This window comes from Sphingobacterium faecale, from assembly GCF_016746095.1.
Classification (GTDB): domain Bacteria; phylum Bacteroidota; class Bacteroidia; order Sphingobacteriales; family Sphingobacteriaceae; genus Sphingobacterium; species Sphingobacterium faecale.
In genome coordinates this window covers 346,030-403,700 of record NZ_JAERTY010000004.1, presented here as the reverse complement: position 1 = coordinate 403,700, position 57,671 = coordinate 346,030, and the positions used below count along the sequence as shown (strand labels likewise).

General features: G+C 42.2%; 43 protein-coding genes (1 of these 43 running past the window's edge). 32 read left to right on the top strand and 11 right to left on the bottom strand.

Annotated elements, in window-relative coordinates; genetic code table 11:
- Window positions 1-73: 73 nt before the first annotated feature.
- The 6 genes from JKG61_RS09710 (at window position 74) to JKG61_RS09685 (ending at window position 7,313) form a co-directional block, all read left to right on the top strand.
- Window positions 74-1,492, top strand: coding sequence for a RagB/SusD family nutrient uptake outer membrane protein (locus JKG61_RS09710; protein ID WP_202102773.1), 1,419 nt, complete (start codon window positions 74-76; stop codon window positions 1,490-1,492).
- Between the two features lie 11 nt (window positions 1,493-1,503).
- Window positions 1,504-2,211 (top strand): DUF4843 domain-containing protein, encoded by a 708-nt coding sequence (locus JKG61_RS09705; RefSeq protein ID WP_202102772.1) that lies wholly within the window; start codon window positions 1,504-1,506, stop codon window positions 2,209-2,211.
- 13 nt (window positions 2,212-2,224) lie between these two features.
- Window positions 2,225-3,661: a PKD-like family lipoprotein gene (locus JKG61_RS09700; protein ID WP_202102771.1), complete on the top strand. Its 1,437-nt coding sequence runs from the start codon at window positions 2,225-2,227 to the stop codon at window positions 3,659-3,661.
- A 4-nt stretch (window positions 3,662-3,665) separates the two neighbouring features.
- Window positions 3,666-4,931 (top strand): thioredoxin family protein, encoded by a 1,266-nt coding sequence (locus tag JKG61_RS09695; RefSeq protein ID WP_202102770.1) that lies wholly within the window; start codon window positions 3,666-3,668, stop codon window positions 4,929-4,931.
- Window positions 4,932-5,116: 185 nt separating this feature from the next.
- Complete coding sequence (locus tag JKG61_RS09690) at window positions 5,117-5,992, top strand: helix-turn-helix domain-containing protein (protein ID WP_202102769.1); 876 nt, start codon at window positions 5,117-5,119, stop codon at window positions 5,990-5,992.
- A gap of 109 nt (window positions 5,993-6,101) precedes the next feature.
- Window positions 6,102-7,313 (top strand): TCR/Tet family MFS transporter, encoded by a 1,212-nt coding sequence (locus tag JKG61_RS09685; RefSeq protein ID WP_202102768.1) that lies wholly within the window; start codon window positions 6,102-6,104, stop codon window positions 7,311-7,313.
- On the opposite strand, the gene JKG61_RS09680 is transcribed toward JKG61_RS09685, so the two are convergent.
- Complete coding sequence (locus tag JKG61_RS09680; protein ID WP_202102767.1) at window positions 7,296-7,541, bottom strand: Ada metal-binding domain-containing protein; 246 nt, start codon at window positions 7,539-7,541, stop codon at window positions 7,296-7,298. The two genes, JKG61_RS09685 and JKG61_RS09680, sit on opposite strands and share 18 nt — an antisense overlap.
- Before the next feature lie 369 nt (window positions 7,542-7,910).
- On the opposite strand from JKG61_RS09680, the gene JKG61_RS09675 reads away from it, so the two are divergent.
- The 6 genes from JKG61_RS09675 (at window position 7,911) to JKG61_RS09650 (ending at window position 18,726) form a co-directional block, all read left to right on the top strand.
- A complete protein-coding gene (locus tag JKG61_RS09675; RefSeq protein WP_202102766.1) occupies window positions 7,911-10,331 on the top strand; it encodes an outer membrane beta-barrel family protein in 2,421 nt (806 codons plus the stop codon).
- Between the two features lie 144 nt (window positions 10,332-10,475).
- The gene (locus JKG61_RS09670) at window positions 10,476-11,075 is read left to right on the top strand and encodes an RNA polymerase sigma factor (protein ID WP_202102765.1); all 600 of its coding nucleotides are present in this window, start codon (window positions 10,476-10,478) and stop codon (window positions 11,073-11,075) included.
- A gap of 114 nt (window positions 11,076-11,189) precedes the next feature.
- Entirely contained in the window at window positions 11,190-12,332 is a 1,143-nt protein-coding gene (locus JKG61_RS09665; RefSeq protein ID WP_202102764.1) for a FecR family protein, read from the top strand.
- A 196-nt stretch (window positions 12,333-12,528) separates the two neighbouring features.
- Complete coding sequence (locus tag JKG61_RS09660) at window positions 12,529-16,116, top strand: SusC/RagA family TonB-linked outer membrane protein (RefSeq protein WP_202102763.1); 3,588 nt, start codon at window positions 12,529-12,531, stop codon at window positions 16,114-16,116.
- 3 nt (window positions 16,117-16,119) lie between these two features.
- Window positions 16,120-17,460, top strand: coding sequence for a RagB/SusD family nutrient uptake outer membrane protein (locus JKG61_RS09655; protein WP_202102762.1), 1,341 nt, complete (start codon window positions 16,120-16,122; stop codon window positions 17,458-17,460).
- A 66-nt stretch (window positions 17,461-17,526) separates the two neighbouring features.
- Entirely contained in the window at window positions 17,527-18,726 is a 1,200-nt protein-coding gene (locus tag JKG61_RS09650) for a TlpA family protein disulfide reductase (protein ID WP_202102761.1), read from the top strand.
- Window positions 18,727-18,783: 57 nt separating this feature from the next.
- Here JKG61_RS09650 and JKG61_RS23085 read toward each other — a convergent pair whose 3' ends face one another.
- Window positions 18,784-18,891 carry a condensin complex subunit 2 gene (locus JKG61_RS23085; protein WP_262896198.1) on the bottom strand — a complete coding sequence of 36 codons (108 nt, stop codon included), beginning with the start codon at window positions 18,889-18,891 and terminating at the stop codon, window positions 18,784-18,786.
- A gap of 307 nt (window positions 18,892-19,198) precedes the next feature.
- Between JKG61_RS23085 and JKG61_RS09645 the strand changes: the two genes are divergently transcribed.
- From JKG61_RS09645 to JKG61_RS09625, 5 genes are all read left to right on the top strand, one after another.
- Window positions 19,199-19,807, top strand: coding sequence for an RNA polymerase sigma factor (locus JKG61_RS09645; RefSeq protein WP_202102760.1), 609 nt, complete (start codon window positions 19,199-19,201; stop codon window positions 19,805-19,807).
- A gap of 49 nt (window positions 19,808-19,856) precedes the next feature.
- Window positions 19,857-20,963: a FecR family protein gene (locus JKG61_RS09640; RefSeq protein WP_202102759.1), complete on the top strand. Its 1,107-nt coding sequence runs from the start codon at window positions 19,857-19,859 to the stop codon at window positions 20,961-20,963.
- Between the two features lie 288 nt (window positions 20,964-21,251).
- Entirely contained in the window at window positions 21,252-24,485 is a 3,234-nt protein-coding gene (locus tag JKG61_RS09635) for a SusC/RagA family TonB-linked outer membrane protein (RefSeq protein WP_202102758.1), read from the top strand.
- A 4-nt stretch (window positions 24,486-24,489) separates the two neighbouring features.
- Window positions 24,490-25,857 (top strand): RagB/SusD family nutrient uptake outer membrane protein, encoded by a 1,368-nt coding sequence (locus tag JKG61_RS09630; protein WP_202102757.1) that lies wholly within the window; start codon window positions 24,490-24,492, stop codon window positions 25,855-25,857.
- Window positions 25,850-27,127, top strand: a complete 1,278-nt coding sequence (locus JKG61_RS09625; RefSeq protein WP_202102756.1) for a TlpA family protein disulfide reductase — start codon at window positions 25,850-25,852, stop codon at window positions 27,125-27,127. Before JKG61_RS09630 ends, JKG61_RS09625 begins: the two co-directional genes overlap by 8 nt.
- Before the next feature lie 490 nt (window positions 27,128-27,617).
- On the opposite strand, the gene JKG61_RS09620 is transcribed toward JKG61_RS09625, so the two are convergent.
- Window positions 27,618-28,229: a hypothetical protein gene (locus JKG61_RS09620; RefSeq protein WP_202102755.1), complete on the bottom strand. Its 612-nt coding sequence runs from the start codon at window positions 28,227-28,229 to the stop codon at window positions 27,618-27,620.
- A 227-nt stretch (window positions 28,230-28,456) separates the two neighbouring features.
- On the opposite strand from JKG61_RS09620, the gene JKG61_RS09615 reads away from it, so the two are divergent.
- Complete coding sequence (locus JKG61_RS09615) at window positions 28,457-29,650, top strand: winged helix-turn-helix domain-containing protein (protein WP_202102754.1); 1,194 nt, start codon at window positions 28,457-28,459, stop codon at window positions 29,648-29,650.
- A 55-nt stretch (window positions 29,651-29,705) separates the two neighbouring features.
- The gene (locus JKG61_RS09610; protein WP_202102753.1) at window positions 29,706-30,530 is read left to right on the top strand and encodes an ankyrin repeat domain-containing protein; all 825 of its coding nucleotides are present in this window, start codon (window positions 29,706-29,708) and stop codon (window positions 30,528-30,530) included.
- A 362-nt stretch (window positions 30,531-30,892) separates the two neighbouring features.
- On the opposite strand, the gene JKG61_RS09605 is transcribed toward JKG61_RS09610, so the two are convergent.
- Window positions 30,893-31,183, bottom strand: a complete 291-nt coding sequence (locus JKG61_RS09605) for a helix-turn-helix domain-containing protein (protein ID WP_202102752.1) — start codon at window positions 31,181-31,183, stop codon at window positions 30,893-30,895.
- A gap of 222 nt (window positions 31,184-31,405) precedes the next feature.
- On the opposite strand from JKG61_RS09605, the gene JKG61_RS09600 reads away from it, so the two are divergent.
- Window positions 31,406-32,281, top strand: coding sequence for a HEPN domain-containing protein (locus JKG61_RS09600; RefSeq protein WP_202102751.1), 876 nt, complete (start codon window positions 31,406-31,408; stop codon window positions 32,279-32,281).
- A gap of 15 nt (window positions 32,282-32,296) precedes the next feature.
- Here JKG61_RS09600 and JKG61_RS09595 read toward each other — a convergent pair whose 3' ends face one another.
- The gene (locus JKG61_RS09595) at window positions 32,297-32,572 is read right to left on the bottom strand and encodes a helix-turn-helix domain-containing protein (RefSeq protein ID WP_202102750.1); all 276 of its coding nucleotides are present in this window, start codon (window positions 32,570-32,572) and stop codon (window positions 32,297-32,299) included.
- 493 nt (window positions 32,573-33,065) lie between these two features.
- On the opposite strand from JKG61_RS09595, the gene JKG61_RS09590 reads away from it, so the two are divergent.
- From JKG61_RS09590 to JKG61_RS09580, 3 genes are read left to right on the top strand one after another with little or no spacing between them, the layout of a single operon-like run.
- Window positions 33,066-37,619 (top strand): SusC/RagA family TonB-linked outer membrane protein, encoded by a 4,554-nt coding sequence (locus JKG61_RS09590; RefSeq protein ID WP_202102749.1) that lies wholly within the window; start codon window positions 33,066-33,068, stop codon window positions 37,617-37,619.
- A gap of 20 nt (window positions 37,620-37,639) precedes the next feature.
- Complete coding sequence (locus tag JKG61_RS09585; RefSeq protein WP_202102748.1) at window positions 37,640-39,037, top strand: RagB/SusD family nutrient uptake outer membrane protein; 1,398 nt, start codon at window positions 37,640-37,642, stop codon at window positions 39,035-39,037.
- 37 nt (window positions 39,038-39,074) lie between these two features.
- Window positions 39,075-40,352 (top strand): TlpA family protein disulfide reductase, encoded by a 1,278-nt coding sequence (locus tag JKG61_RS09580; RefSeq protein WP_202102747.1) that lies wholly within the window; start codon window positions 39,075-39,077, stop codon window positions 40,350-40,352.
- A gap of 113 nt (window positions 40,353-40,465) precedes the next feature.
- Here the strand turns inward: JKG61_RS09580 and JKG61_RS09575 are convergent, their stop codons facing one another.
- Together JKG61_RS09575 and JKG61_RS09570 are read right to left on the bottom strand one after the other, a co-directional pair.
- A complete protein-coding gene (locus JKG61_RS09575; RefSeq protein ID WP_202102746.1) occupies window positions 40,466-40,792 on the bottom strand; it encodes a hypothetical protein in 327 nt (108 codons plus the stop codon).
- Window positions 40,793-40,972: 180 nt separating this feature from the next.
- Entirely contained in the window at window positions 40,973-41,602 is a 630-nt protein-coding gene (locus JKG61_RS09570) for a MauE/DoxX family redox-associated membrane protein (RefSeq protein WP_202102745.1), read from the bottom strand.
- A gap of 357 nt (window positions 41,603-41,959) precedes the next feature.
- Between JKG61_RS09570 and JKG61_RS09565 the strand changes: the two genes are divergently transcribed.
- The 3 genes from JKG61_RS09565 to JKG61_RS09555 are packed head-to-tail and all read left to right on the top strand — an operon-like array spanning window position 41,960 to window position 44,172.
- Window positions 41,960-42,493: a sigma-70 family RNA polymerase sigma factor gene (locus JKG61_RS09565; protein WP_202102744.1), complete on the top strand. Its 534-nt coding sequence runs from the start codon at window positions 41,960-41,962 to the stop codon at window positions 42,491-42,493.
- A gap of 40 nt (window positions 42,494-42,533) precedes the next feature.
- Window positions 42,534-43,796 carry a FecR family protein gene (locus JKG61_RS09560; protein ID WP_202102743.1) on the top strand — a complete coding sequence of 421 codons (1,263 nt, stop codon included), beginning with the start codon at window positions 42,534-42,536 and terminating at the stop codon, window positions 43,794-43,796.
- A 46-nt stretch (window positions 43,797-43,842) separates the two neighbouring features.
- Window positions 43,843-44,172, top strand: a complete 330-nt coding sequence (locus JKG61_RS09555) for a hypothetical protein (protein ID WP_202102742.1) — start codon at window positions 43,843-43,845, stop codon at window positions 44,170-44,172.
- A gap of 327 nt (window positions 44,173-44,499) precedes the next feature.
- On the opposite strand, the gene JKG61_RS09550 is transcribed toward JKG61_RS09555, so the two are convergent.
- Window positions 44,500-45,060 carry a type 1 glutamine amidotransferase domain-containing protein gene (locus JKG61_RS09550; RefSeq protein ID WP_202102741.1) on the bottom strand — a complete coding sequence of 187 codons (561 nt, stop codon included), beginning with the start codon at window positions 45,058-45,060 and terminating at the stop codon, window positions 44,500-44,502.
- Window positions 45,061-45,516: 456 nt separating this feature from the next.
- On the opposite strand from JKG61_RS09550, the gene JKG61_RS09545 reads away from it, so the two are divergent.
- Window positions 45,517-46,998, top strand: a complete 1,482-nt coding sequence (locus JKG61_RS09545) for a glycoside hydrolase family 130 protein (protein WP_202102740.1) — start codon at window positions 45,517-45,519, stop codon at window positions 46,996-46,998.
- Here JKG61_RS09545 and JKG61_RS09540 read toward each other — a convergent pair.
- Together JKG61_RS09540 and JKG61_RS09535 are read right to left on the bottom strand one after the other, a co-directional pair.
- On the bottom strand, window positions 46,987-48,084 hold the full coding sequence (locus JKG61_RS09540; protein ID WP_202102739.1) for a hypothetical protein: 1,098 nt from the start codon (window positions 48,082-48,084) through the stop codon (window positions 46,987-46,989). The genes JKG61_RS09545 and JKG61_RS09540 overlap by 12 nt on opposite strands.
- Window positions 48,085-48,094: 10 nt before the next feature.
- Window positions 48,095-49,303 (bottom strand): glycosyltransferase family 4 protein, encoded by a 1,209-nt coding sequence (locus JKG61_RS09535; RefSeq protein ID WP_202102738.1) that lies wholly within the window; start codon window positions 49,301-49,303, stop codon window positions 48,095-48,097.
- Between the two features lie 262 nt (window positions 49,304-49,565).
- Between JKG61_RS09535 and JKG61_RS09530 the strand changes: the two genes are divergently transcribed.
- Window positions 49,566-50,819, top strand: a complete 1,254-nt coding sequence (locus JKG61_RS09530; protein WP_202102737.1) for an outer membrane protein assembly factor BamB family protein — start codon at window positions 49,566-49,568, stop codon at window positions 50,817-50,819.
- Here the strand turns inward: JKG61_RS09530 and JKG61_RS09525 are convergent, their stop codons facing one another.
- Entirely contained in the window at window positions 50,820-52,253 is a 1,434-nt protein-coding gene (locus JKG61_RS09525) for an alanine/glycine:cation symporter family protein (protein WP_202102736.1), read from the bottom strand. It abuts the gene before it with no gap.
- Window positions 52,254-52,741: 488 nt separating this feature from the next.
- Here JKG61_RS09525 and JKG61_RS09520 point away from each other — a divergent pair, with 488 nt between their 5' ends.
- The 4 genes from JKG61_RS09520 to asnB all read left to right on the top strand — a co-directional run.
- Window positions 52,742-53,167 carry a hypothetical protein gene (locus JKG61_RS09520; protein WP_202102735.1) on the top strand — a complete coding sequence of 142 codons (426 nt, stop codon included), beginning with the start codon at window positions 52,742-52,744 and terminating at the stop codon, window positions 53,165-53,167.
- 7 nt (window positions 53,168-53,174) lie between these two features.
- The gene (locus tag JKG61_RS09515) at window positions 53,175-54,605 is read left to right on the top strand and encodes a sodium:solute symporter family protein (protein WP_202102734.1); all 1,431 of its coding nucleotides are present in this window, start codon (window positions 53,175-53,177) and stop codon (window positions 54,603-54,605) included.
- Between the two features lie 183 nt (window positions 54,606-54,788).
- Window positions 54,789-55,877 (top strand): aspartate/ornithine carbamoyltransferase family protein, encoded by a 1,089-nt coding sequence (locus JKG61_RS09510; RefSeq protein ID WP_202102733.1) that lies wholly within the window; start codon window positions 54,789-54,791, stop codon window positions 55,875-55,877.
- Window positions 55,878-55,891: 14 nt separating this feature from the next.
- A protein-coding gene (gene asnB, locus JKG61_RS09505; RefSeq protein WP_202102732.1) for an asparagine synthase (glutamine-hydrolyzing) crosses the window boundary here: on the top strand, window positions 55,892-57,671 show its 5' portion. 173 nt of this gene lie beyond the right edge of the window; the window shows 1,780 of its 1,953 coding nt (coding positions 1-1,780); the start codon lies at window positions 55,892-55,894; the stop codon falls past the right edge of the window.

Below are 57,671 nucleotides of genomic sequence, written 5' to 3'. Positions count from 1 at the left end.
TATACTTTGGATATTCCATTTGACCTTTAAAAGACAAACCGAGCTTGCGAGCTCACGAAGTAATTAAATACATATGAATATTAGAATCTCATTATATATAGTAGCTCTTGCGGCAATGACTATGTCCTGTCAGAAATGGCTAGATGTTAAACCTAAGACAGAAGTGAAAGCAGATGTATTATTTGCTTCTCAAAAGGGCTTTCGGGACGCTCTGCTAGGAGTATATGCATTGAGCACACAAACGAATAGCTACGGCGTAGAACTTACTATGGGAGCCAGTGATGTGCTTGCACAGCAGTATAGTAATGTGCGTACTACGGTAGGACATGTTTATGAAAACCTAGGGAAATTCGCCTATACTGAATCTGCTGAAGAAGCTCGATTCGAGAATATTTGGCGCCAGCAGTACAAAGCTATTGCTAACTGTAATTTGATCCTGGCAAATATTGAATCTAAAAAAGGCTTGTTTACAAGCGGCAATTACGAACTCATTAAGGGAGAAGCACTGGGATTAAGAGCCATGTTACATTTTGATCTGTTGCGGCTGTTTGCTCCATCACCTCTTAGCAATATAGAAGCAAAAGCTATCCCTTACATCGCTGTCTTTGGAAATAGTCCAGTAGCTCCGAAGAGTGTGGGCGAAACCCTGAGCCTTATTCTTGCGGATCTGAATGAAGCGGCATTGTTACTGGAGAAAGTAGACCCTTACGGTCCTGTCTTATCTAATCTGTCTGTAATAGAAGATGATGAAGAGATAAAGGGCAATCGACAGACAAGATTGAACTACTATGCAGTACAGGGACTACTCGCGCGAGTATACCTATACCAAGGTGATAAACCTAAAGCGCTGACGGCAGCTAAGATGGTATTGGCGACAGATTTGTTTCCGATGTTTGAAGGAACTGGAACAGCTGTCCATCAGAAAGATTATATTTTCCCAACAGAACATCTATTTGCTTTGAAAATTAATGATCTGAAAGAGAAGTATGCCGACAAGTACTTTCCGGAAATTACACAATCGAATAGCCCAAGTTCGTTTACCATAACCAATACGGCATTGAATCAACTATTTCCAGCTGGTATCAACACAGATTATAGGTTAAATTGGTTTGATGTGGCCACATCGAACAGTAAGCGTATTACTAAATACAATTTTAATACATTGATTCCTATTCTTAAGAAATCTGAAATTCTCCTTATAGCTGCTGAATCAGAGAACGATCCCCAATTAGCCATTTCTCTATATATGAACGTGTTGCGTTCTCATAGGGGGCTGTCAGCACTAGATGTTACGGCTACCACAGCTACAGAGCTAGCGGCCGAACTGGAAATGGAATATAGAAGGGAGTTTATTTCGGAAGGGCAATTGTTTTTCTATTATAAGCGGTTGAATAAAGCAAAGATACCCCAGCTGTCGGCTTTCCCTGATCCTGATCTGATTTACAATATTCCTATTCCCATGGCGGAGATTGAATTTGGTAACATTATATAATTGATGTAAATATGAAAAATAGATATTACGTATTAACCTGTATAATGGTCGCAGTTGCATTATACGGTTGTAAAGAAAACGAACGACAGCTGTACAGTGAAAAGCCTGCTGTTTATTTTACAAGTTTTTCGGAACAGGATAGCTTGATCCATTCATTGGTAGCGGTAGAGTCTAGAGAAGATACGGTTCACTTGGCTGTGAGTCTTCTCGGTCATGCGATGCCTACTGCACAAAAGTTTAAAATTAGTGTAGACCCCAAATATTCTACAGCTATAGAGGGTGTCCATTATGAAAAGCTCAAAGAAGAATATAATGTAGATCCCAATAAATTCCGTGCTACTGTTCCGTTGATTCTCATCAAAGGGGACCCACAACTGAATACGGGGTTTTTAAAATTGGGATTAATGCTTACAGCTACGAATGACCTTGGAGTAGGCTATCCCAATAAGCTTTATGCGAAAGTTTGGTTTACCAATGAACTGGTCAAACCTATATACTGGGATTCGTTTTTAAAGATATATTATGGAGAATATTCGAAGGTCAAACATCAGAAATGTTTAGATATTCAGGGATTTGATTTTCCCGCGACGATGGCTGAAATACCCTCATCGATGTTCGGTACATTAATGAGTTATGGTAGACTTGTATGCAAATACTTTACAGATAATGTCGTACACGATGAGAATGATAATAGAATTTTACCTTGGCCAGCTTTTTAATAACATAGAAAATATGAAATATCTACATTTATTATGTCTGCTCACATTGTTCGGTAGCTCTTGTGTCAAAGACAACTCTACAGGACGCATACTACCCATAGATGATATATTGATTGAAGGAATTGAAGATACCCTCAGAGTCAGTATGGATGATAATCTGATCATAGATCCAAAAGTGACCTCTAAGATGGAAAAAACAGAGGAGGATCTCGATTTTGTATGGTACAGTTATACAAATACGTCTCAGTTTGTCGCAGATACCTTGGGAAAGAATCGAAAATTGCAGGTTGCTGTTGCCATGTCTCCAGGCACATATGATCTTGTGCTACGTGTCACCGATAGGTCGACAGGTATATTCTATAAGTATAATAGCAAGCTACAGGTTGTAAACGATTTTACAACAGGTATCATGATACTTGCAGAAACAGGCGGAAAGTCTATGGTCCACTTCCTAAATACGGTATCTGGCAAATTTATTGAAGATGCCTATGGCAAAGGTAATGAGGGAGCAGTCGCAGGAAGTAATCCGGTCAGTATAACATACAATCCCCAAAATTTTTCATTCCCTGCGGAGGTTTTGATTTTAAATAAAGACCTAGATGGAGGCGTTGTGATCAATCCCGTTACTTTTAAAAAGGACCGCGTCTTACGGAATTCTTTTTTGACACCATGGCAGGGGAGTGATATTATTCAGTCGCAAGGATATGTTGGACGTGGTGGTGGACTTCAGGATTACATAATTATAGATGGACAACTACACAATCGTTCGGTTAATGCTGGCGATATCAAGTTTAAGCCGGGTCTTTTGGGAGATTACTATCTGAGTACAATGTACTTTAATGAAGGAGCTAGCCGTTCTGGATTTTACGACAACAAAAATATGCGCTTCCTGTGTCATAATAATACATCAGGCTCTCTAAATCAATATCTATCTGGTTCCACAATAGATATCATCGATCCTAATAAGGTAAATCTTAAACTAATTTATAGTGGTACGGTATCTAGCAATGAGTATTTCGGCTTATTTGAGGATCCTAGTGGTCAAAATAGATGGCTGCTTCGGTTTGCTATGAACAGTCTATCCCAGAGCTTTACGGCAAAGGAAAAGTTTATTGTTACCGCTGCGGATATAATGAACGCCGAGAAATATGCATCATCTTCAGCTTTGCAGAACTACCTCTTTTATAGTATAGGCAATGCTATCTATGTGTATAATATCGTTAGTAAAAGTGGAGGCAAAATACTTGATCTAGGTAGTAATATTCAGATCGACTTTATGGAAATGAATGGCGTAGAATTGAAAGTCGGTTTTAGGGATCACACAAAAACTACGCTTAAAGGTGGATTCGCCACCTATGGTATATCTACTCTTGGTGGAATTAATGCACAACGCACGCGTTTGAAAGAGGGAATTTGCGATAGAATAGTGGATTTGACAGATAAGAAATAAAAAAATGAAGAAAATAGTATTAAGTATAATAGTACTGATTAGTCTATTTAGTTTAGGATATACCCAAGGGATTAATTTTCAGAAACTGACTTATGAGGAGGCTATGGATATAGCTAGAAAAGAGAGAAAAAATATCTTCGTAGATATCTATACGACTTGGTGTGGTCCTTGTAAACAAATGGCGGCACAGGTTTTTTCGGATAAAGAGGTTGGCGATTTTATGAACAATCGTTTTGTGAGTATGAAACTCGATGCAGAAAATGAGGCGAGCCATGGCTTATTTAAAAAATACAAAGCCCAAGGCTATCCTACCTTTTTCTGGCTTACTGCAGACGGCGAGTTGATGGATGTCCAGGTGGGATTCAAGCCAAAACTGGAGTTTATACAGCTTTCCGAAAAGGCTATAGCCTCGAATCTTGGTGTGAAAAGGGCAGCCTTAGAAAAAAGATGGAATGCAGGAGAACGTTCTTACCAGTTGGTGACAGAGTATGTATATGGTATATTGGGAAAGGTCGATGGAGATAAGGTAAAGCCCGCTATTGAATCGTATCTGGCGTCGTTGAGTAAGGAGGAAATTAGCAAACCGGAAAACAGCAAAATCATAGCAGGTTTCATGTCTAGAGAATGGCATGGAGATATGTTCAGATATATTGTAGGCAATATACAATCCATCGAATCTGCGATAGGGTATCTCGATACAAAAATCATGCTTTATCGAATGTACATTCGCAGTAGCAATGCGGCTTTGGCCTCTGGGGATAAAACTGCGGCTATGGCTCATCGGCAATTCTTAGAATCACAGACTTTTCCAGATAAAGAGATGTATATGGATATTCTTGATGCTGAAACGGAGTTACACCAGGAAAACTACAGTAAAGGAGTAAACGGTTTCGATAGTATTTTAAAACGGTATGGGAAAGAACATCCTTACCTATATCGAGAGTTTTCATATTCTTTGGTGTCTTCGGGGGCACTTATGGCAAAGCAGTGGAACACACAAGAGAATAAAACTCTTCAGGAAATAGGTAGTATGGCTTTTGAACTCAATCCGTCACAAGAGACATTGATCTATTTAGCAGCAGTATATGCTGCAGGAGGTGATTACAAAAAAGCTTATGAAAATGCAGCGGCGATGCAATTCTACAAAAAGCCAGCATTACCTGGGATACTATTTGCTAAAGACCTTGGCGTATCTACAACAGTTAAAACACCGTATTCAGAGCAATCTGGCTTAGCCGATATGCGTGCAAAACTGGAAGCAAAAAAGTGATAATAAATCTAAAAAAGCCCAGTAATGGGCTTTTTTAGATTTATTATTTTAGGAAGCGACCTATTGTCGATCTGTATACAGTTCCAATTCGTAAGGATCCCTCTTAACTCCTCGGTATCCACTATGTTCTAGGAATGTGGATTTCGATTTCTTGTTATACACCTGTTTTTTTTAGAAATTTGGATATGGCACTATTGATTACCTTGGAAAATGTCCACAAGCTTTATGATATTGACCGATCCCGTAAAATGGAAGGGCTGGTCATTCTACGGCAATCAAATGATTCTGACCAAAAGTATACCAGCCATAGCCGTTTGTTTGACGGTTTATTGCTAGCCATTATGGTAAAGGGTACGATGAGAGCTCGCATCCATTTTTTAGAGTACACGATTAGTGTTGGGGATATAGCTGTATTACAGCCTCAGTTAATGATTGAGACAGAAGAACTGAGTGAGGATGCCGAGATAATAACCATTGGGCTTTCGTTAGACTTCCTGACCAATTTTCCCGTTCTGCGCGATTTTGTTATGAATGATCAGATGCGATGGCAGCCTATTGTCAAACTTGATCCGGATGAAATAAATCTACAGATAGGATTGGTAGATTTATTGCAGGCATTTTATGATAAGAAGCAAAGTCATCAAAAAACAGCAATGCTACAGCACCTGGTCGCCGTTCTGATGTGCATGATTTCTGAGAAATATACCCGCTCCGGCAATAAAGACAGTCGAGTCAAAAATCGAACACACGAACTTATCGATGAATTTTACTCCCTGCTGTCACGATATGCACATCAGGAGCGGAGCGTAACGTTCTACGCCGAAAAGTTAAATCTCACTCCCCAATACCTCACCACCTTCCTAAAGCAGAATACAGGTCGATCCGTCCTTCAATGGGTCGATCAAATGACCGTTCTTCATGCAAAAACTATGCTCAAATCAACGAACTTATCGATCAAGCAAATAAGTGGCGAGCTCCATTTTGGAGATACAAGTTTATTCTGTAGGTTTTTTAAGCGGTTGACAGGAGTGTCTCCCACAAGTTATAGAAACAATATGTAGTAGATAGGAGCCTTGCAACAGCGGTAAAATGTAAGAGTATCTTACAAATTGGATGAAAGTCCCAAGATATAGAAAAAAAGAGCGTTCAGATGCTGTTTACTTTTACAGCATGAAAACAAAATCAACAAAAGCTACCATTGGCTTTATATTTATTACGCTATTAATAGATATCACGGGCTGGGGTATCATACTACCTGTCGTTCCCAAGCTCATTAAAGAATTAATTCACGGCGACATCAGTGAGGCGGCTACGTATGGGGGCTGGCTGGCGTTTGTGTACGCGTTTACACAGTTTATATGCTCACCGATTGTCGGTAATCTTAGTGATCAATATGGACGGCGCCCCATTATTCTTATTTCCCTCTTCGGCTTTGCAATAGATTATATCTTTTTGGCCTTCGCACCTTCAATCGGTTGGTTGTTTCTGGGAAGGGTCATTGCCGGAGTGACCGGAGCCAGTATGTCGACGGCCAGCGCGTACATTGCTGATATATCGACTGATGAAAACAGGACCAAGAATTTTGGAATGATAGGGGCTGCATTGGGACTGGGCTTTATAATCGGGCCAGTGATAGGAGGGGGGCTGGGGCACTACGGTGCACGGGTTCCCTTCTACACGGCAGCCGTATTGTGCTTTTTAAACTTCCTGTATGGATACTTCGTTCTGCCAGAAAGCCTGAGTCCAGAGCGTCGTCGATCGTTTGAATGGAAGCGGGCCAATCCTATCGGTTCGTTCAAGTTTTTAACAAGACATCCCCAGATCACCGGTTTGGTCACGGCGTTATTTCTCACTTATATCGGATTGCATGCGGTGCAGAGCAATTGGCATTTTTTTACCATGTACCAATTCGGTTGGACCGAGCGGACTGTAGGACTGTCTCTTGGGCTACTCGGGCTATGTTTAGGCTTGGTACAGGGCGTATTGATTCGTTGGACGATACCTCGATTGGGCGAACAGCGAAGTATCTATTATGGGCTATCATTTTATGCCGTAGGCTTGCTATTATTTGCCTTTGCAGGACAGGGATGGATGATGTTTATATTTCTTCTTCCCTATAGCCTAGGAGGGATATGCGGTCCTGCCCTTCAGTCCGTCATTACGAAGAATGTCCCTGCTAATGAACAGGGAGAACTACAGGGAGCTTTAACAAGCTTGGCAAGTGCCACTGCTATTATTGGCCCGCCGATTATGACCCATCTCTTCTATTATTTTACACAGGGCAATGCCCCTTTTATATTTGCAGGAGCACCATTTTTATTGGCTTTTATCCTCATAGCGATTAGTGTGACTATTGTTGTTTATTTATTTCGACGCATATAGCCACTTTTTATATTTATGGTTCATACAATGTCCGCAGGGACGATAATTAGCGCTCAGTGCTTCCTGTTCCGATGCAAAGAATACCCTGTTTTTCCTTTTCATCCGTTTACCGGAAGCACAGCTTAATGTACCGTAAATTTTCAGTTTATTGTTGCCCGCCCAGCACACTTTTCCTTTTCGGATTTTTGCCCTCAGTTCCCTGTCAGCAATCTCATGGTGTCGAATCATCTGTTAACTTATTTAACTTTCTAACGCCTAGTTACTCATTAACTCCTGCCGTCAAATTACATCAATGCGTTTTTTGGGTTCAGGATAATGGCTTTGGATTGCGCCCTGTCTATGTTTTGTAATATACTGCAAATGTCTGAAAACGTCGATAGGCCTACAATCCGAAACTTGCTATATTTTCATCTCTAGAAAAGCCTTGCCCCAGATGTCTTACAATTTAGCCGAGGTCAATCCCCTGTTTACCGATAAATCGAGCCGGTATACCTAAACTACGTTCACTTACCTCAAGACTTGTTCTATCTTCAGGTCTGATTATGGAAGCTCATTGAGCAACCAAGCTAATTAATTGCAACAGATAATAAAAATGTAATGTCAGTAAGGATACAGGTTGTTTTATTTGCAGTTATTTCTATTTTCATATTTTCAGATTTGTATGCATCAGATGGCATGCTTGCTGGAAAATCGAATTCAGAGAGAATTGATCCACATAATTTTGAAGGTATAGTCGTCGATAATTCGAGGAGACCGATATCCTATGCTTCTATACGGATTACAATGGGCGATTCTACCCTAAGTACATTGGTATGTGACGATCAGGGGCGATTTAAATTTAAAGTAAATGACGAGCTTGAACGTCTATCTATCGAGATCTCCAGTCTAGGGTATATTACCCGATGTGTAGCCTTACGTTCAATGACTCCTTCTTCTGGCTTCGAAGTCGTTCTAGAAAAAGACAATACTGTTTTAGAGACTGTCCATGTCCAATCCGCAAAACCTCAGTATGTCCGGTTAGTAGATCGTATGGTCGTCAACATCGATGGTACCCTATTAGGCACAGGTCTATCTTCGTTAGAGCTTCTACAAAGGACGCCTGGTCTCTGGGTAGATGCTAGTGGCAATATCACCATGAGAGGCAGTCAGTCTGTTGTCGTGATGATAGGGGATATCGTACTGAGAATGTCTTCATTTGAACTGTCCGAATATCTCCGTTCTATTCCCTCCGAAAATATAAACAAGATAGAAGTAATCGCCAACCCAGGCGCTGAGTACGAAGCCGAAGGTACGGGAAGTATAGTCCGAATAATTCTTAAGAAAGGCGTTAATGAGGGATATAAGATTATCTTGGCAAGCAGGTACATGCAGCAGGGAAAAGATCCCTTTTATAATGGCGGCAGCATGTTTGATTATAATCGTGGTAAGTTTAAAATCTCCGGTGCTCTAGGTTATAAAATCGATAAACAGCGACATGTTGCTAACTATCACAATTTTTATGCAGATGCTTCGGAATATTGGAGCGATACCAGACGTTTCAAAGAAAATACGGGATATAATGCACGGATAACAACCAACTATGAGCTCAATGATCGACAGAGCTTGGGCTTACAGTCTATTCTGCTAACCTCCCATTCTGATCAAAAGTTCTATACCGATAATGAACACCGACAGGAAAACGATACGGTTTTTAAAAAGACAGAAAATAACTGGATCAACAAAGGTACCATGTCGAATACGACTTTAAATTACACCTTACTGTTAGATACCTTGTCGTCAACTTTTAAACTAATAGCAGACCATCTGTACCACGATAATAAAGAATCAAATGACTATCAGCTGCGCGCGCTATCGTCCTCTGGAGTTCAGCGATACCAGAATCTTTCCCCCAGCAGGACCAATATATATAGCTTCCAGACCGATCTCAACAAACAATATCTGTCAGGATTTAAATTTTCCGTGGGAATGAAATACGTCGGTACCCGAAGAAACAATACCGTGATCCGGAACAACTATCTGAATAATGAGTGGGAACAAGATGCTGCTTATAGCAATAATTTTATTTATGACGAGGATTTATTGATGGGATATACGTCATTCAACAGAAATATAAAGGACTTTTCCATTAAAGCAGGGATAAGAGCCGAGCAGACCTTTATTGATGGGCTTTCAACAACCAGTTTGGAAAAGGTGAACCAACAATATCTCAATTTCTTTCCGTCTATTTATTTGACACAGGCATGGAAAGGGACAGGAAGCACGATCCATCTGAATTATGGGAAGCGAATCCGAAGACCCTCTTTCAAGGATATCAATCCCTATACGCTGCAGATCGATGATTTTGTGGTGCTCCAGGGCAATGCCTTGCTGAAGCCGGAGTTTATACACAAACTCGAAGCAGGCCTATCATTTAAGAAAGGAATAGTCGTCGATTTATTCTACTCCAATACTGAGAATAGCATTGTCCAGTCGGTAGAGGCTATGGATAGTAAACTGTTGAAATATCAGCCGATCAATTTTAATAACAAGCAAGACTATGGTATTACAGCATTTATTCCGCAGCGTATCAATAAACAGTGGAGCATACAGAGCAATTTTTCCTTTTTCAACTCGGAGTATATCCATAAAGATATGAAGCGGTCACAACCTGTTTTTGAAGGTCGCTTAAACCATATTCTAAAGTTCAGCAAACTGTTCGATGCCACCTGCGCTCTTTCTTATCGCACAGTATCTTATAGAGGCAATACCCGATATGCAGATCAGTTTTACACCGGCGTAGTCCTATCTCGATCGTTTTTTAAGGATAAAGGTCGGATTATTTTTCAGGTAGATGATATTTTCAATACCCAAAGAGAGCGTGAGTTTACAGCTACCGAGGGGACAATGATCAATTTTTATCAAAAACGTCCCACCAGAACCTTCAATGTTTCTTTTACCTACATGATTTCGAGAGGTAAGAAAAGTGAAGAGAAGAAGATACATCAATCCAATGAAGACGAAAGGCAACGGGTTAATTGAAAATAGAGCTCGCTAAAAAAGTATCTTTCGTAGGGAAACGACTCCAACAAAAAAGTTGAAGGCAAAATCCTGGCTCAGTCTCTGCAATGGTTGCTAAAATCAAAAATATTTTCTTACTTCGCCTAGGACCAACTTCTTGAATCAATGCACGACCTATCCAATGTACACGAACAGGATCTTTTACTGCAATTGCGGATGGGGAATAAGACTGCATTCGAAGAATTGTACAACCGTTATAAGATGCGGCTCACGGGAAATCTCCTCCGTATGCTGAAATCACCACAATTAGTCGAAGATGTGATCCACGACATCTTTCTCGGAATCTGGGAGAACCGTACTAATATCGATCCTCAGCAATCGATCAAGCCTTATCTCTTCACAAGCGCAGCAAATAGAGCAAAGAATATCTTTAGAAAAGCATCAACTGAACAGATCTTTAGGGAGTACCTACTTCCGAGATGGGAAGAAACCTATACACATGTCGAAGAAGTACTTTTAAAACAGGAGGATACATTATTGCTCGATGACCTTCTCAGTAACTTGCCGCCGCAACAGCGTACCGTATACAGGATGTGCAGGCTAGAAGGCAAAAGCTATAAAGAAGTAGCATCCCTTCTCAATATTAGTGAAACTACTGTAAATGCGCATATCAGTAAGGCCAACAAAACATTAAGAGATTTTATGAAAAACAACCCCGGATTTCTTTGCATCGCCTTTGGTGCAATGGTTTTACTTTCTGTTTAGCTCTTTATAGCTTAAAAATATTCACCTTATTTTCAGTAAGTTGTGTTTTTGTTAATGTTCGGTATACATGCTTTCTTCTACTAGCGTGTATCAGCTAATAAAGAGAGCTAAGTTATGAAAGAATCTATTGATATATTATTTCAGCGATACCTTGATGGCACATATACGGTCCAGGATCTGGACGTTTTACTGCAATATTTCAAATTGGATGAACCCGACGCTGCATTCGAACAAAGAATTCTTGCGGAACTAAAGCGGGATATTGACTTAGAGCGAGAAACAGCGGTAAGGCGCTTAGCAGATGATATCGGAGCACGTCTACTGGAAAAGATAAAAGATCCTTATCGCATTCGACGCGGTCAGTGGATCGGTCGTGTGGCTGCTGCCGTGTTGCTATTCGGATTGATGGGGATTGGTATATTTTATTATAACCAACGTGACAAGGCCGAAAACACGACCACGATGTCGAGTAAATACGGGGATGAAGTCTTACCGGGAGGAATGCATGCCAGTGTTACGAGTGATGATGGATCGGAGGTCGTTTTGGATGAAAATTATTCTGGAATTATCGTGGGAGAAGATTTGATTTACAAGGACGGTACTTCCGTCGGCGTTAGGCCCACCAAACATGCAACTTTGAAGACTCCACGAGGCGGACAATACCAGCTGACCCTAGCGGATGGTACTTCGGTGTGGCTTAATGCTGCCTCTTCTCTGAAATACCCAACTTCCTTCGGGAATGCAGAGCGCGTTGTTGAACTGGATGGCGAAGCTTATTTTGAAGTCACACATCAACCTGACAAGCCCTTTGTGGTTGTTTCTCAGGGACAACGCGTCAAAGTATTAGGAACCACATTCAATATCAGTACCTACAAAGAAAATAGATCTACGATCACGACGCTTATTCATGGCCGTGTAGAGGTAGAAAACACCAAATCCGAGCAAAAGCAGATTCTCAAGCCCGGACAGCAGACTTTGATTTCTTCGGAAGCGATGAAAATAATCACCATAGACGATGTCGCTGATTACGCGGCTTGGAAAGATGGGTATTATATCCGTACAGGTGTGAAACTGGAAGAAGTCCTACCCGAACTGGAGAGATGGTATGATGTACAATTCGAACTGAAAGAGCTTCCTCCTCTACGAGCCTATGTCGCGCTGAGCCGAAATGCAAAATTATCTGAGGTGCTCGATGCGCTGACATTAAACTATGGTGTGAAATTTAAGGTTGACGGAAGGAGGGTAGTCATCATGTAAAGAGCCTTTGTAAATGTGGAGGTAAAAAAATGCCGGAAGAGCTTGCAACAGTTCCGGCGGTTGCCAGACCACAAATCAGCATGTTCAGTCATCTAATTTTTAACCTAGCAATACAAACTTAGTCAAAAATATCCATATCGTAAAAGGATAGAATTGACAGTTAGTAAGGATCTGTATTGCATAATAATGATCCTATATGAATCAATTATGTGGAGTCTATAACAGACTCTGGTATATCTTGTCTGCCGGTGTTACGAGTAAAAACCGCCTGATAAAAATTATTGTTATTATGAAAGTATTCTTCCTATTGACCTTTGTCCTTTCCTTTGGTGCCTGGGGAAATACGTGGGCACAGAAGGTGAGTGTACGCGCAAAGGATGCATCGTTCAAATCGGTCATACAGCAGGTACAGCGGCAGTCTGGTTATTCTTTTATTATTAAAGAAGAATATTTTAGAAATGCCCGAAAAATAAATCTACATGTAGAGAACACAGAGGTGTTGGAACTGCTACCGCTACTCTTTAATGGACAACCTTTCAGCTATTCTGTAAATGGCAAAGTGGTGTCGGCAGTAGCATCCGTTCAGAAAAGTAATGCTGTAGAGATTTCATCGGAAGAAACCCAAAAGCCCATCCGTGGTCGAGTCACCAATGAAAAAGGGGAGCCATTGGTAGGGGCATCGGTCTTTGTAATGGACGCTCTGGGGAAGCGGACAAATGTACAGACCAAAACAGATAAGTCCGGACATTTCGAATTGTGGGATGTAAAGGTAGGTACCAAGCTCGAGATAAGCTATCTCGGTTATTCAACTGTTCAGATAGCTGTTACTGAGGAGCAGTTGACAGCTTTATTGCAACCTTTCTCAGCAGATGTGGATGAGGTAGAGGTGGTTTCTACCGGTTATCAGAAGATACCGAAAGAAAGGGCTACGGGATCGTATGATTATATCAATAAGGAGTTACTGGACCAACAGGTATCTACCGATATCTTAGGCCGTCTGGAAGCCGTGGCCCATGGCTTGACATACAATAGGAGCACATCGACCTCCAGTACAACCAAAAATATCCAGATCAGGGGAGTCAGCACGCTTATGGGGGATAAAGGGCCTCTAATCATATTGGACAATTTTCCCTACGAAGGCGATATCAATAATATCAATCCGAATGATGTGGCAGATATCACGATATTGAAAGATGCAGCGGCGAGTTCGATATGGGGAGCGAGGGCCGGAAATGGGGTTATTGTGATCAACACTAAAAAGGGAAAGTTCAATCAGCCTTTTTCTATTGATTTTAACACTAATTTTAGCAGCATTGCCAAGCCCGATCTGAGTTACCTTGATCAGATGTCTACCACGGACTTTATCGATGTAGAGCGTTTTTTGTTTGACAATAAGTATCGCTTTTCGGATACGAGCAACAGGAATAGGCCGCCCTTTACGGAAGTGTATGAAATACTATTCGCTGAGCGTGCAGGAAGGTATACGGCCGGGCAGGCTGATCAACTGATTGAGGGGTTGAAAAACTATAATTATTTCGACCAGCTGGGCTCACATGTCTATCGTCGGGGTTTCAATCAGCAGTATGCTTTAAATCTAAGTGGTGGTTCTGATCGTGTAGGCTGGACAGCCTCAACAGGCTATGACCGTAATGTCAGTACGTTATCAAGTGTCTACAACCGTTTCAACCTGCGGATGGCCAATACCTATAGACCGGTAAAGAACCTAGAGATCACCTCCTCCATATATGTGACGCAGGCAAGAAGTGTTTCCGGGAGAGACGGATATGAAGGTATAACGACACAAAAAGGTAAATTGCCTCCCTATACCCGTATTATAGACGAAGAGGGCAATGCGTTGCCTGTGATGAAAGATTATAGACCGAGCTACCTGAATACGCTGATGGAACAATCTAATGGCAAATTGTTGGACTGGAACTATTATCCTTTGACCGATTATCAGTATAGAGATAATCGGACGGGTTCAAGCAATATGCTAATCAATACAGGACTACGTTATGAGCCGTTATCGGGGCTGGCATTTACGGCGCGGTATGCTTTTGAGCAGGAACGTATAAAGGGGCGGATGCTCCGAGGCACGGACAGCTATTCTGTGCGCAATCTGATAAATAGATTTTCGGTATTAGGGAGCAACGGTACAATCAAATATCAACTCCCTTATGGCAGTATAATGGATCGCTCGAATGGGCTAATGAATAGCCATCAGGCTCGCGGGCAAGTGGAGTACGAGAAGGTTATAGCCGACCATATGATCAATTTTCTAGGAGGGATGGAAATCCGACATACACAGAATGAGATAGATAATGCGGTAATCTACGGACTGGATGAAGAGACATGGTTGGGTTCTAATGTCGATTTTACGACGCTAAAATCTGTACTGGTGCCGGTAGGCTTGAGTAGTCTGATTCCAAATACTGCAGATCTGAATAAAACGACGAGACGCTTTGTGTCGACTTTTGCCAATATGGGCTATAGTTATAAGTCCAGGTATACAGCTACGCTGAGTGCTAGACGGGATGCTTCCAATCTCTTTGGCGTGAATGCCAATGCAAAATGGCGACCGCTGTGGTCGGCAGGACTGCGGTATGAGCTTTCCAAAGAACCGTTTTACAAGAGCGAATTATTGCCCTATTTATCGGCAAGGTTGACCTATGGTTTTAGTGGTAATATACATCCTACCCGATCGGCTCTGACGACGATCAGTTACGGAGGGATCAATCCCTATTCGCAGACTCCAACAGCCATTGTTAGTGAGTTTGCCAACCCCGAGCTTAAATGGGAAAAAGTAGGAATGACCAACATAGCTGTGGATTTTGGATTCAAGGAGCAGCGTTTAAGCGGGAGTGTCGAATATTATCAAAAGAATGCCGATGATCTGTTCGGATCGACACGAATAGACTACACCACGGGTATCAGCACAGGATTGATCAAAAATGTGGCCAAGATGAGGGGAGAGGGTATAGATCTCAATATAAACAGCCAAAACCTTGTGAACGGTTTTAGGTGGACAACCAGTCTGAATTTTAGTTATAACCAAGAAAAGATTGTCAAATACTACCGGGGTTCGGAGCAGGGGGCTGCTTATGTGAAATCTCCTAATCTCATCTCATCGCTTGAGGGTAAGCCAGTTCATGCTGTGTTTTCTTATAGATGGCATGGGTTAGATCCTGTTAATGGTGATCCGCTCGGTGATATCAACGGAAAAAGCTCAAAAAACTATGCCGCGATAATGGGAGACTCAACAGCTATAGCCGATCTGGTGTATCACGGTTCGTATTCGCCAACGATATTCGGATCGTTAGGCAATGATTTTTCATGGAAAGGTCTAACATTGTCCGTGCGACTCATGTATAAGATGGGCTATTACTTCCGTAAATCTACGATCAACTATAGTCAGTTGGTGGAAAATAGGGTCGGGCATTCGGATTATACAAAGAGATGGCAGAATCCGGGTGACGAAAAATTGACGGATGTACCTTCTATGGTATATCCTGCCAACCCGAACAGAGATACTTTTTATGCAGGGACAGAAGCGAATGTGCGTCGTGGTGACCATATACGGATCCAGTACGTCAACCTGAGTTACCGCTTTTCAAAAAAGACCTGTGATAGGATGGGACTGCGAGGGGCGCAGGTTTATCTGAATATGAATAATCTGGGTATTATCTGGCGGGCCAACAAAGAAGGTATAGATCCTGAATATTTGCCCGCATCATCAACACTTCCTCCATTAACCACTGCATTGGGGTGCAGTTTAAATTTTTAGTATATGAAGACCTTAATATATATAGGAATTGTGATGCTTTTCGCTTCCTGTGAAAAATTTTTGGACATAAAGCCAAACCAGCGGCTCGCTATCCCGAGTCAATTAAAGGATCTGCAAGCTTTGATGGATGATGTTAATCTCATCAGTGATAATAAGGGAGGCGTAGTTGGAGAAGTATCTGCGGATGATTATTATCTTCCGGAGTCTGCATGGAAGGGGCTTTCGCAGGAAGCTCATCGGCGGATTTATCTTTGGGAAAAAGACAATATTTTCATGCCATTGAGTAATGAATGGATGCTCTCTTACCGGTCCGTTTATTCTACTAATGTGGTATTGGATAACATACAAGAAATAATCCCTGATAAAACGGAGCAAGATCAATGGAACAATATCAAAGGGCAGGCGCATTTTATCAGGGCAAGGCAGTTTTTTGAGAATGTGCTGGTTTGGTCCAGTATCTATAATGAGAATACGGCCGATCAGGATCTGGGTATCCCATTGCGCTTGTCTCAGGATTTTAATATTCCGTCGGTGAGACCTTCGGTAAGAATAGTCTATAGACAGGTTATTGATGATCTAAAACAGGCCGTCGATTTATTACCCGAAACACCACTAGTCAAAACCCGCGCTTCTAAGCCTGCTGCTTACGGTCTGTTGGCCCGAGTCTATCTAGCTATGGGGCGCTATGACAGCTGTTATCACTATACCGATCTTGCAATGACGATCAATAGCGATCTGATCGACTATAGAACAGAGATCGATCCTAGCAGTATCCAGCCTTTTAAACAGTTTAATAAAGAGGTTCTGTTTGATAGTTATATAAGCCACCCCAATCTGTACGCGAAGAATGCCCGGGTAGACTCTAGTTTGTATGCTATGTACGAAGCGTCGGATATCCGAAAAACAGCCTATTTTACTCCAGAGAATGATGGAAGTTATTCTTTCAAAGGATATTATTCTATTACACTATTCGGTGGTGTGGCTACGGATGAACTTTATCTGATGCGGGCAGAATGTAGTGCAAGGCTAGGAAACGTCGAGCAGGCATTACTCGATCTGAATGCCTTGTTAGAAAAAAGGTATATCAGGGATGCTTTTCAGCCTGTCAAACAACGTGATCCTCGTTTACTTTTGGGGATTATCTTGGAGGAGCGACGAAAGGAACTCTTGTTTTCGGGTATTCGTTGGATGGATATCAAACGTCTGAATCGGGATGGGGCTAATATTAAGCTGAAAAGAGTGCTAGGGACTACGGGGTACGAGCTGCTACCTGGATCTCCTCGCTTTAACCTGACAATTCCGGAAGATGTTATAAGCCAATCCGGCATGCCCCAAAACCCTTAAATTAAAGAGATGATAAAATTCAATTCTAAACTGTTTTTCGCAGTTTGTTTTCTTATTTCATATTTAATGAGCTCAGCGCAATCATTGAATAGTGACGCTGTTGTTTCTAATAATATGATTATTACTCCATTGAAAGTTGGAGATAAATTGTCTGAAGAAGTTTGGCGTATGCCACTTAATGTTCTTAATCATCCTAATAGAAAGGATCTTATAAAACTACAAGACTATAAGGGGAAGCTGATTATATTGGATTTTTGGGCGACCTGGTGTAGTAGCTGTATCAAGGCTATCCAAGCTCACGATAGTCTGGGTAGGTCTATTGGTAATGATGTCGTGCTTTTACCTGTAACAAAACAGACCCCCGAAGTTGTACAAGCTTTTTTCAGCCTTCCTGCCATGAAAGATAAGCCTTTCTTCAGTATAGTCAGCGAGGAATTGGCGCAGTTTTTTCCACATCGATTGGTACCACATTATGTATGGATCGATGGTACGGGTACTGTGGTAGCCATTACAGGGCTCGATGCGGTCAACGTACCAAATATACAACGGATACTACATAGTCAGATTCCTTCGCTGAATTCAAAGGTGGATGTAGATCCGTTGATGCCGTTATTTGTGGACAAGGGATTGTTACCCGATCATACGAGGGTAAACGGCTATAAAATGTTTTACAAAGGATACGTGCCGGGGCTCCCGTCCATGTCCAATTTTAAGATGTACCATGATGGAGCCAGCAGAGTACTATTGAGCAATATGAATGCCGTGGGTGCTATCCGTACCTTATTGATGGTGATTTGGGGCCGCTATAGTCCTAAAAGATTTATTTACGAAGGAATCGACGAAAGCGGGGAGAAGGAAGGAGATAACGAGCGATTTACACTAGACTTGATCGAATCAGGAGTCTCAACGGCCAAGTTATCCCGAGCCGCTTTTCAAGATATCATTACCGTCGCTCCTTTACATTATGAACTACGCATGGTGCCGAAAGACTGCCTAGTGCTTTCTTATTCTTCAAAGAAAGAGGATGCAGTAGGTGCGACAGCGAGTGCGGTCTCGCTCAAAAGAATCTCAGGCTGGCTGGATAACATCTGCCCTGATAGGGAGCTGGTCATGGACGAGACCGGTCTCACAGCTATATCTGCTGATAGCAAAGATTTTACAGATGTCCCTCTGGACAGTGCTATCACTATCCTCGCAAAATACGGAATCAGTGTTAAGAAGGAACGCCGGATGGTCGAACTATGTTTTATATCCCAGCGAAATTAATTGAAATCTATAATTGTGGTAAGGTATAAAATTGTATGGATATATGTCTGTTACAGTTCAATTTCCTTCTTTCAACAGTATATTAAAGGAAAAGTAGTCGATGAGTCCCGCGTTGGTCTGGCTGATGTCGTTATTGTCACTGATAAAAGCAAATTGATTACTCATAGTGGGCCGCTACGAGAATTCAATTGACATAGCACAAGATGCTTCACAGATCAGATTTTTATAAGATAAAAGCCGTTCTGAAGTAAGATTTGGAACGGCTTTTATCTTACAGGTCTGTTATACTAGCAAGATATTATGAGCTGGTTAACATTTACTTAAGAAACTTTTCTACCTCCTCTATAACAACCCTCCATCTCATCCGTCTACCTTACAATTGTGAATCCTATAGTATGCTTTTGGGAGCAGCTAATATTAGGGAATAAGTTATATATTAGGGTATTATAAACCTATAAGTTTCTTAGTAATTATGAAATCGATATACCGAGCGTATTCAGATCTAGAGCTGACTGGTCTTATGGCTGCTGATGATAAGGCTTTTGCAGAAGTCTATGATCGGTATTTTGGGGTTATCTATGCTTTCGTACGTAAGATGCTTCAGGATGATGATCAGGCAGAAGATCTGACACAGGAGATCTTCCTGTCCTTGTACGAGAATCGAACTTCTTCAGGGATCACCTCCTTACGAGCCTATCTCTATCAGTCTGCCCGGTATGCCCTTATAGATCATAGTAGACGTCAACAGTCACGCTATACCTATATGGCCGGCCTGAAGGATTATATCGCAAAAGGCGAATGGTCTACCGATGAGCTGGTTATACAACGTGATCTCGAAAGACAGATTGATCGCGGGATCCAGAATCTACCCGAAAAAATGCGCGCCATATTCGAACTGAGCCGTAAGCACTACCTGAGCAATAAAGAGATCGCGGCAGCGCTTACCCTCTCCGAAGGCACGGTAAGACAACAGATCCACAATGCAATCGTTAGGCTTCGCGCAAGTATTTCCTGTCTTGTAGCGCTATTGTTTATGCTATCCATACTATGGGCAAATAAATTTTTAGATAGGATACTATAACAATACCTATTCTTACACGACTACACCTATGATTCAATACTTCTAAGATATGGAGAATAACAAAGATATATGCGAAGATCTAATCGATAGATACCTGAGGGGAGAGGTTACGGAACAGGAAGCTCAGGTAGTCAATGATTATTTTAATAAAGCTGCTGAGCGACAGCCCGATTTAGGCAAGATCAAGGACATCGTTGCACGCAAGAACCGTGTATGGCACAGGATCTCTCCGTATCCCGTACGTAATATCAGACCGTTCAGGTGGCCTTACCTGTCCTTAGCTGCTGCTGTCGCCATCTTGGTTATAGTAGGCACTTGGCTATTTTTCATCGTTCCGGGTGAGCAGGGGGATGTGAATTCTATTGCTTCACAGGTGGATATTGCACCGGGCGGATTTGGAGCCACACTGACTATGGCAGACGGGCGACAGGTAGCTTTGGATACCGCCAAAAAAGGGGCGGTTATAGGGACTACAATTACTTACGAAGATGGTACTGCCGTCTTGGAGAAAAGCCAATCGCAGGCACAGGTTGTCGACCAACTGATAGCGACCACAGGTAGGGGGCAGGTGTATACCTTCACCCTGTCGGATGGTACTAAGGTATGGCTCAATGCGGATTCAAAACTTAGTTTTCCTTCCCGATTCGAGGGTAGAGAGCGTCGTGTAACGCTAGACGGGGAAGGCTTTTTTGTAGTTAAACATGAGGTAGGTAACCCCTTTTATGTAGTTAGCAAAGGGCAGCTTGTAGAGGATCTGGGGACTTCCTTCAATATCCGCAGTTATATCAATGATGGACCCCAGGTGACTACCCTCGTCGAGGGAGCTGCTAAGGTAAATGACGTTGCGCTCCGTCCGAGGCAACAGGCTGTACGTACCGAAGGTTCGCCCATCAGTCTGGCAGAGGCTGATCTGGATCAGGTATTGGGTTGGCAACAAGGGAATTTTGTGTTCCGTGGAGAGACGCTAGAAGAGGTATTCCGGACAGTAGCACGTTGGTATGATGTAGACGTAGTATTTGCACGCGAGCAGACCAAACACATTACGGTGGGAGGAACCATATCCAGATCAAGGACTATCCGCGCAGTGCTAGACCTCATGGAGCGCACCGGTAAAGTAAAATGCGATATCCAAGGAAAACAGATTACGGTCCGCTAAGCAATCACATTAATGGCATAGACCATATATACTAACTTAAAATAACCCCAAAAATGAATATACGACTACCTCTAATAATCTAACGACTCAACGGGGCTGGACAAAATAAAAGCCGGAAGTGTTGGAAGCACGACCGGCTGAAGTTTGAGCCAACCTATCCCGTAATACGGGAAAAATAATTTGCGATCATTAGTCAGTAATAACTCAAACCGAAGTAAAAATATGCAAATATTAGCTTTAAACAAAGCGGTATGCCCTTGGCGTATACCGTTGAAAATACTGCTCATTATGAAATTGATTCTAATAATGATGACAGCGATGCTGCTGCATGTACACGCAAATGTACTGGCGCAGCGTATTAGCCTGAACGAAAAGAAAGCCTCACTCCAGAAGGTAATGGATAAGATAAGTAAGCAAACGGGGTATGATTTCCTCGTGTTGGACTATAAATTGATATCCGATATTAAAGACATTACCATACAGATACAGAAGACACCGCTGAAAGAAGCACTTGATGAGCTGCTGATATCCAGAAATCTCCAGTACAATATAGAAGACAATTCTATCGTGATACGGGAAGCGAGAAGAGTAGCAGCCGTTCGGAATATCCTAACAGAAGACGTCCAACAACAACAGTATGAGTTGCAGGGGGAGGTACGCTCGCTTGCCGATGGGCAGGCTATCGAGGGAGCTTCTGTAACCGTGGATAAGAAACACACGCTTACTGATAGGGAGGGGAGGTTTACCATCAGCGTGGACAAACCCACAGGAGTACTAACTATAAAACATATCGGCTATAATGAGCAACGGGTTGCCTATGAGAACACAGCTACATTAATAGAAATAAGTTTAATCCCCTCGGATAATATTTTGGATGAGGCAGTCGTAATAGGTTATGGTATCACAACCAAGAGATTCAATACTGGATCAGTGGCCTCGATAGGATCAAAAGATATTGCTGCACAGCCCGTAAGTAATCCTTTAGCCGCCCTGCAGGGAAGATTGCCCGGTGTTATAGTAGAGCAGAATAATGGCCTTCCGGGAGCAAAATTCTCTGTACAGATACGCGGGCGTAATTCTATAGAGCAGGGAAATAACCCACTATTTCTTATTGACGGGATACCTTTTGATGTGGATAATGGATCTAATTTTTCCAATACATTCAATGTAAATAGTCCCTTTAATATGATCAATCCAGATGAGATCGAGCGTATTGATGTACTAAAGGATGCTGAAGCTACATCGATCTACGGTTCTAGGGGAGCAAACGGTGTGGTACTGATCACTACCAAAGCAGCGTTAAGGGGGAGACTACAGTTCCATGTATTCCATAATAGCGGTATCTCAAATGTTTCGCAGATGCCCAAAGTGCTTTCTCCTGAAAAATTTAGGGAACTGAGACGTGAAGCTTTCAAAAATGATAAAGTGACACCGACCTTGGGGAACGCAAGGGATCTTATTGGACTGGATACAAATATAGTTAATGACTGGGGGAGTATTATAATGGGAAAGACGGCACACAGTCGAAATAGCAGTCTGTCTCTAGAGGGTGGATCGGATATGACGAGTTTTAGGCTTAGCGGTGCGCTTTACAGCGAAGGAAATGTCTATCCGGGTGATGATGGTGTAAGTAGAGCAAGCTTTACCTCAATCCTCAGTCACGGGCGCCCCCGTGATCGGCTCAGTATAAGTACTGGGTTGGCATATAGTTATGGCAAGACCTCACAAGCTGTCGCAGAACTCGCGGAAAATTTGAATAAAGTGCCATATGGATTCCGCCTTATCGACGAAGGCGGCCGGTTGGTCTGGGATGATGCAACCAAAAATTATGGCAATCCGCTTTCTTACCTTTATCAAACGTTTGAAAGTCAAAACCATCGTTTTTTTCCTACACTCCGAGCCAAGTATCGTTTTATGTCCAATCTTTCTTTGTCATTAAATACCGGATTGACATATGACACCTATGACGAGTCTTCAAAGAGTCCAAAAATGGCTAAAAATCCAAATGAAGGATTGAAAGGGAGTGCTAGTTTTACGAATACTTATAATCTGAGCTGGAATATTGAACCACAAGTAGATTATACCTGGTCTGTGGCGTCGGGGATAGATGCAGCATTCCTGGTAGGCGGGACCTTGACACGTAGGACGATGAATAATAATCAGATGTCGGCCATAAATTATGAAAACGATGCCTTGCTGGGTACTATAAAAGGGGCCGGTAGTGTCACTCCTTCAGATCGCTATAGCGATTATAGATATCAGGGCGGCTTTGCTCGGGTACACCTGAATTTAAAGAAGCAGTTTTTGATCGGTGCGAGTGCTCGAAGGGACGGCTCTTCCCGCTTTGCTGTAGATAATAGGTACGCTTTCTTTGGAGCTCTTTCGGGGGCATGGATATTTACGGAGGTGCCTCTGCTTAAAGAAAGCAAATATCTATCCTTCGGTAAGCTGAGGGCCAGTTACGGCACGACAGGTAATGATCAGATCGGGGACTATATGTATCTAGATAATTATAAGATTGCGAATGATGGTTATAATGGGATAAGCTTACAACCGATGAGGCTATACAATCCGACATATGGCTGGGAGCAGTTCCGTAAGCTGGATGTGGGACTGGAACTGTCATTTTGGGATAGCCGACTGTCTTTAAACGCCGACTATTACAAAAATACAAGTGACAATCAATTGGTACAATATAGTCTACCCGATCAGACCGGCTTTGCATCTATTCTGAAGAATTTTCCGGGCAAGGTAAGAAATCAAGGCTTTGAGCTTGCTGTTACAGGGCATCCCTTACGGACAGAACGGATACGCTGGACGTCAGGGATCAATATAAGCTGGCATCGAAACAAGTTACTGGCTTTTCCAGATCTGGAATCTTCAACCTATAACAGCTCTTATGCAGTGGGACAGCCATTGGATATCATGATGGGATTTCGCTTTGAAGGAGTAGATCCACAGACGGGAAATTATCAAGTGACAGATACCAATGGCGATGGTACGTTTAATTATCTGGACTATGTGCCTATCGGTCATTTTAGACCTCGCTTTTACGGAGGGCTGAATAATACGCTATCCATAGGCAGTTTTTCGATGGATATATTCTTTCAGTTCGTTCAGCAGAACGGTCGACATCCGATCTATAGTAGTTTAAGTCCATTGGGTAGCGGACTCAATGTGCTGGACATAGTAGATGACCGATGGCGTAAAGAGGGTGATGTTGCTAGCTACGCTAAGGCCACCAGATCCTTCAATGCCACGCGTACTTCGTACCAATGGGCCAGCAATTCGGATGCCGTCATTACCGATGCTTCATATTTAAGGTTGAAAAATATAAATCTGATGTACAGCGTGCCCTCATCAATCTGTTCCAAGCTAGGGGTAAAGCGGCTTACATTGAGTTTAAGGGGGCAGAATCTGTTGACATTGACGAAGTATATGGGGTTAGATCCTGAGGTACAGAGTCTACGGTCAGTTCCTCCTTTAAGGATTTGGAATTTTGGTGCTAATCTAACATTCTAATTTTATGAACAATATATTTTATATTATAGGCATATGCAGTCTTGTGTTGTTACAGGGCTGTAAAGATTTTTTGACGGTGGATTTGCCCAAAGATCAGTTGAATAGAGCAAATGTTTTTACGGATAAGAGTACGGCACATACTGCACTGAATGGTATGTACGGACTTACCCAACAGTTTGGGGGTGGACGTATGTTTACGGGAGGTCTCACGATTTATCCCGGTATGTATGCGGATGAACTGTATTATTTTACAGCCTCAAATCGGGATGAATTTTTGGAGTCCAATCTCACACAACAGAATGACGGGACGCTTGCAGCATTCTGGATAGAAGGCTATCAATATATCTATGCAGCCAATAGTTGTATAGAAGGAGCTTTGGATTCGAATCTGGATGAAGGTGTTAAAAATACAATTATCGGTGAGGCTTATTTTATGCGCTCGTTGGTCTATTATTACCTGACGGAGCTATTTGGTGACGTACCTCTTGTATTGTCTACCGATTATCGCAAAAGTGGGACGATGGCAAGAGCGGCCAAGCAGGATGTTGTGAAGAAGATCCTTACTGATCTGCAGGATGCAAGTCATCTTCTGGAAGCGGAATATCGAGACGGGGTTAAAAATAGTCCCAATCGCTATGCGGTACAGGCTTTGGCAGCACGTGTTGCGCTGCAGAACGGTGAAGACCAGCTTGCCTTTGACCATGCCGATGCTATCATCAGGTCGGATATATATGAGCTGGAGTCTGAACTATCAAAGGTTTTTCTGCGCGAGAGCAAGGAAACTATTTTTCAACTCACCCGGATAAATCAACTTTTTAATACATGGGAGTCGACTTTTTTCGTTCCGGCAAATTCGAGCAGTTCTCCGGCCTACGTATTGCAGCAGGATCTGGTCCATTCATTTGCACCCACGGATAAGCGTAGATCAGCATGGATAGAGGGACGTTTATATAGCGGTGAGCAGCTTTATCACCCTACGAAGTATAAGGCAAGGACTACGGTCCTGACCGAAGATTATGTGCTGTTTAGATTGGCCGAGCAGTATTTAATCCGTGCCGAAGCGGCACTCCGTCTAGATCGTCCTGATCTTGCTATAGTGGATTTGAACAAAATTCGATCGCGGAGTGGGTTGGAGAAATTAGCATTGGATACGCTTGTAGCTGATTTATGGAAGCTCCTACTTACAGAACGTAGACAGGAGCTTTTTGCCGAACTCGGCTACCGCTGGTTTGATCTGAAAAGATTAGGTAAGGCAGATGAGGTCTTGGGAGCCTTAAAACCGAAATGGAAATCTACAGCCGTCCACTGGATGATACCATGGAGCCAGATTCGTAAAAATCCGTTATTGACCCAAAATGAAGGCTATGAATAGATATCTGCTAATCATCTTACTGTTGTCTCCACTAGGTCGGGTGCTCGGACAGCAGCCTGTTGTACAGCTTTGGGATACTATAGCGTTTAGAGAGATACTTCCCACTGGGGAGGTATCGAGGACGCTGGAAGACTATAGGGGCAAAGTGGTGATTCTTGACTTTTGGAACATCTGGTGTCCAAACTGTATAGCTGCGATGCCAAAGTTGGATTCGTTGCAACGGGAGTTCACAGATGATCTCAAGATCATCTGTGTTACCAAAGATCCCGAACAAAAAGTAAAGACGTTGTTTCAACGGCTGGGCATTTCGTTTGATAACTTATCCTTTGTTATGAATGATTCGTTGCTGTCGGCACAATTTCCGTATAAAAGTGTGCCTCATCACGTGTGGCTTGATCGAGAGGGCCAGCTCCTATATAATACCTATGGTTATAATTTGACGCGGACAAATATTCAAAGGGTACTGCAGGGAGATAAGCTTGATGTACTTCGTAAAGTCGATGGTTCATTTGATCTGCAGGTTCCTTTACCACTGCACAATGGGTTTATTGAAAAGGGAGAATATTCTTTCTTCTTGGATAGTTTCTTGGAAAGTGCCCCACATGGCTTTGAAACTATGTTTCATGATAGCACCTCTGTCCGTTACCGAGGAATCAATATATTGCCGCTATTTTGGATACGAAGTATGGTGCAGATGAAATTTTACAATCAGCACTTTGGAGGACGTTATGCTGTGGGGGATAATCTGTTTGAGTTTTCGCAAAAGGCGCGAGAGGTCATAGAGCAAGATCGCGAAGCTGCGGACACATGGAAGAAGCGGTACGTACGTTCTTATGAACGAAAGGCGGATATTCGGTCCTTTAGTGAGTTTAGCGAGTTGTTGCGGATTGATTTTGAGCGTTATTTTGATGTACAGGCATCATGGCAGCCTGCAGTGTTGAAGGTATGGCGTTTTAGTCGTGAAGCGAATTACGGGCTAGGAGACTTATCAGGAAAAGAAGATGGAGGGTTTAAAGTCAACAACGGCAAGGTGATCTTTAAAAATGCCACAGTAGCTGATTTTATACGGGCATTGGTAATGCTAAAGGCAGATAAAGGCTATAATTATATCACTTCGGACTATGATATCCGTATTAATGGTGAGATCAAAATTGATCATTTCTTTTCTTTGGAGGATGTGAAACTGTTTTTATCACAGCAAGGGATATTGTTGGAAGAAGAGACTGTTGAAAGTGAAAAACTGAAAGTGAAACGAAAAGGGGAAGTATAGGCTTCCTCCTTCCGCTTCAGTTTTATTTTTTCGTTAATGTCATTCTTTTCGCTCACATTTGTTATCGGATCGGATAACAAATAAGATGAACAAGATTGCTTTGGCACGTAACTGATTGTTAATATTTGCATCTACCATTCGTCAAAGCCTTCTCAGATTTTACAACCTACCTGCAACCTTATAAAGCACCCGGTTCTGGGCACTTTCAAGGAATTCTTCTACAAACTTCATATCTGGTTTGTCAAAAACTCGTATAGAAGCTGTATTCTCCATACGTGCTCTCGCCACGACTTATTCCGACCTGTCGGAATGAGGGGAATCTTGGCTTGTATGTCTACTGATACTACCTATATAGCGGATATATCAGTGCATCAACTCAAATCCATATTCTTGGCGTAGACGAGGGTATAGACATTTGTGTACAGTAGCTCTTTTTTCTGCTTCATGACACCATACTCCAATATGTTCTGTCGCGATCCCCTCGTCAAATTTATAGTATTTTAGGTGTTCTGTCATTGCTCAATGCAGCTGTCTCTTTATTATCCACGAGTTCATTTCCACGAAGGATAATGTTATTACGTTTTTTTATGTTTTCTTCAGTCCTTGTGACCAGTTTTATTACACCTATTTCAATAGCATCCAGACTGTCGACGACTACAGATAAAAGCATGTTTTCGTCTACAAAATAGCTATCGGGTTCGGAATTTATAATATTCGCATCAAGCATAAATACAACAGGCATTTCTTTAAATTCGGTATACTTAGCTTTTATATCGGCTAGAGAGATAAACTTGGGAGTGTAATCGCTTTTAACCTTGATATAGATTTGGCCAGTATAGTTTTTTGCTCCGATCAGGGTGTCTCGCTTTACGACGTTGATATTCTCTACAAAATCCGGTTTGACTAAAAAATGGGAGCCGATAAACTTTCCGTTGAGAAAAAACGCTATTGGCATTGGCTTCTTGGTTTTATTCATGTTTATTACACGAAATGCAGTGTCTCTACGTTCTGTAGTCTGTAAACCATATTTTTGACTTGTTGTCATTTGTGCAAATGATGGCGCCACAGCCAGTGTGAGTAAAAAAATAATAAATGTTCTCATATATACGTTTCTTTTTTGATTAATTACCACATTATCAATTCTTCAATCTCTTTTTTTGTACAACTAATATACATTTTTTCTTCAAGATATAGCATAATCCTCTTGCCATAGGGCTGTCACAGGGGCATCTTACCTTTGTAGGCAAATAAAAAAGTAAAGAGATAGCTGAGATATGCTTATAGAAGCTTATCTTTTGCGGATAATTTAGCCTAAATATAGCGCACAAAATGTTGACACTAGAGGAGTTAAAGTCTATTACATTAGAAAGACAGGGATTACGTTATGATGCTCTATTTGGAGGCGGAAAAGCTGCTGTAGGCCAGGCGGTGGGACAGCTCGGTTATCTGCAAATAGATACCCTATCGGTTGTCGAAAGAGCTCATCATCACACGCTTTGGACTCGGATTCCTGATTATAAGACAGATTACTTAGACGAGTTGGTGCAAGAACGCCAGATTTTTGAGTACTGGTTTCATGCCGCTTCTTATCTTCCGATACGAGACTATCGCTTTGCTCAACTACAGATGCTGGAAGTTAGGGATAATGATTCTCATTATTATAAGGTCGATTCTACGGTGATGCAATACATCATAGATACGATTCGCGCGGAAGGACCAAAAAGAGCCCGTGACTTTGAAAATCAAGCTAAGAAAAAAGGGAGTTGGTGGGATTGGAAGCCAACAAAGATTGCTTTAGAACGCCTTTTTTTACAAGGTGATCTGATGGTTTCAGGACGTGAAGGTATGCAGAAGACTTACGATTTGCCTGAACGTGTGTTACCAGCGACTATAGATCTCAGGATGCCCAGTCCCATGGAGTTCGCAAGCTATCTGGTCAAAACCTATCTGAATGCCTACGGATGGACTACAGTCAAGCAGATTACGCATCTCAAGACCGGAGAGGGGATAAGGAAAGATGTAAATGAAGTCTTGTCGGTCATGCTCGAAGGACGAATGGTCGAATCAATCCATATCAAAGGCTGTCCGCCTGTATTCGTACGGTGTGATTTGATGGAGGTAAAAGCAGAACGAAACACTACAGAGATCAGACTGCTATCACCATTCGATAATGCGATCATACACCGCGATCGCCTCAAGCAATTCTTTGATTTTGATTATCGCATGGAATGCTATGCACCAAAAGAGAAGCGACAGTATGGATACTTTTGTTTACCGATCTTATTTGGTAATACATTTGTGGGTCGTGTAGACTGCAAGGCGCACAGAAAGCAGCAGCAATTTGAAATTATCCATCTGCATGTGGAAAATCAGTCGGTTGACCTTGATTTATGGGCAAAACCTTTTGCGGAACGCATAAAACAATTCGTCCTTTTCAACGGATGTACTTCTTTGAAGTTATCACAGGTGAGCCCCTCCAACGGAACATCAGCACTAAGAAAATTGTTAGAGGGGTTATTTTGACGTGTTAAGTTGATATTTTGGCTATCTTAGCTCTGCAAGCATATTTTTTATTATAGTGAATCATAAAAGTCAACTGTTAGCACAGATAAATGCCTATTCCGATACGGACAAAGGGATTCCTGAGATTAAGAAACTTATAGCAGCTGGCCCGAATACCACACTGCAGGAAGGAGAAGCGAAAAATTATGAGCCATTCCATATCGGAACTACGGCCTTGATGATTGCTTCGAATTTTGGTTATTTGGATTTGGTGTTGTTACTGATAGCGTCTGGAGCGGATGTCGATCTTTCCAATATACAAGGATTTACCGCTTTAAAAGGAGCGTTGAGAGGAGGATATATCGATATCGTTAATAGCTTGTTAAAAGCAAATGCCAAGACCGATATCCAAGATATTTACGGAGAGGCTGCTCTGCACTATGCTTGTACACAGCCGAATGTTGCTATCCTACAAATGGTAATCGATGCAGGGGCAGATTTAAAGGGACAAGATAAAGACAAGCAAACAGCCTTGTTTTTGCCTGCTTATAATGGGAGGGTAGACCTGATCAATGCACTGTTGGAGGCAGGGGTTGATCCCGATATTAAAGACAAAGGCGGGTTTACAGCATTGACATGGGCGGCACAAAACGGAAAAGCAGAAAGCATACGTGCACTGATCAAAGGTAAGGCAGATGTCAATGTCAAAAGTAAAAAGGGAATTACACCTTTAATGTCAGCAACCATTAAGGGAGATATCGAAAGCGTCAAATTATTGATTTCAGCCGGTGCAGATGTTCGCGCTGAGGAAAAAGGCGGTTATAATGCCCTTACTTTTGCAACAAAAAATAAACAGGAAGAAATAGCCAACCTGCTTGAACAGTACAGTTCCCCTTTATAGGTAAGTATTAAACGTTCGTCGGGTATAATCAATATAAAAAAATACCTGAAGCGGGGAGCTTCAGGTATTTTTAACTAACCAATTATTAACCTAAATTATGAATACTAAAGTAATTGCAAAAGTTGTGCCAATCTATGTTTGCATAGTAAATTCGTGTAAAGGTCAAAGATGGTTTCTGTGTTTTTAGTTGAGCACCTTACCGGCTAACATGATACAGCAACCAGTTCTCGCCATCTTTGACGAACTCTTCTACAAACTCCATATCTGATAACATAGTCCATCCGCTACGATTTGTTCCGGCTTGTCGGCATGAACGACATCGGTTTTTTCAGCTTCGATCAAGGTTAAGGACGGGTGAGAATTTAAAATTCAATGGATATTTTGACTTTTCCACCCAATCCTTTTTCGACGACATCGTATAAGGTTTTTAGGGTGATGTTACTCCCGTTATTCTCTATTTTTGAAATGTACTCACGCTTCTTGTCGATGATTTCTGCAAGTTCGGATTGGGTCAAGTGTTTTTCTTCACGGGCTTTTTTAAGCAGCAAACCGATTTTAAAAGATTCGAAGTCCCTATCGAGTTCATCACGTCTTTCAGTGCCTACTTTACCGTACACATCGTCCTTTATATCTTTCCAGTTTTTATTTTCCATTTACTTTAACTTCAAACAACTGAACTTGCTATGAATTCTATAACTCTCATAATATAAAGGTAATTTAAAAGTTACTTTTTGTCAAGTTCTATTTCTTGAACTCTTCCCACACTTTGGTAACGCCCGCTATTTAGCTACGCTGAGCTCGCAAGCTCGGTGTGTCTTTAGTTAAAATATTAGATCAGATTTATTTCCAACTTCTTTATTCGTTATCTTTACAGTATGAGCCAACTTTTATCCCATTTACCGGAGCATAAGCAGAATGAACTTGCTGAGATCGTAGAGGTTATCCGTGAGGTGACTGATCCGGCTAAGATTATCTTGTTTGGTAGCCATACGTCTGACAAGTGGGTGGAGGATGAATATGAGGAGAGGGGAGCTACATATTCTTACATCAGCGATTACGATATACTTGTCGTCATACCTGATGGAGACAAGGATAAGGAGCATGATATAGCGAGCAAGATTGAAAACAGAACCCTGAAATATAAGAATGATGTAAGTCCCATAGTACACAGTTTCAATTATGTCAATAAGGGACTTGAAACGGGACAGTACTTCTTTCGGGATATTATCAAAGAAGGAATTGTTCTTTTTGACACTGAAGGTTGTGCTTTTTCTGAACCTAAACCTTTGAGTAGAGAACAAGAAAAAGAGCTTACAGTTCGGAACTTTGATAATTGGATAAAAACAGGAAGTTCGTTTTTAGATGGAACTAAAGTCTTGTTTGATAATGCTCAACAAAAAGGACTTGATTTTAGACAAGTTGTTTTTAATCTAAATCAAACTGCGGAAAAGTTCTATGGAGGACTTTTGTTAGTTTACACTGGGTATAAGCCGAAAACACACAAGTTAAAAGTCTATCGTAAATATTCCAAACATATTGACGAAGAGCTAAATAAAATCTTTAAATATCCTATTGACGATCGTGAAGAATATCGCTTGTTTGATATTCTTAATAAGGCATACTTAGATGCTCGTTACCAAGATGATTATTCTATTGATATTGAAGACCTAAGAAAATTAATAGCTAAGGTTGAAAAAATAGAGTTATCCGTCAAAGAATTGTGTAACAGACGGATTGCTGAGCTTTCTTAAAAGCAGGCTGAAGCCTTACTTTTTAAGAGACCAATCTTTAGAAAAATCAAACTCCTTATTTAAGAGTTCTTTAGGCTGTTTTCCTAATCCTTTAGAATATTCCAAGAAAGTAGTGAAGTTAAAGTCTTTTTTGCCATTTTCTATATTGCTGATATTGCTCTTTGTTAAATCACAGCGAGCTGCGAGTTGATCTTGACTAAGGCCAGCTTTCTTGCGTCTTTCTCTTAGGAATGAGCCTATTTCAGATAATCTAACTAAATCTCTTTCTTCGTTCATATCAGATTTAGCCAAATAAGCCTTTATTTAAAACTTTTTTGTTATAAGTTCTTGTAACAACATTATGTTTTAGTATATTTGCTCTATCATTCATCGGGGACGGCGTGAGAAACCTAAAACCAGTATGAATGAGAAGTATAGACTTAAATAAAAATCGTAGATATTCAGTGAGGACCTCCCTTAATTTTTTAGGGTCGTGGTCGCGTAGTTTCTCACGCTCAACCATTGAGCAAGGGAGGTTCCTTTTCTGTTCATTATATTTTACAGGCAATCTAAAAAGTTGGCTCTTTAGACTATTGATTTGTCCTCCGGAATAGTATCGTTCATTAATCATTTTATTCATTCAAAATCATCGCTTTCATACCGATATAAACCAATTATTTTCGATAGCACACGATCAAGGTATAGCGATAGTATTTCAATCATTTAATTGACTGATAAATAGAGTTTAATCGTCTTGTGTCTGAAACAGGACTTTCAATCTATTTGTCGCTAATATAGCTTAAATATGAAACATTATTTTAAGGGTGGAAGAGGACTGTCTTTTGGTGAGGGCGGTGTCCGACTACTGGCGGATGAACGTGTTAACATGTTCGCCAGTTATCAAGATCATTCTAGTCGCCCGATATTACAGAATTATGATTTTAGACTGCTTTCCCTCAGTAAATTCGGGACAAGCTTCTCTGCCTTTCGCAGTGACGGGATAGAGTGTAATGACGAAGACAAGCGAAGTCTAGGGGAGAAAAAAGAGGGCAACGAGGTAAGAAGCTCTGGTTTTTTTCGCTATTTCTTCGGTCGTCACCTTACTGCCGCCTTACCTCCGCCTTACTGTGGCCTTACTGCCGCCTTACCTTTAGTAAGGCTACGGTATGACTTTAGTAAGGCTGAGGTAAGAAAATGGTGGGAGGGAGCGCATACTTGGGGAATACTTAGGGCATACACTAAGCATGCTTCGGCTGGCGTAGCAGGTTGGTTCGGTGTGGCTTTGAGATTGGGTCGTACCTGCGTGCACACTTGTTCGACTGTTGTTCGAGTGTTGTTCGGGTGCTGTCCGAGTGCGACTCGAAGCCCACTCGAAGCGGAGTCGAACAGCACCCGAAGGTGTCTCGAAGAAGTCTCGAACACGTCCCGAAGCGCTGTCGAAGGACAGTCGAAGGGCTCTCGAACAGTTGTCGAAGGCGAGTCGAACAGCTTCCGAAGGAGTGTCGAAGCGGAGGGTGCCCGAACTAAGGTTGAACTAGCCTTAACACAGCCTATAACTAGTGTTGAACTGGGAATGAACTACCAAACAACTAAGGATGAACTAAGGCTGAACCTAGAACGGACTAGAAATGAATTAAGGATAAAGCGCAGCTATAGTAGGGATACCACACTTGTTAGGCAGTTGTTATGTAGCCCCTTAAACCTACATAATACCTACATAAACCCTACATTATACCTACATAGAAGATGGACTATTAGTTCATGTTTGACACAGGAACGAACTGCTGGAAGGGAGAGAGATTGCTTCGATGCAGATTCGCACCTTCCCGATTCTCGGGACGAGCGCAATGACGGAAATAGAAGGCGCAGTGACGAATCGGGAATGGTAGAGCGGATGGTTTATTCTGATTTAGATGGTTTTAAGGGGTGCTGTGGAGGTGAAAGGGGTAAAGATGTGTCTTTGGGTGTAAAAATAAAAAGGAGACATCTGAAGGGCTTAAATAAAGCCGTTCGTCATTGCGATCGGAATGAAATGGAGAGAAGCAATCTAAAAGGACTCATGGTAGATAATCTTTTGAGTAGACTGCTTCGACAGATTCGGAGTGACGGGAGAGCAGGAGTGTCGGCCTGCTTAATGATATTGTGTGTGTTGTTTAGTTCGCCTGTGGTTACACAGGCGGTCGCTCAGACGCAGTCGAGGTCAGTGCTTATTGGGGAGGTGCGCTCGGCTGCCGATGGGCAGATCATTGAGGGGGCGACGGTCACTAATGGTAAAAAGATAGTTCGTACAGATGCAAAAGGTAAGTTTAGTATCATTATAGATAAACCACAAGGACTATTAATAATTAGATATATAGGTTTTAAAGAGCAAAGTGTTGCTTATGATAATACAACTACATTTTTAAATATACAGCTGCAGGTCGGCAGCAAGGAAATAGACGAAGTCGAGGTAGTCTCAACGGGTTATCAGAAGATACCAAAAGAATGGGCTACCGGGAGTTTCGAGTTTGTAAATAACGAAGCCCTGAACCAAACGATCAGTGGAAATATCATCGACCGTATAGAGCTACAGATTCCAGGATTGCTTGTCGACAGAAACGAAGGGGCACCGGACAAATTCCTGATTAGGGGTCGATCCAGCATTTATGCTGATGTACAGCCGCTGATTGTGCTTGATGGCTTCCCCTACGATGGTGAGATAGGAAATATCAATCCCAACGATATAGAATCGGTCACTGTGCTCAAGGATGCAGCCTCCGCTTCAATATGGGGGGCACGTGCTGGAAACGGGGTTATCGTTATTACAACGAAACGAGCCAAAGGAAATAAGCCAACAATAGGTTTTAACAGTACACTGGGAATCCAGGCTAAACCTGATCTTTCGACCGTGTCACAGATATCAAGTGCGGACTATATCGAATTGGAAAAATTTTTGTTTGACAAAGGCCATTATGTCAACGATGAGGAAGCTGATGCTCGAAATAATGGTCACCCACCATTTACGCCAGTCATAGAGCTGCTACATAAGCAACGGGAGGGTATCCTTACAGAAGAGAAGGTAGTTGCCGAACTTGCCAAGTTTAAAACTTACGATATAAGAAGGGATATTTTAAATGAGCTATACAGGTCTGGAACAAAACAGCAGTATGCTGTATCAATAGGAAATAAGTTTCGTAGCGGAAACTATCTTTTTTCGGCAGGTTACGATTTAAATCAGAGCAATTTGATCGGACAAAGTGATCAACGGTTGTCTTTACGGATGAATAATGAGACTGAGATTGCCACTTGGTTGACATTGGCTAATAGTCTTTCCTATGCCAATATGACTTTTCGAGCAGGGAATAACCCTGGCTTGAACCTCAGTGGGCAGGCCCCATTTGCACTTGGAGGTAATAAAGCGATATATCCTTACGCCAGATTAAGAGATGATGACGGTATAGCTCAAGTGTTGTATTTGGATAATAATAAGAGGTTTATAGATGAATCGCTAAAGGAGGGGTTGGACTGGTCTTATACGCCGTTGGAAGAAATCCATCAACGGCGTACCTCAAATAAAATCTCTGATTTTCTTCTAAACTCTGCCGTGTTGATGTCGCCATTCAAGGGATTAAATATAGGGGTTAGGTATCAGTTTGAAGATCAGTTAATAGATGGGGGAACCTTCTATAGCCCCGAATCCTACTACGCTAGGAGTTATGTAAATTCATTTGCTCAACAACAAGCGAATGGACGATTGAGCTTTCCTGTTCCTAGAGGAGGAATCCGAGATGTCTCTTATGCCAAGCGAAAAGTACATCAAGGACGTATACAGGTGGATTGGAATAAAGTGTGGGCGAATGGTCATCAGCTTGTATTGATGGGCGGATGGGAGATTCGAAGTAGTAAAACAGATGTGGAGACGGATAGAAAGTATGGGTACAATGAAGAATTCTACGGAATGCAATCATCAATTGATTTTATTTCAGAATTTACACTGTTTAACAATAGTTTTTTAAAACAACGCATAGCCTCTAATAGATCTATCGCTAAGTATACAGATAATTTTATTTCTTATTTTTCTAACGGATCCTATACTTTTAAAGAGCGTTACATACTCACAGCTAGCGTTCGAAAAGATGAAGCTAATCTATTTGGCTTAAATAGCAACAAGAAAGGAACTCCACTATGGTCATCAGGTGTTCTCTGGAAATTATCGGAAGAACCGTTCTACCGTAACGGATTGGTTCCTAAGTTGGGGCTAAGGATCACTTATGGTCAGAGCGGCAATATTGCACGAGATGCTTCTGCTCTCCCTGTGATTACCGTATCTGGCAGTTCCCGAACCACTCCTTTATCCAGAGCATCATTAGACATGTTGCCTAATGCGAATTTGAGGTGGGAAAAAGTAAACATTCTTAATATAGGAATTGACTTCGCCTTAAAGGATGATCGGGTCACTGGAAGCTTAGAGTATTTTGACAAAAGATCTAAAGATCTAATGGGAAGCGCTCCGTTAGATCCTACGTTGGGGAGGTCTACCTTTTACGGTAACGTCGGCGAGATGAAAACAACTGGGGTGAATGCTAATCTAAACCTATTGCTGATAGATAGGTGTGTAAAATGGAATTTATCGACTTCTTTAGGTACATCAAATCCCATTGTAACAAAGTACTTTATGCCGGTAAGTCCCAAAGGAAATACCTATCTCTCTATGATGGATAATACCATAAATCCAGTTTTGAACAGCCCAGTATTTGGCATGTATAGTTTTCCTTGGGTGGGACTGGATGGTGCCAAAGGTAATCCTGTACTGTTGTTTGAAGGGGAAGAAAGTCAAAACTATGATGTAGTATATGGTTCTACAGCACTGGAAGATATGGTTTTTCATGGAAGTATACAGCCTACTATGTATGGTGCAGTACACAATAATGTAAGATACAAAGCATTGGAGCTATCGTTTGCTCTCAGTTATAAGACGCGATATTTCTTTAGACGGGCTGCTTTAAGCTATTCTGAATTATTCAGTTCTTGGAACGGTCACGGCGATTTTGCACTGCGATGGAAAAATCCCGGAGATGAAAACTCGACAGATGTACCGTCGATGATATATCCTGCTAACAGTTACCGTGAGCTTGTATATAGAAATGCGTCTAACCAAGTGTTGAAAGGAGATCATTTAAGAGTTGAGAATGTTAGGTTGAGCGCTTCATTTTCAGGGGTAAAACTCTGTGGTTCCAGATTAGATAGGCTTCAAACTTTTTTACATGTCCAAAACCTGCCTTTGGTAGTATTGAAGAATAGGCAGGGGATAGACCCTTATTTTAAACAAATGGTTAGGACGGGGCCACAGTATGCCCTCGGCGTAAATGTAACATTATAAAGCATTTTTTTATATTTCTCATGAAAGCAATAAAGTTATTTTATATAGAGCTAATCATCGCGATGTTGGTTTTCTTTATTTCCTGTAATAGGAAAGAATTTTTGGATGTAAAGCCAGATGCCTCCATGACTGTTCCGTCTACGCTCGACGATTATCTGGCATTGATGGACGACGATGTGGCAATGAATGGGGCCGGTAATACACAGCCTTTATATCCGGCAATGTTGGAAATCGGATCAGACAATGTATGGATACCGGACGCCCGGTATCTGAATAATATAGATGAATATGCAAGAGCTGTTTATAATTGGCAGGAGAATCCCTATCCAGCATTGGATATCAAAGATTGGAATAGACCTTATATCACAGTTTTAAACTGTAATATAGTTTTAGAGAACCTGCATAAGATTGAAAAGGGGAATGAAAACAGCGGACAGTGGGACCTCGTGTATGGGATGGCACTATTTCACAGGTCTCATGCTTTTTCAATGCTAACCAGCGTGTTTACGCCTGCGTACGAAAAAGGAACAGCAGATCAATCAGCCGGTATTCCTTTGCGGATGAGTGCCGATGTCGGAGAAAAGCTTAGTATCTCTTCGCTTGAAAGGACTTACGCAAGGATTATTGAAGATTTATTAAAGGCCAGTGAACTTTTGCCTGAAGAACCAATATATAAGACAAGGCCTTCCAAAAGAGCATGTTGGGCACTTCTGTCAAGAGTTTATCTATGGATGCAGAACTATGAGCGAAGCCATTATTATGCTGATTTATGTCTTGAAGTAAATGACCAATTGTTAGATTATAATACGTATTCGACCACAACCAATTATCCATTTCCAAGATTTAATGAAGAAGTGATTTTCAACTGTAACATGATGCTTCTTACGACGCAAGTTCGTATGGATACGAGCTTGTATAAATCTTATGATCAGAACGATCTGCGACGACTTTTATTCTTCAAAGCGCAGTCCGTCGGGGATGGACATCGATTTTATGGAAATTACGATGGTACAGGTTATTTTTTTGCAGGGTTGGCCAATGACGAGTTGTACTTTAATCGTGCGGAGACAAGTTTGAGACTGGGATACCCTGATATGGCTCTGAAAGACTTAAATAAAATATTATCGTCCAGATGGAAGAAAAATATGGGCATATCAACCTTTATGCCTTATGGAGAAATGGACAGTAAAGCTTTGATGAAACTTATTTTAGCCGAACGGAGAAAGCAGTTGGTATGGAGAGGGTTGCGCTGGCCAGATCTAAAACGGTTAAATCTGGATCCAGAATATGCCACTGTTTTAACCCGTGAAATTAACAGCAAACTCTACCAGATGAATCCTAACGATCGACGTTACGTTTATCCGGTACCGGATCCGGTAGTCGACCTAAATCCTAATCTTTATAATTTATCCAACTGACATGCGTAGTTTTTTATTTTTTCTACTCTGTCTTTTTATGATTGCAAAGCTATCAGCACAATCAGATGAAATAATCCGAGATGTCGTATTCGAACATACGCATAAGCTATTTAAACCTAACAGGGATACTATTTCTATTGATTTACAGCAGTACAGGGGTAAGTTTATTGTCTTTGATTTTTGGAATCGTTTCTGCTCCTCTTGCATTCAGCAGATGCCCAAACTTTATGAGCTACAGCTCGATTACTCAGACGATATCGTTATAATTCCTGTCACCAAGGATGATTTGAACCAAGTGGCAGGAGCTTTCGCTAAGCAATTGGGCGGACCCTATGAATTTAGGCTTCCATCCATATATGGTGACACAATCTTAAACAATTTATTTGGGGTGATCGCTAATCCGGATGTGGTTTGGTTAGATAGAAACGGGGAGTTTTTGGTGAAAACATCGGGAGAAGCTTTAAATAAAGAGGTTTTAGATCTTGTTTTAAAGGGAGATATATCTTTTCTGAATCGTGTTGCACGTGTGTCTAAAATGCATTTTTATGAGAGGATCGGCCTTCATAACGTAATAGAAAGCGGGGAGCGAAGAGACTCTGTCTTTCTTTCAATAAAGATGACACCGTATGCTAAAGCTCTTTCTTCTAATATACTGACTTATAAGAAACAGGTAAATAGGAAGAATGAAAAGCTGGTGTATATAAATAAGACATTATACGAAATGGTGCAATCGATATATGACGAGGAGAAAGATCCAGCAACGATAAAATGGATTGATGATGATAGGAATAGGTTTATAATTCGATCGGAAAAGGTCAGTGCCCGATTTAAAGATCGGGATAGTCTCAGACGCATTAGGGACTTTGCTGAAAGAACTGCATTTAGAGAAAAACAATTGTTTTGTTTGTTTGCAGCGGGACATGACAGTATTTCTCAGAAAGAACTCAAACATGCTGCACTGCAGGTACTGGAAAGTTCCTTGGATGTGAAAACTGGTATTCGCCCTCAAAAAATGCGATGTTTTCGGATAGAAGCTCTCTCCGATAGAGCTGAGAGAGGTAAAGAGCAAAACCAATTCATTCCTCCAGAGCAAAGAAAGTCTATATCGAGTATATCGGAACTTGTTAAATATTTTAATAATACCTACACAAATTCTCCAATTTTAACAGCTAAAGGGGATGCTGTCTTAAAAGAGCCTTTAAACATGATTTTAGACAAGAGGATGACAGCTGATGAAGCGATAGATTATTTGAAAAATACTGGATTTAAAATTGAAGTTGGATATGAATTGATAGACGTACTTACTATTGATTAAGGTTGTTAAGACTTTTAATCGAAAGAAGCCCCCAGTTCTTCCAATGGGGAGATTCTGAGGGCTTCTTAACTTATAAACAGCTCTTAATGTTGTCTAATGAATTTTTCATACGATTAATTGCTGTCCTTATGGACTATTATTGGCTGTCCAAGTTCCAGTGCTTCCGTTCCAGGTCTATAGTCGCTGGAGGAAACCATATTGTAACTGGTATATGCTTTAGCACACTTTTGATCTCCAGTATCACAGCCAAATGGATTTTCTGGAGATAATGCAGGTTCTGCTGTCTGGTTTAAAAGGGTTGTACCAGTCGCATCGTACTCAAACCAATAATAACTAGTCTGTAGATATTTTTCAACTGCTTTAAAGCTGGAAAAACTTAGGATAGCTGCCCCTGCTAATAGGAGCATGCTATTTTTCTTGATATATGAAATTGCTTTCATGTGAGGGCCTTTTTATCGATTCCAATATTAGTTTGGTCGGAATACGCTAACTCAAAAAAAGTTTACCCAACAAAAAACTCTATGTATATCGATGCTTTTATTTTTCGAGAGGCATCGACTTTATCTCTCTCGGGATACTCTTTTGAAAAGTTTGACGCGGGTACCTCCACGTATCATAATTTATTGGAGTACCGGCCTGCCCGGAAAAGGAGCAAAGCGCATTTTAAAGACCAGAAAGCAACACCATGTCACGGAATACACGGCTGTCGTTATAATTTCGAGATACTGGAGGAATAGCGTAACCTGTCTCTTGCTCTGTATGTACCTCTCCATGGGGGCAGTTGGTCCAGTCAAGTACCACCCCAGTATAGAGATCCCCAACAATGAGCAGTTGAGAAGCAGGTGCCAGCTCCAGGATAACCCACGGAATACCGATGCACAGCCACAGGGACGCTCTTCATAGAGATGGAGGATGCCTAGGGCGATGTAAACTGAGAATATCGCAAGTAGTAAAGCGGATAGTATATAGGGTAATCTGATCGATAAATTAGAGATTCCTAGGTCGCTACGCTCCGCTGAATGACGAGAATTTGGATGATAGGTTGTGATGAATAGGACGGCTAATACCAGCTCGGTAAGCGGCAGCAACCAAAATAGGATATCTGCCCACCCGTCTGGAAACGGTTGCCGAAGCAAAGCCGAATGAAACTGAGGCAGATCCCACAGCTTGTCCAGTGCTACGTACAGCCAGAATACCATCAGAAAGATACGTACGCTGTATAGGGTGATATGTGTTGTTTTCTTTTTCATTTTTTTAAAGTGATGTTTGTGAGGGAAGTGACATTAATGATGATGGTGGGCTCTTCAACTTCCTGACCTCTATCATCTTCCTTACTTCTTATGCATTCCTATCCCATGTCGCTTTTAAAATGCAACTATTTAAAAATCAGATATTTAATTTTGTTTTGTCTTTTTTAGTGTTTACCTTAGTATTACCAATTCAATTAATTCATTCGTCTTTATATATAGCTATCCCGAGAAGGTAAAATGTACCCTGTGAAAATTGGTTTATTTTTCAATTAGCTGATTTTCAGTGTGTTTGTTTTTCTTACTGTAGGCGTATTCGGGTATGCTGACCAAATTAATGTTGTACTTACTATATGCGTTATGGATGAAGAACCATTTAAGATTTTATTGCGTGAGCCTGTACGAGGTATGGAGCTCATTATGGCCAAGCATGGAGCTCTTTTGAAAAATTGGCTGAGAAAGTTTCTTAAGAATGATGACGAATTGATTCAAGATGTGATCTCGGAGACATTTATGGAGGTCTGGATAGCTCGAGACGAAATCCTCAAAAAAGATAATCCATCGATATGGATGATGGTAATCGCTAAAAATATCGCTCTTAAAAAATTGAAGTATAATAAAAAAAGAAAGAAGGCTTCGATCAAGGAGATTAAAAATATGCCCAGTAGTGATATGCCCCACAAAGACTTACATTATAGAGAAATAAAGGATATCATATTGCTAAAGGCGCAGGAGCTCACCCCACGAGAGCGAGAGATATTGATTGCATCCAAGATTGATGAAATGGATAATAAGGAGCTGGAAGAGACTTTCGGTCTGCAACCGCAGCGTGTCCGTAATCTGCTGAGTTCGGCTGTGGCTAAGATGCGGAAGATGCTGAAAGAAATGCGTTAGAAATGAATTTATCACATAGGTCACTAAAATCATAGACATAATGAAACGCTACAATATAAATATAGAAGAACTGATCCGTAAGGAAATACAGGGCATAATCACAGCTGAAGAAAATGATACTTTGAAATCGGTGCAAAAGTGTTATTCGGAAGAAGAGTTCGATCGAATAGTGATTACAGTACTTCAGAATATGGAGGATCCATTCCCCAAGGATCCCCTAAAGGATTGGGAACCCGATTATGAAGATATCATCTGCAGAGGAAATATCGAAGCTGCGATTAGGAGAAAAAGCAGACATCGTAAGAGAACGTATAAAGTGATGGGTATAGCTGCCGCAATGTTGGTATTTCTGGGGATGGGTATCTATGTACTTCCTCTTGGACAGAAAGACCAACACTTGGATCAGATACCGGTTTCCGAATCTGCATATACTTTGTCCTGGGGAGATCAAAGCATACATATCAGTCCTACAGATACAGCCGGGAGATTGGCGATCTTGGGAGATGTACTCGTGGTTAAGCATGCCGATGGTCTATTGGCGATAGAGGCAGTTGCGGATCGACTAGCGATGCGACAGGATGGCGAGCTGATAATCTCCACAGAAGCGCTACAGCAGTGTGTCGTGCAGCTGCCCAATGGAGCACGGGTTCGTCTGGATGCGCAGTCTTCGCTACGCTATCCGTTACAGCAGGCTATCGGTGACATCACGGTACAGACCAGTGGCTATGCACTGATCGATATGCCTAAGCGTAATGACACCGAGCCCCTCATCATGAAAACAGATAATGGCTACCTAAAGATGTCACAGGGGACATTGAGTATGATCGCCGTCGAAGGATGGACACAGGCTACCTCTGGCGGTGGTGAAGCTACGCTAGCGACAGATAGTACCAATAAAGAGGTAAAGCTGGACTGTCGTGGCGCACAGGGTATACTGGTCCGTATGCAGAATAAACTTAATAATCAGATCAAAGACTCGTTGTTCTATTCGAGAGATGCAGATTTTGAGCGGGAGAGTAGGTGGGCTAGGGCGTTGCGTAAGTATGATGGCGCTTCGGTTCGGGAATATATAGTGGAGATGAGTCGATGGTATGGAATTAAGGTTAAGGATATACACTGTATACCGACTGAACCCGTAATCGATGCGGCTGTTCGCTATACCGCGACCAAAGAAGAGATGCTGGCAGCCGTACAGCAAGAAGGTGTCAGGGTGCACAGACAGCAAGATCTGATCAGCTTTTGCCCTGAAGATATAGAGATAAAAAACATGGATATCAAGAGCCGGCTAGCTAAGAAGCGCTGATCTAAGAGCGCTTTTAAAAGAAATTATATCGAAAAAGGAGGACATCATGGGAGAGAATAAAAACTTTTTAGAATCGTTGTTCCGTAGCATGGAGGTCAACGAGGTCATCGAAAAGCGCAAATGCCGGGCTACAGGCAAGGTACGCTTTAATACCAAATCCGAAGCGCGCCTTTTTGTGCAGTGGATGAAGTGGAAGTACCAGAAATGGCTCAAGACACCCGGACGCCGTAAAAAGTCGCACACGAAGGGAAGTGGTAAACCACAACAACGGTACGGATACAGTTGCGAGCACTGTGGCGGATACCACGTGACGAAGGAGGATCCGCACCGCTACAACAAAATGAAGAATCTGTATAACAAGAAATATTTTGGATAGAAAAATAAAAATGTGCACAATAATATAAAATATGCAGCGTTATTATACCAAAGAGCAGCGCAAGACAGATAGCTCCTCGATCAGGAGATATCTTATTTAAAATAAATGCTTGATTACACTACCCGCAAAGAATAGACATAGGGTCTGTTCGAAAAAAGAAACATAGAAACAGAAAAAAAGGGTATCTGTAAAAAAGTTAGAAAGGGTTCAGATTATTCTGAACCCTTTTGTTTTTTCTGTATTTATGCTGATCACGATTTCTCCGGCGACCAGCGATCTGTATTTCTAAAATTGAATTTAGTGTTGTCGAATAGTAGTGACGTAAGGTTAAGCATGTTGCCCGCTGTGCTTGCCTTCTACAAACTCTTCAATCATTTTTCGATTAAAGGCGGGGAGATCTTTTGGAGTGCGGCTAGTTACCAATCCTTGGTCTACAATGACTTCAGCGTCTTCCCACTGTGCTCCGGCGTGGATAAGATCGAGTCTTATCGCTTCCACAGATGTCATTTTCCGGCCTTGTACCACTTCAGAATTGATTAACACCTGAGGCCCATGGCATATTGCGGCAACAGGCTTATGACTATTGAAAAAGGATGTTACGAAAGTTAAGGCCTGTTCATTGGTACGTAGCGCATCTGGACTGATCACGCCCCCTGGAAGCATTAATCCATCGTATGCTTCGACAGATGCGCTTTCTATACTGACATCTACTTTATAATCATTAGTCCATTCTAGTCCTTCCTTGGCTCGTACACTCCCAGATTTTAGGGATACTATTTCTACCTTGGCACCTGCTTGCTCCAAGGCTTCTTTGGGACTTGTCAATTCTACTTCTTCAAAACCATCTGCGACCAAGATCGCTATTCTTTTGTCGGTTAATTGTGCCATAATTTTTCTTATTTAATTTTTAAAGGATGAACACCTGAGAACTGGTTTCGTTGACTCCAGGAACTAAAAAACCGATTAACCCCCGGTCCACTTCGGTAATAGAACCGCTAACTGTCTCTAAAAATAAAATAATAGACAAGCAGTGTCGCATGGAGTAGGACAGAGAATGCATTGGATAGGATAATAGGCCATTCGGTCTTCATAAGCCCGTACACGACTCTAGTTTTAAATGTCTGAGCTATAAACGTTCAGCTAATGCTTTGGTTGTTGGTTAAATACTGAAATTAAGGGGCAAAATACCTGAAATGCTACTTAAATATGTAGGAAGATAGGTAACGGTATATTGTCCGAACCGGCAAAATGGCTGGCAATTAAGGATCAAGAAAGAATTGAAAAACAGCAGTCTATACAAAACTAAATACGGGAAAGGATGGTTCTAATCTAAAATATGATACTATGTCCTTACAGGTAGTCCGTAAAAGTATATTCTTCAAACCCGATTCCAAAAGGGTGCTAGCGAGATATTTTAATATAAATATTGAGCGTACCACTAAAATAGTAAACCGTATCCTAAGAAGCTCAAAGCAGGAACAGACAGATATGCTGAACCAGCTTCTCCGTAATTTTTCGAAGCGGCATCGGAGTATCCTGGATATATGGGAAAAAAACTTCAAGCGTACCGAAGAGAGGTTATTGGATCTGGAGCTCCGTAATCGTGACTATACACCACGGGAAAGATTATTGATCGGGGCTTATTTTACAATGGAATATTCTGTCGAAGCTGCCGCTTTTTTCAACCCTTCCGTAGTGGAATCTCCAGATCAAACGCAATTACGGGATGGTGAAAAGCGAATAATACTGAGCTTTAGAGCGACCGGGGAGGGGCATGTGTCTTCGATTGTATTTCGCTCGGCTATTATCGATAATGAGCTAAATATTCATGTGGAGGAGGTCGGTAAATTATTGGAAAAGCCAAAACAGATAAAAAGCCACCGGTATCTAAAGGCGGATTTTATCGATAAATTGCTTCAGATGCATGATCCCGAAAAAGATATGCTGGATCTAATCCATGCAAAACTGACGGATAGCTTTACCTATGAAGAGCTGCGGCGTTTTGTAATGGAGATCCAAAAGGAGAATAATTTAGATATGGAAGGCCAGACGTTGATGACGCATATGACCTGGCTGGCTTCGTCGCATTATGAAATGACTTATTCTTTGGATACAGCCTTGTCGGAAAGGGTAATATTTCCGATATCGGATACCGAGAAGAATGGTATTGAAGATGCTCGTTTTGTACGGTTTATCAGTGATAAGGGTAAGCCGATGTATTATGCTACCTATACGGCATATGATGGCCTCACGATATTACCCAAATTGCTTTCGACAACGGATTTTGTGCGTTTTAAAGTACAGCCTATTAATGGCAAAATTGCCAATAAGGGAGCAGCGCTCTTTCCTAGAAAGATTAATGGTAAATATGCGATGCTGTGTCGGGTAGATGGAGAAAGCAACTACATCGCTTTTTCAGAAGATTTGATAAATTGGCAGCAGGATGTAACCCTGCTCAAAGAACCGGAATTCCCATGGGAATTTGTGCAATTGGGCAACTGCGGTTCGCCTATCGAAACAGCCAAGGGCTGGTTGGTATTGACGCATAGTGTAGGACCAATGCGCGCATATACCCTCGGAGCGATACTGCTTGATCTGGAAGATCCAACAAAAATCGTGGGCAAGCTGAGTGAGCCGCTTCTCTATCCTAATGCTGAAGAGCGGGAAGGATATGTCCCCAATGTAGTTTATTCTTGCGGTCAGATCCTGCATAATGGCCATTTAATAATTCCCTACGCCATGTCTGACCATGCCTCTACCTATGCGACTATATGTTTGGACGATCTACTGGATGCGCTCACCAATTTCAAATCGCTATCCGTCTAGGCCGTAACATAGGTATACATAAGCTTGCCAGAAACTGAGGCTGCTTTCTGCGCCTTGGTTGAGATTCAGCCCGAACCTTTCTAAGCCGTCGCAACAACCTTTTGTGAGTGGGTCGTATAGGGTTAATCCCAGCTCATTTTTTCCAAAATACCAGTGCAGACATTGGATCATACGCTGTTTATAGTGACTATCGCCAGATAGGCCGAAGAGCTCTTTGTATAGGAGTATGCTCGAGGGTACTTCTATAGGCTGCTGGGCAAATGTGCTCCGTTTGCCACCCCGTACATACCAGTTTTCATTACCTATGGTGGAGATGTACCCTTTTTCAAATATAAGGCTGTCGAGAAATTCTGCTGTCTCTCGCCCTATGGTCAGTAGAGATTCTTGATTGAGCAGTGCACCGCTACGCAGTACCGCTAAAGGAATAATCGCATTATCGTAGGCAATTATCTGCTCGTACCAATTCCAGTCGGCGTTCTGACTGCCCTGATATTCGTCTTCCAAGTAATAGCTGAGCTGTTTTATATAGGGTAAGATTTTATCATCCGAGCGGTTGGAAGCATAGTAGTGCTGTAGTCCTAATAGGGTATAGCTTACTGCTCTGACAGATTTAAGCGCTACACAATGGGGGAGGGCCTGTTGCAACATCTCTTCAGCGAGAAAAACTAATTCCGGCTCCTGGTTATAGCATAGGAAATGGCCTAATGCCCATATGGTACGCCCATAGCTATCTTCGGTACCATACTCATCTAAAAACTGATGGTCAAAGGAAAGGAGATTTCGGAACCGCCCGCAATCGCGCTGCATGTACTGTACGTAAGCAAGGTAGGTGTAAGCGAGGTTTTTATATTTATCGGATGGGTATACCTGAGCGGCTAATGTGGTCAATAGCAGGGCCCGTGCGGTGTCATCGAGGCAGTAGCCGTGTTTGTAATTGGGGATGCTATAGGTTGCATGCTGTACGATCGAAACCTGATTGGTCATCCGGTGGATATGAGTGAGATCAAAGGCCGGAAGCTCAGGGATGATCTCCTGTAGCATGTCTAAATCAAAGATTGATTCGATGGTATTTACTTCTTGCTTCATTGATTTTTACTTAAGAGGACAGTTTATGAGTGGATGTATGTATTAGATTATTAACATGGTGCGGAGCGCTACTGCGGGGTAAGGTCACTGGGACGGCCACGTTACGTGTTATGATCCGTTTAAGAAGTTTGGACTGTAGCTTACCTATATTGCTCCAGCTCATAGTTGCCCCATAACGTGCTGCATTATACCGGTACTTGGCTAATAGCTGGGGTTCTTCCAATAGCGCACGGATAATTAAGCTGAGTGCTTTACTGTCTTTAAAGTCAAATAACAGTCCTCGGTTGTCTTTTAATAAATCCTTAGCATACCAGTATGGCGTAGATACCACGGCGGCGCCTGCGCCGATGGCGAAGGAAAGTGTACCACTGCTGATCTGATTCTCATTGGGATAGGGCGTGACATAGATATCACAGGCACTAAGGTACTGCGTAAGCAGTTTTTCGGAAGCAAACTCGTTGATAAAACAGACCTTGTCGGCTATCCCCAGTTCTTGTGCTTTTGCCTGTAGGTATTCGCGATAGGACTCGCCTGCCTCCCGCAGGATATTGGGGTGTGTGCTGCCCAAAATAATATAAACAAAATCATCCTGCGGTACGGCGGCCACGGCTTCTATAGCGGTCTCGAAGCCTTTACTGGGACCCAGAAAACCGAAGCTGAGCATTACTTTTTTACCTGTCAGGCCCAGTTGTTGTTTGGCCTCGCTTTGACGGTAGGCAAAATGGGGCACGCCGTGAGGAATGAGTTCTATCTTTTGAGCGGGAATATCGTAGATGCGCCTGAGCATCTCTACAGCGGTATCAGTCATGACGGTAATGCTATGGCTGTAGACTGCAAGCTGTTGAAGTACCCGGAGCTCTGCATCACTGGGATGTTGGAGCACCGTATGAAAATTACTAACAACAGGAATGGAAAGAGCTTTGGCTAAAGATAATATATAATTGCCGCTTTCGCCACCGAATATGCCGTACTCATGTTGTATGATAACAGCATCGTAAGTCTCGTTGATATGCGCTGCTGCCTTAAGGTAACTGGAAGCGTTATTTTTTTCAATGCATGCGGACACCTCAGAAGGAAAGAAGCCTTCGCTACCATCCGAAATGGCAATAATAGCCGGTGTTATGCTTGGATCCAAGCTTAGAGATCTGAATAAATCTTGGGTAAATGTTGCGATACCGCACTGCCTTGGTGGGTATGTTCCGATAATGCCGATATTCATAGTGACGTTATGTTTCGTTCTTTTCTTAATAAAGAACAGAAAACTAAGAACTATGTTGTTGGACAAAACCCGAAAACTAAAAATGCCGTATTAAATCAAGTGTATCCGTATAAATACGTTCTACTAAGACTTGAAATCCGATCTCAAAGTATCGGGGCTAATCGTAAATCATGGTTTTGTAATACACTATACGTCAGTTGTTTTTCGTTATATATCTAATGGTGGAAACTAATAGTCCTTTTATTCGATCAACGTCTTACTTATGAAGAAATTCTTAGCCGTACCTTTTGTTATAGTATTTATTCCAGTTCTAATATCCTGTAGCAAGGATGGTCCTACAGGTACAGAAAATGAACCGATATTTGATAACAGTGGAACCAATAAATCTATTCTGACCAGCAGCGATGGAAAGGTGTATCGTGTCAGTGCCAATGATGGTAAGGCCGATGTGCTTTTTGATTTCGGACGGCAAAATGATGTGTCGGGACTGGGTTCGGATGGGAATCAAATTTATAACGGAGATGAAAGCAATACAATCAACGCTATTGATCTGAATAGCAAACAACTCCTATGGCGTAAGTCTTTCTTTAAAGAAGAGTCCATAACTGCCAGCGAGGTGCAGACTAGCTTCAAAGATGGTGTTTGTTATAGCATCGGCCATTCGGGAATAGCCGTTGCTCTGAAAGGGGACGGTACGTTACTTTGGTCGCGCCCCCTGGATCCTGATTTCGATGGCACACGCAACAGTTATTATCCGACTTACCTGAGCGTGCAGGATAAATATGTGATTGTGGGGTCAAGTCGTACAGCATTATGGGGCGACGAGCGGAATAAGCTATACCTGTTGGATAAAACAAATGGGAAACCTATGCAGACATTTACTCTTCCTGCCGCAACGGCCGTAACCGGTAGGGCCAAGATTTCAGGGAATACATTGGTCGTACCTATGAATGATCTGGTGGCGATAGATCTCTATAGTGGTAAGGAGCTATGGCGGATACCTATGCCCGACGCGAGTTACGGAGCAGGTACGCCAATTATTTCGGGCAGCAAAGTGCTTTTGCACGGGAGCCGTAGCGTAGGTATGGGAGGTAAGCTTTTTTGTATAAACATTAATAATGGACAGGTCGTCTGGGAAAAGGATAGTGGAGGGGATATGGTAGGATATTATACGCCGACTGTGATCGATGGCAAGTATGTCCTCGGAATCTACGAAAATGGAAGTACTGTTAATGCCGACGGCCGGCCTTATCTGGTACGTTTGGAAGACGGTGTCAAACTATGGCAGAATGATAATATCGGACTGGATGCCTCTGCCACTTATGCCAATGGGCGGTTGTATGCCTATGGCAATAATTTGGTGGCACAAGGTGAATCCGTGGGTCTTATGGCATTGAACGCAGGTAACGGTGCGCTCGAATGGCTTAATGCCGACCTGAATGGTATCAGCAATGCGGATCCTTTAATAATAGCCGATAACGGCATATTTAGAAGTCCGTCGGCACCGGGAGAATAATCATTCTTTTCTTCCCGACCAAAAGTCCATATTTCTAAAATTGAATTTGCTGCTGACGAATATAGGGTCTTCCTTACGAGACAATTGTTCTTGATAATCTTTATAGAGTTTATACACCTTGTTGTGGAGTAGTATGATCGCAACAAGATTGAGCCAAGCCATCATTCCTACACCGATATCGCCCAAAGTCCATGCAGATTCGGCAGTGCTCACACAGCCCATGTAGACAGAGATAAGGATAAGTATACGCAGTAACCATACGATAACACGTTTTGAGGACTGCTTGCTGATAAAGCTGACATTACTTTCGGCGATATAATAGTAGGCCATGATCGTGGTGAAAGCGAAAAATGTGAGTGCTAGGGCTACAAAGATATTCCCAAAAGCTGGAAAGTGATGTGCTACGGCCTGTTGGGTGAACGCAGGACCCATTTCTACACCTGGAATATGTTCGACAATAAAGCCTCCTTCGGGTGCCTGTACATTGTACTGCCCCGTGAATAGGATCATCAATGCAGTGGCGGTGCATACGAACAGTGTGTCCACATAAACCGAAAAACCTTGTACCAGACCTTGTTTGATCGGGTGCGAAACCTCGGCTGCTGCTGCTGCGTGAGGAGCAGTACCTTGACCGGCTTCATTGCTATAGATGCCGCGTTTTACGCCCCAGGCTATGGCGCTGCCGGCCACGGCACCAAAAGTGGCCTCCATGTTAAAGGCCGATTTAACGATGAGTGCCAAAACACTGGGCACCTCTTGAAGGTTGAGAACGATAATAACGATAGCCATGAGGATGTAGGCTCCGGCCATAAAAGGAACAACAAATTCGGCGACCTTGCTGATACGCTTTACCCCACCGATGATAATAATGCCTAATAACCCCGCTAGGAATAGGGCGGTGAAGAGGGGAGGGATAGCGAATGCCTTCTCGACAGCGACACTGATGCTATTGCTCTGTACGCTCGGAAGAAGAAAGCCTGTGCTAATGATGGTAACGATCGCAAATGTCCAGGCAAATATTTTGGAACGTAGTCCTTTTAAGATATAGAATGCCGGCCCACCGCGATATTCTCCTTGGTCTACTTCTTTATACATCTGTCCCAGAGTGGCCTCGACGATAGCCGATGCACTTCCCAAAAATGCAATGATCCACATCCAGAATACGGCGCCCGGTCCTCCCATACCTATGGCGGTAGCGACACCTGCGATATTACCCGTGCCGACGCGGCCCGAGATCGCTAATGAAAAGGCCTGAAAGGAGGATATCCCTTTGTCCGAACTACTGCCTTTGAAAAGGAGGCGTACCATCTCCCTCAGTTGTGTGAGTTGCGGAAATTTAAAGCGCACCGTAAAATAGATACCCGTAATAAGACAAAGATAGACCAGCGCATCACTCCATACCACATTATAAACTTTGGTTATCAAATCTTCCATGTATTGCAATTGTGTAGGTTCATAGCTTGCTAAAATATGTAAAACAGTTCGGCATTGCTTGAATTATTGCATAGATTGTGTTTATGGAATGTGTTTTGAAGTATATGTAATGCTTATGAGGGAAAGGGAGTATTCATCATTATCTTTGTTTATCTGTTTTAGAGACAGAAATGGGGAGTTATTTGTGTCACGGGATTCGTTGTTTTGTTTCATTTGCGATGAAATAGCGACAGTCAATATTATTATTTTTGAACTATAAAGAAAAATGATCATCAACACTAGGTCATATAAAAAAAGTACCCTATTTTCTACGTCTTTTGCTAAAAACGACAATCACTTTTTAATGGAAAAAAGTCGTGGTATTCTTTGGAATTCCAAATCATTACTTCAACCTTTGTAGTACGTTCTACAAAATTCATGGGTGTTGACCCCGGCCGTAATAAGCTCCCGTCAACAATAATCTAAAGTTTTATTAATAAATAAGAATTATGCTTAAGTATTACTTATTGATTGCTGTATTTTTTGTTTTATTCGTGCGTTGTGCACGCTCGGATATTCCTGTGCTCGAAGTTGCCAAGGGGACACAGACACAACAGGGCATTATTAAGCTCGCATGGGAAAGTCCCGATAAACAGCTGTACGAGCTCGAAGAGGCCAGTGATAACCTTTTTTACGAACCTAAAATAAGATATTCTGGGCCTGACCAAGGGACCTTTTTATCAGGCCTCAATGATGGAACCTATTATTACCGCCTACGTAACCAGCATGGTGATTATTCTAATGTAGTCGAATTAGAAGTCAGACATCACCCCATCCAATTAGCAATTTCTCTACTCATGCTCGGTGCCTTGGTATTTATTATCACCACGGTGTTGGTGGTGAGAAATTATTTAAATCTTAACTCGCCTAATTAGTAATTAAATGACACATATATTATACATAGTACCTCCGTCTGTCGGGTGGGGGCTGCTCGCTGTTTTGAGTATACTTTGGCTTGGACTTGGGCTCTACTGGGGACGTAAATCAAAGAATCTGGATGGACATATGCTGGCAGGCCGTAATGTGGGCATGGCCTTGGGAACGGCTACAGTAATGGCTACTTGGGTGACTTCCAATACCACCATGCTCGCACCTCAATTTGTTTTGGAGATGGGGGTGTGGGGGATGTTGGCCTATGCTACGGCAGCGATAGGCCTTCTCCTGTTTGCACCATTGGCGCAGCGTATCCGTCAATTGATGCCCAAAGGATATACCAGTGGCGACTTTATACGGTTGAGATATGGCAAAACAGCCTGGATATTGTTTCTATTTATCAGTGTATTCTATAGTCTGATCTGGTTGGTCAGTATGGGGATGGCAGGAGGGATATTGATGCATTCTATAGCAGGTATTCCCTACGATATGGGAATGACGGTCATTATCGCAGTCTGCGTCGGATACACGCTTTTTGGAGGGCTATACGCTGTGATTGGTACAGATTATATACAATCGTTATTAATTATGATAGGTATTGTGGTGGTCGGTATAGGTATCTATAGTTATGTCGATTTTGATACGATATACACTGGCCTTGAGCAGGATAGGCCTATGTTACTGAGCCTCTTTTTCCCAGCAGCGCTGATGGCTATTTTTAACAACCTTTTATTTAGCATGGGCGAGGTTTTCCATAGCAATGTATGGTGGAGCCGTACGTTTGCGCTACGTAAGGGGGTGGGGAAGAAAGCATTCCGCCTGGCAGGATTATTATGGATACCGATCCCCATTGCAGCAGGGTTTATCGCTTTGGCGAGTGATTCGCTGGGTATCAATATTACACGTCCAGATATGGTGGGCCCTACAGTAGCGGCCGAAGTGTTAGGACCTGTAGGTGCTATTGTGGTGTTTATTGTATTGTTCTGTTCGCTGGCTTCCAGTATCGATGCGGTATTGGCGGCGATATCGGATCTGATTACCCAGGATGTGTACCGAAAATTGTTTAGGCCACAGGCTACTGAACGACAGCTTAAGAAGTTTGCTACTTATATGATACTTCTTGTTGGTTTTGTGGCGTGGATGCTCTGTCTCCCCAATATCGGTACACTCGCAAGTATCCTGTTTCTAGCAGGGCCTATGGTGGGAAGTACGATATGGCCGATTGCAACAGGACTGTTTTGGAAAAAAGCCAATACTAAAGGCGCATTATGGGGGATGATACTGGGATCTGTTGCCGGATTATGGAGTTATATGTACATCGGATGGTACACCTCGTCGCTGGTAGGAGCAGCGGTTTCCATGATTACAGTGGTACTCTGCACGTATCTATTCCCTGCAGATTTTGATTGGAAGAAATTGGATGAGGAGCCTACGAGTTAGGTACAGTCGCCGATTGACGGTTTTTAACGATTAAACAACGTATATATGAATTTTTCTGAAAATTTTATTCAGATCCTGATTCTTACAGCTATAGTGATAATTGGAATCAGTGTGATGATACTTATCGTATTATTTATAAGGGATGTGATCAACAAACAAGTGTGGTGATATAAATAGAGTAACATGAAGTCTAGAACAACAAACAAGTTTAAGGGGATAAAACCTGATCCAGAAAACTTAATTCGGAATGACAATATAGACTTCTCCCTGTTGGGAGAAATTGTCGGGCGGTCTGTAGTCACTGTAGATCAGTTCAGCAGGGAGATGGTCTGTGCGCTGTGTAGGTTAGCCGCGTTATTGGAATCTAAGAAGCTGGAACTGACCGATGCCCTGAAGGGAAATATAATTATTACGGCATTCTTCGAACCCAGTACGCGTACACGATTGTCTTTCGAGAGTGCAGCCCTGCGGCAAGAAGCCAAGATTATAAGCATACCTGAAGGTGCTCGTAATACAGGGGTGGCCAAAGGGGAGTCATTATCAGATATCGGCGAAATGTTTAACGCTTATGGAGATCTGGTCGTACTAAGACATACGCAGACGGAGGCCATCGCAGAGATTGGAGAAAACCTACGGATTCCTCTCGTCAATGCCGGCAATGGCTCAGGTGAACATCCTACACAGGCTCTGGCAGATTGGTATGCCATCCTGAAATGGAAACCGGCTATTTTAAATGAGGAATTACCTGAATCGGAGAAAATAAACCTTGGTATACTCGGGAGCCCGGGAAGTATGCGCGCAGTCAACTCTTTTTTGCGCATGGCATTATTGTTTAAGGATAATATCCAAAAGATTACGATTGTATCGGAACTGGCAGATCCATTAGGAGAAGAACTAAATCAGCTGTTAGCTGACGCTGGAATACCATGGCTGTGTACTCATGATATGGAAGGTACAGTAGAAGATCTTGACGTCATCTATATGAATTCAATCGCATTCTTGGGGGATTCGTACAAGGCGATGGATAGCAATTTCAAGCTGCACGCTGGTAGTCCGCTAAAAGAAGATGCAATTATCTTGCATCCGCTGGCACGTCTCGGCGAACTGGACCATAGCCTTGATGATAGTAGACACAATCTTTACTTTGATCAGGCACATGGTGCTGTGTTTGTACGGCAGGCCCTGTATATGGCTGTACTGGATAGGGTAAAGGATATTGGTGATAGGATCAATGTGGTGAAAGAAAATGAACTGGAATTACAAACTGTTTAAAAGCATAATATTTAATGAGTGGAATAACCGGATTTTTTAATCCTAAAGGAATTGGAGAAAATAGTAAGAACCTATTAAACGGGATGCTCAAAGCGATAGCACATCGCGGTCCAGACGGCGCGTACAGCCATGTAGATGGTCAGAGAGGAATAGCTATGGGGCATCAGTACCTGCATGTGAATGGTGATCGTGCTACGGCAAATCCAATATTTGAAAAAGAAAATGACGTCATCGTAACGGCCAACGGACGGTTTTATGATTATAAAAGAACCCGTTTGGAGCTACAGTTTGAAGGTCATCGGTTTCTATCCAAAAATGATAATGAAATCATACTTCCACTATATCTCAAGTATGGACTGGAATTCGTGGAGCATTTAAATGGGGAATTCGCGATTTCACTGTTGGATCGGGAAAATAAGAAATTGATTTTGGCGAGAGATCGATTTGGTGTCAAACCGTTATTTTACCATATAGCCGATGGAGCTTTGTATTGGGGATCGGAAATAAAGTCAATTTTTGCACATCCTGCTGTACGGCGTAGTCTGGATGCTAAAGGTATTGTGCATCAGCTGATGCAGACCATGGTACCGGGCTCTACCGCTTTTAAGGATATTCACGCAGTACGTCCCGGCCATATGCTGATAGTGGATTTTTCAACAGGTAGTATCGAGGTCAACGAAGTTAAATACTGGGATCTGGATTTTCCAAAAAAAGAAGAAAGGTTACAGGGCATTTCGGATGCGGTATATATAGAAGAAGTGCAGCAAAGGCTTTCGAATGCTGTAGCGGTAAGGATGGATGCAGACGTCGAGGTAGCAGCATATCTATCGGGAGGGATAGACAGTTGCGCCATACTGGGAATGGCATCCGCGTGGAGTCAGGATCCGCTGAAAGCTTTTACGATCAGCTTTGACAATGCAGATTATGACGAGGCCGCTATTGCCACGCGGATGGCCAATAGTGTGGGAGCTGACCATACCAAAATTGTACTCACAGCTGAAGATCTGTACGGATCTAACTATGTCGATACGGTGTGGCATTCCGAACGCACGTTTTACAATACACTGGGCGTTGCTAAAAAACTGATGAGCCATACCGTAGTGGGAAAGGGGTGCCGCGTGGCATTGACGGGCGAAGGTTCGGACGAATTATTTGGGGGTTACCCGAGTTTTAAAAGAGATATGTTGAGGTATGGGATGAGTAACCAGCTACAGGGCGATGAAGCGAAGTCTTATCGTAAGCTGATGGATCAGACCAATAAATTATTTACTGGGGCGATTTTATCGGATAGGGTACTTGCTCATGAAGCCATGGACGATGTATGTGGTTTTACGCCTTCATGGATTCAGCCTTGGATGCAGACACTGGAATTGGCAAGACCGTTATTGCACGACGATCTTACAGATCAACTGCAGGGTTATGATCCTATAGCAGGAATAGCGGATTCGTTGGATGCGAAGAAACTCGAAGATAGACATGTATTGGATAAGGCGCAGTATACCTGGTGTAAAACGATGCTAGAGTGTCAGATATTGAACTGGGGTGGTGATCGCGTAGATATGGCAAATGGAATGGAGTCGAGACCTCCCTTTTTGGATCAGGAGGTGGTCGATATGGCTGTACAGATCCCGCCTCATCTCCGGATTAATGGAAATACGGAAAAATGGGTGCTGCGTGAAGCAATGAAGCGTATTATTCCACAGGAACTGTATACCCGGGAGAAATTTGCTTTTATGGCTCCTCCTGGTCATACTGATCCGAATAAACAGAATGGGTTACAACAGCTCATGGCCA

What these genes read in the sequence shown, in the direction of transcription:
- JKG61_RS09710 (WP_202102773.1), top strand. Translation starts at nt 74, where the DNA reads ATGAATATTAGAATCTCATTATATATAGTAGCTCTTGCGGCAATGACT.
- JKG61_RS09705 (WP_202102772.1), top strand. Translation starts at nt 1,504, where the DNA reads ATGAAAAATAGATATTACGTATTAACCTGTATAATGGTCGCAGTTGCA.
- JKG61_RS09700 (WP_202102771.1), top strand. Translation starts at nt 2,225, where the DNA reads ATGAAATATCTACATTTATTATGTCTGCTCACATTGTTCGGTAGCTCT.
- JKG61_RS09695 (WP_202102770.1), top strand. Translation starts at nt 3,666, where the DNA reads ATGAAGAAAATAGTATTAAGTATAATAGTACTGATTAGTCTATTTAGT.
- JKG61_RS09690 (WP_202102769.1), top strand. Translation starts at nt 5,117, where the DNA reads ATGGCACTATTGATTACCTTGGAAAATGTCCACAAGCTTTATGATATT.
- JKG61_RS09685 (WP_202102768.1), top strand. Translation starts at nt 6,102, where the DNA reads ATGAAAACAAAATCAACAAAAGCTACCATTGGCTTTATATTTATTACG.
- JKG61_RS09680 (WP_202102767.1), bottom strand. Translation starts at nt 7,541, where the DNA reads ATGATTCGACACCATGAGATTGCTGACAGGGAACTGAGGGCAAAAATC.
- JKG61_RS09675 (WP_202102766.1), top strand. Translation starts at nt 7,911, where the DNA reads ATGTCAGTAAGGATACAGGTTGTTTTATTTGCAGTTATTTCTATTTTC.
- JKG61_RS09670 (WP_202102765.1), top strand. Translation starts at nt 10,476, where the DNA reads ATGCACGACCTATCCAATGTACACGAACAGGATCTTTTACTGCAATTG.
- JKG61_RS09665 (WP_202102764.1), top strand. Translation starts at nt 11,190, where the DNA reads ATGAAAGAATCTATTGATATATTATTTCAGCGATACCTTGATGGCACA.
- JKG61_RS09660 (WP_202102763.1), top strand. Translation starts at nt 12,529, where the DNA reads ATGAATCAATTATGTGGAGTCTATAACAGACTCTGGTATATCTTGTCT.
- JKG61_RS09655 (WP_202102762.1), top strand. Translation starts at nt 16,120, where the DNA reads ATGAAGACCTTAATATATATAGGAATTGTGATGCTTTTCGCTTCCTGT.
- JKG61_RS09650 (WP_202102761.1), top strand. Translation starts at nt 17,527, where the DNA reads ATGAGCTCAGCGCAATCATTGAATAGTGACGCTGTTGTTTCTAATAAT.
- JKG61_RS23085 (WP_262896198.1), bottom strand. Translation starts at nt 18,891, where the DNA reads ATGAGTAATCAATTTGCTTTTATCAGTGACAATAACGACATCAGCCAG.
- JKG61_RS09645 (WP_202102760.1), top strand. Translation starts at nt 19,199, where the DNA reads ATGAAATCGATATACCGAGCGTATTCAGATCTAGAGCTGACTGGTCTT.
- JKG61_RS09640 (WP_202102759.1), top strand. Translation starts at nt 19,857, where the DNA reads ATGGAGAATAACAAAGATATATGCGAAGATCTAATCGATAGATACCTG.
- JKG61_RS09635 (WP_202102758.1), top strand. Translation starts at nt 21,252, where the DNA reads ATGAAATTGATTCTAATAATGATGACAGCGATGCTGCTGCATGTACAC.
- JKG61_RS09630 (WP_202102757.1), top strand. Translation starts at nt 24,490, where the DNA reads ATGAACAATATATTTTATATTATAGGCATATGCAGTCTTGTGTTGTTA.
- JKG61_RS09625 (WP_202102756.1), top strand. Translation starts at nt 25,850, where the DNA reads ATGAATAGATATCTGCTAATCATCTTACTGTTGTCTCCACTAGGTCGG.
- JKG61_RS09620 (WP_202102755.1), bottom strand. Translation starts at nt 28,229, where the DNA reads ATGAGAACATTTATTATTTTTTTACTCACACTGGCTGTGGCGCCATCA.
- JKG61_RS09615 (WP_202102754.1), top strand. Translation starts at nt 28,457, where the DNA reads ATGTTGACACTAGAGGAGTTAAAGTCTATTACATTAGAAAGACAGGGA.
- JKG61_RS09605 (WP_202102752.1), bottom strand. Translation starts at nt 31,183, where the DNA reads ATGGAAAATAAAAACTGGAAAGATATAAAGGACGATGTGTACGGTAAA.
- JKG61_RS09600 (WP_202102751.1), top strand. Translation starts at nt 31,406, where the DNA reads ATGAGCCAACTTTTATCCCATTTACCGGAGCATAAGCAGAATGAACTT.
- JKG61_RS09590 (WP_202102749.1), top strand. Translation starts at nt 33,066, where the DNA reads ATGAAACATTATTTTAAGGGTGGAAGAGGACTGTCTTTTGGTGAGGGC.
- JKG61_RS09585 (WP_202102748.1), top strand. Translation starts at nt 37,640, where the DNA reads ATGAAAGCAATAAAGTTATTTTATATAGAGCTAATCATCGCGATGTTG.
- JKG61_RS09580 (WP_202102747.1), top strand. Translation starts at nt 39,075, where the DNA reads ATGATTGCAAAGCTATCAGCACAATCAGATGAAATAATCCGAGATGTC.
- JKG61_RS09575 (WP_202102746.1), bottom strand. Translation starts at nt 40,792, where the DNA reads ATGAAAGCAATTTCATATATCAAGAAAAATAGCATGCTCCTATTAGCA.
- JKG61_RS09570 (WP_202102745.1), bottom strand. Translation starts at nt 41,602, where the DNA reads ATGAAAAAGAAAACAACACATATCACCCTATACAGCGTACGTATCTTT.
- JKG61_RS09565 (WP_202102744.1), top strand. Translation starts at nt 41,960, where the DNA reads ATGGATGAAGAACCATTTAAGATTTTATTGCGTGAGCCTGTACGAGGT.
- JKG61_RS09560 (WP_202102743.1), top strand. Translation starts at nt 42,534, where the DNA reads ATGAAACGCTACAATATAAATATAGAAGAACTGATCCGTAAGGAAATA.
- JKG61_RS09555 (WP_202102742.1), top strand. Translation starts at nt 43,843, where the DNA reads ATGGGAGAGAATAAAAACTTTTTAGAATCGTTGTTCCGTAGCATGGAG.
- JKG61_RS09550 (WP_202102741.1), bottom strand. Translation starts at nt 45,060, where the DNA reads ATGGCACAATTAACCGACAAAAGAATAGCGATCTTGGTCGCAGATGGT.
- JKG61_RS09545 (WP_202102740.1), top strand. Translation starts at nt 45,517, where the DNA reads ATGTCCTTACAGGTAGTCCGTAAAAGTATATTCTTCAAACCCGATTCC.
- JKG61_RS09540 (WP_202102739.1), bottom strand. Translation starts at nt 48,084, where the DNA reads ATGAAGCAAGAAGTAAATACCATCGAATCAATCTTTGATTTAGACATG.
- JKG61_RS09535 (WP_202102738.1), bottom strand. Translation starts at nt 49,303, where the DNA reads ATGAATATCGGCATTATCGGAACATACCCACCAAGGCAGTGCGGTATC.
- JKG61_RS09530 (WP_202102737.1), top strand. Translation starts at nt 49,566, where the DNA reads ATGAAGAAATTCTTAGCCGTACCTTTTGTTATAGTATTTATTCCAGTT.
- JKG61_RS09525 (WP_202102736.1), bottom strand. Translation starts at nt 52,253, where the DNA reads ATGGAAGATTTGATAACCAAAGTTTATAATGTGGTATGGAGTGATGCG.
- JKG61_RS09520 (WP_202102735.1), top strand. Translation starts at nt 52,742, where the DNA reads ATGCTTAAGTATTACTTATTGATTGCTGTATTTTTTGTTTTATTCGTG.
- JKG61_RS09515 (WP_202102734.1), top strand. Translation starts at nt 53,175, where the DNA reads ATGACACATATATTATACATAGTACCTCCGTCTGTCGGGTGGGGGCTG.
- JKG61_RS09510 (WP_202102733.1), top strand. Translation starts at nt 54,789, where the DNA reads ATGAAGTCTAGAACAACAAACAAGTTTAAGGGGATAAAACCTGATCCA.